The sequence below is a fragment of the Streptomyces olivochromogenes genome (assembly GCF_001514115.1).
GTDB lineage: Bacteria > Actinomycetota > Actinomycetes > Streptomycetales > Streptomycetaceae > Streptomyces > Streptomyces olivochromogenes.
The window spans coordinates 1-56497 of sequence record NZ_KQ948458.1; the positions used below are offsets into that span (position 1 = coordinate 1).

A 56497-nucleotide genomic window follows, 5' to 3' on the forward strand; every position below is an offset into this window, starting at 1 on the left:
AAATTTTGAGAAGAGCCCCAACTTCGGGTAGGTACCCGAAGTTGGGGCTTTTTTGCGTTCACCTTCGGTGCCCTGGCTGCGGGGGGCGGCGGGGTGCATGCGGGGCCGAACAGCAGCCCCGCATGCCCTCACTCGTTCACTTCAGGCGACTCGGTTACTTCAGGCGGGACGACGCGACGATCGAGACGATGTGCGCGGGGACCAGCAGCCAGACGATCGCCGTCACGGCCACGGTCGCGATCTTCGTCGCCGTCAGGTCGCCGAGCGCCAGGTCGACGATCGCCGTCACGAGCAGCAGGATGGTGCACTCGATGCCGTTGACCAGGCGGTGGAGGCCGACGGCCGAGGTGAGGCGGCGGACCCGGGCAAGGCCGCTGGAGCGCGGGACGACGGACTGGTCGGTGGCCTTCTGCATGCCACTGTCGGAGCGGGCCACGTGGACGAGGTCGGAGGACGACTTCAGGAGCAGCACGCCGATCGCGGCCGCCAGGCCGGCCACCAGGTAGAGGTTCAGGCCGAGTTCGGCGGCGCGGATGCCCATGCCGACCATGACCGCGGCGTCGGCGAGATAGGCGCCGAGGCGGTCCAGGTAGACGCCGAGCGGGCTGAACTGGCGTCGCCAGCGGGCCACTTCGCCGTCCACACAGTCCAGGAGCAGATACAACTGCATGAAGAGGACGGACAGTACGGCGCCGCCCAGGCCGGGGACGACCAGGGCGACTCCGGAAAGTACGCCCGCGAAGACCATGACCGTCGTGATCTGGTTCGGCGAGACGCGGGTCCCCAGCATCAGCCGGGTCACCCGCAGGGAGAGCGATCGCATGTAAAGGCGGCCGGCCCAGTGTTCCGCCCTGCTCTCCAGCTTGCCCGCGGGGTGGATGACCTCGCGGAGTTCCTCTAGTTGGACCTTGGTCATGCGGCTTTCTCCCCTGGAATCAATGTGAGTACAGGGAAGAGCATGACGGGGTCCCGGACGGCGGGGATCGGCAGGGTGGAATTCAGATGAGCGATGGCGAACGCGAAGACTACGGTGGGTTCCATGAACCATGTGATTCGTTCCATAAGAGCCGACGAGTGGCCCGCGGCCAAGGAGTTGCGGCTTGCCGCCCTGCGGGACCCCGTCGCGCATCTCGCGTTCCTGGAGACCTACGAGCAGGCGGCGGCCCGGCCCGACTCGTTCTGGCAGGAGCGGGCGGCGGGGGCCGCCGAGGGGGACGGGGCGCGGCAGTTCGTCGCGGTCGGGCCGGGCGGGGTGTGGGCGGGTTCCGTGGTCATGCTGGCCGAGAAGGCCGGGCAGCGGGACTTCTTCGAGGCCGTGATCGACCAGGACCAGGGGCACCTGGTGGGTGTCTTCGTGCGGGCCGAGCACCGGGGGAGCGGTGTGACGGACGCGCTCGTCGACGGCGCTCTCGCCTGGGCCTGGGAGCGCGGGCTCGAGCGTGTACGGCTGTTCGTGCATGAGAAGAACGGGCGCGCCGAGGCCTTCTACCGCAGGGCGGGGTTCGTGCCGACCGGGGGATCCGTGGCATCCCAGGGGAACGAGGGGACCCGGGATCTGGAGTTTGTGATCGCCAGGCCGTAGGTGTCGTCTGACCGTAGCTGTCGTCAGACCGGGAGTTCGTGCTGGGGCCAGCGGGCCCTGGCCTGTTCCTGGGAGCGGAGGAGGGCCAGGGTGGGCAGGCCCTGGTCGGCTCCGGTGGCGAGCAGCTCCGGGAGCTGGGGGAGCGGGGCCACCGCGGCGACGTCGTCCAGGACGAGCGTAAGTGGTGGGTCGAGGCGACCGGAGGATGACCGTTCGGCCATGCGCCGGCCGCGCTCGACCACGCTTGAGGCGAGGGCCGTCAGGAGCGGCATCGCGCCGGGGTTCGCCTTGGGGTCCTCGATGGGTTCACCGACCACATAGAGCGTGCCCCCTTCGTTGACGAAGGAATCCAGCGTGAGGGCGTCACTTCGGTTCGGGGTGCAGGATTCGCGGACGTTGACCGTGAACAGGGCGGACAGGGCGCGGGCCGTCAACTCCTGCGCTATGTCGCGGCGTTCCGGGTGTGAGGTGAGGGCGGCCTCGAGTTCGCCCGCCGCGCCGGAGGCGGCCTTGGGGTTCGTGCGGAGGGCTCGTACGGCGTCCTGTACCTGGGTGCCCTGGGCCCAGCGGTGGACGTGGCGGAAGGCCTTGCCCTCCACCGCGGCGGCGTGCAGATAGCTGCGCAGGAGCGTTTCGGCGACGTCGGCCATGGCCTGGTCGACCTTGGCGGTGGGGCGTACGGGGCCGAGGAGGGCGATGGCTCTTTGCGCGGCCGTCGCCTTGTCCTCGCAGCCGCTGGAGGGGGACCAGTGGAGGCGGGCCGGGGTGTCGCAGAGGTGGGAGGGGTCGTAGAGGAGGACGGGGCCGAGTTTGGCTCTGGCGTCCTTGGTTTCCGACCAGATGGCGGGGTTGGAGGTGACCACCAGGGCGGGGCCGTCCGCGTCTCGTACGGCTTGGGTCGCGGTGGTGTGGCGGGTTTCCGGTGGGGCGAGGATGAGCGCGGCTGCGGTGCGATTTCTTTCCCACCCACCCAGCCGTTTGCCGTCCACCGCCAAGGGCGCCGTCGAAAACGTCGGCTGCGGCGCCTCCTTGGGCAGCTCGGCCGGTTGCGGCTCGGGTCGCGGCAGCGGGACCTCGTGATGCGGGGGGACCTGTTCGGCGGCGGGAGTCGGAGCCGGTTCGGGCACCTCTGCCGGAGCCGGAGCCGGCGTCGGCGTCGGTCTCGCGTACGCCCCCGCCTTCCGTCTCGCTCGGACCGCACGCCACCGTGCCCACGTCCCCATCACGAAGATGGTCATCACGACCAGCACCATCAACTGGCCGATGAACAGGCCCCAGAAGAGCCCGTACCCCGAGAGCTGGTCCGCGGGGGTGTCCGGCCAGGAGCCCGTCACGTCGTGCGGGTGCCCGATCAGATGCCGCAGGGCCAGCGGCGTACGGGCGAAGGTGACCGCGTTCGGCCAGGCGCCGTGGGCGAACCAGCCGGCGAGCCCGGTGGCCGACCAGATCAGGAAGGTCATGCCGAGCAGGAAGGCGAGCACCCCGACCAGCAGGCCGTCGGGGATGCCGCCCTCGCTCTCCGCCTTGCGGCGGTCCCGCCCGTCCCGGCTCATCTCACGCCACCGTGGACTCGGACGAACCGTCGAGATCGGCGAGGTGTTGCTCCACGAAGGCCGCGGCGCGTTCCTCGGCCTCGAGTTCGGCGGCGCGCAGCGCGTCGTCGGCGAGATGGTCGGCGGAGGACTCGGTCATGGCGCGGTCGGTGAAGACGAGGGGGCGTTCGGTCTCGGTGATGAGGTGTTTGACCACCTGGACGTTGCCGTTGACGTCCCAGACGGCGATACCGGGCGTCAGGGTCGGGATGATCTCGACGGCCCACCGGGGCAGGCCGATCACCCGGCCCGTCGCCCGTGCCTCGTCCGCCTTCTGGGCGTAGATCGTCCGGGTGGACGCCATCTTCAGGATCGCGGCCGCCTCCTTGGCCGCGGCGCCGTCCACCACGTCGGACAGGTGGTGGACGACCGCCACGAAGGACAGACCCAGGCGTCGGCCGAACTTCAGCAGGCGCTGGAAGAGCTGGGCCACGAAGGGGCTGTTGATGATGTGCCACGCCTCCTCCACCAGGAAGATGCGCTTCTTGCGGTCGGGGCGGATCCAGGTGTGTTCCAGCCACACGCCGACGATCGCCATCAGGATCGGCATGGCGATGGAGTTGCGGTCGATGTGGGAGAGGTCGAAGACGATGAGGGGCGCGTCGAGGTCGATGCCCACCGTCGTGGGACCGTCGAACATGCCCCTGAGGTCACCGTCGACCAGGCGGTCGAGGACCAGGGCGACGTCCAGGCCCCATGCCCGTACGTCGTCTATGGCGACGTTCATCGCCTCGGCCGACTCGGGCTCGGGGTGCCGTAGTTGCTCGACGATGTCCATCAGTACGGGCTGACGCTCGACGATCGTCTCGTTGACATAGGCGTGTGCGACCTTGAGGGCGAAGCCGGAGCGCTCGTCGAGGCCGTGGCCCATCGCGACCTCGATGATGGTGCGCAGCAGGGCCAGCTGGCCCGTCGTCGTGATCGCCGGGTCGAGCGGGTTGAGGCGGATGCCCATGTCCAGGGCCGCTGTCGGGTCCAGGCGGATGGGAGTTATTCCCAGCTCTTCCGCGATGAGGTTCCACTCGCCGACGCCGTCCTCGCCCTGTGCGTCGAGCACGACGACCTGGCGGTCGCGGAAGCGCAGCTGGCGCAGGACGTAGGTCTTCTCGAGCGCCGACTTGCCGTTGCCGGACTCGCCGAGCACCAGCCAGTGGGGCGCGGGGAGCTGCTGGCCGTACAGCTGGAAGGGGTCGTAGATGTAGCCCTTCCCGGAGTACACCTCGCGTCCGATGATGACGCCCGAGTCGCCGAGGCCGGGTGCGGCGGTCGGCAGGTAGACCGCCTGGGCCTGGCCCGTGGAGGTGCGCACGGGCAGGCGGGTCGTCTCGACCTTGCCGAAGAGGAAGCCCGTGAAGGCGTCAGTCGCGGCGGACAGCGGATCCCGCATCAGAACATCAGCCCCTACCTGCGGATTCCGGTGGCGAACGGCAGTGTGTTGACGAAGGCCCGGTGGTGCTCGCGGTCGCACCACTCCAGCTTCAGATACGACTTTCCGGCGGAGGCGCGGATGGTGCGCTTGTCGCGGGCGAGGGCCTCCGGGGAGCGGGAGCTGACCGTGATGTAGCCGACGAGGTTGACGCCGGCGGCGCCGCTCGCGAGGTCCTCGCCGCGCTGGTCCAGGCGGTTGTGGGAGGCGATGTCGCGGGGGTCGACCGTGCGGTTCATCTTCAGCTGGCGGCTGGCCTCGGCGTCGTCGTTCGTCTTCTCCGTCAGCATGCGCTCGATGGCGACCTCGGTGGGTTCGAGGTCCATCGTGACGGCGACGGTACGGATGACGTCCGGGGTGTGGACCAGGAGCGGGGCCAGGAAGTTCACGCCGACCGGGGTCATCGGCCATTCCTTCACCCAGGCCGTGGCGTGGCACCAGGGGGCGCGGGTGGAGGACTCGCGGGTCTTCGCCTGGAGGTAGGTGGGCTCCATGGCGTCGAGCTCGGCGGGCCAGGCATTGCGTTTCGTCATCGCCTGGATGTGGTCGATCGGGTGGTCGGGGTCGTACATGGAGTGCACGAGGGAGGCCAGTCGCCCCTGACCGAGCGGCTGGCGTACGCGGATGTCGGCTTCCTGGAGGCGCGAGCAGATGTCGGTCAGCTCGCGCGCCATGACGACGGCGAGCCCGGCGTCGCGGTCCAGCTTCCTGCCGCCCTGGGGACGGGCGGCGCGCGCCATGGCCTGGGCCTCGGCGGCGAGTTCACGGTTGTAGTGCATGCACGCGACGAGGTAGGCGCGGTGCTGCTCGCTGCTGGTGGACACCATGGACTGGAGCTGGTCGTAGGACTGCTGGAGCCAGGCCGGTGCCTTCTCGTCCCCGCGCTGGGAGACGTCCTTGGCGTGGGCGTCCGGGTCGGCGGGGAGGGTGCGGGCGAGCATCTGGAGGCGGGTGACGAAGCCGTCGCCGTTCGCCACGTGCTTGAGCAGCGTGCCGAAGCGGTCGACGAGGGCCTCCTGGTCCTCGCTGTCGCGCAGGCCGACGCCCGGGCCCTCGATCTCGATCGCGGCGGTGACGGTGCGGCGGTCGGCGTGCAGGAGTACGGCGATCTCGTCGGGGCCGAAGGGGGCCGCGAGCCAGGAGATCCGGCCGATGCCGGGCGGCGGCCCGATCTCGACCTCCTTGCCGTCCAGACGCGTACCGGCCTCCTGGACGGTGCTGCGGTACGCCGTGCCGCTGCGCAGGTTGCGCTTGTAACTGCGGTTGATCTCGAACCACTTGTAGAACGTGCGGCGCTTGTACGGGATGTACACCGCGGCGATGGCCACCAGTGGGAAGCCCATCAGCAGCACGATCCGCAGGGACAGGACGGGGACGAGCAAGCCGCACATCATGCCGAGGAACGCGCCCGCGATGATGAGCGCGATCTCGCCGGACTCTCGGTTCCGGCCGACGATCGCGTTCGGCCGGGCGCGGCCGATCAGATATGTACGGCGGGGCGTGACCGGATGGGACACGTGGGAATCGGTCGTCAACGCCCTTCACCTCCCGTGCGGTTGGTACTGCTGCTGTTGCGGGTGTTGCCGGTACGTGGTGGGGGTGCGGCGGAGGGGACAGATCCGCCGCCTCCGTTCGGCGTACGGGTGCTGTGGGCGGACACGCCTCCGGAGACGGGGTTCGCGGGGCGCGGCTGGCTGTTGCCGCCGCCCGCGCCGCCTGAGCCGTTGTTGTCGGCGCGGGTGCTGTGGGTCTTGATGCCCTGGGCGACTAGGGTGGCGGGGGAGCTGATCACGGCCGCGGCCTTGCCTTCGGCGCCCTGCATGATGCGGTTGTTGCGGCCGTTTGCGATCTCGTCGCCGAAGCCGGGCACGAAGCGGTAGATCATCGCGCTGGCGAAGATGGCGAGCAGGATGATCGCGAGGCCGGAGACGACGGCGGAGAAGGAGTCCGGGCCGCCGTTGGTCGACAGTGCGCCGGCGAGGCCCAGCACGATCACGATGACCGGTTTGACCAGGATGACGGCGATCATGATGCCGGCCCAGCGGCGGACGTGGCCCCACAGGTTCTTGTCGACGAGCCCGGCGTAGACGACGGTGCCGAGCAGGGCGCCGACGTACAGCAGGGCGGCGCGGATGACGAGCTCCAGCCACAGGACGCCCGCGGCCAGGATCGACACCAGGGAGACGACGATCAGCATGATCGGGCCGCCGCCGATGTTCTCGCCCTTGGCGAGGGCGCCGGAGAAGGTGCCGAAGAAGGTGTCGGTCTGGTTGCCGGTGGTCTTGGCGAGGACGTCGGTGACGCCGTCGCTGGCCGAGACGACGGTGTAGAGGATCAGCGGGGTGAACGCCGACGCCAGCACCGTGAGCCAGAGGAAGCCGATCGCCTCGGAGATCGCGGTGCCGAGGGGGACGCCTCGCACCGCCCGCTTCGCCACGGCCAGCAGCCACAGGAGGAGGGTGAGGATGGTGGACGCGGCGAAGACCACGGCGTACTGCTGGAGGAACTTCTGGTTCGTGAAGTCGACGTTCGCCGTGTCCTTGACCGCCGCGGAGAGCTTGTCGATGGTCCAGGACGCGGCCTCGGCGCAGCCCTTGGCCAGCGAGGAGAGGGGGTCGAGCGTGGAGGTGGTACCGGGGTCGGTGGTGGCGCCGCCGGTGCTGCCCTTTTCGCAGTACTTCTTGGCCTCGCCGGAGATGAGCCTGCACGAGTCGGTCGAGGCGCTCGCACTGGGACTGGGACTGGGGCTCGAGTTCGGCGTCGGGCTCGGTGGAGCCGCGTAGGCCTGGGATGCCAGCAGAACGACCGCGGTCTGTACGGCCGCGACGGCGCTGGTGAGCCTGAGTACACGGCGTGGGCTACCGGGCATAAGTGAACCCTCCGTACTCCTCGATGACCTTGCTGATCTCGTCGGAGGTGGCGGCCTTGTCGTCGCCGGGGACCGGGGCGGGGCCGTCCTTCTGCGAGTCGGTGACGATCTTCCAGTCCCCGTCGGACCACTGGAGCTCGAAGGTCCACGTCTTCCACGTCGAGGTGACGGGGTCGGTCGAGTTCTGCGCGGACATTCCGATGAGTCCCAGGTACCAGACCGACACCTTGGCGTCGGTGGCGCTGTACTGCTCGACCTTGCTGCCGACGGGGATCGTGCGGGAGACGAAGGTGCTGCCCCGGGGCGCGTTGCCGGCCGCGTCGAGTCCCAGCTTGTTGAGGAAGCCCGTCGAGTAGGCGTCGTCCAGCGGGCCCTGGAGGCGGCCGGCCGCGGCGGAGGTGTAGAGGGTGTCGACCAGATGGTGCCGACCGGCCTTCTGGAACATGCTCGTCGACCCCAGCGCCACCGCGTAGTTGGCCGCCGCGCTCTGTGCGCCCTGCTCGCTGTGCGCGAACCCCGTGGGGATGCCCCCGGTGTTCGTGTCCACCGGGCGTTGGCCCGAGGGGGCCGTGGGGGAGGTCTTGGTGGCGTTGCCGCCTGCGTTGCCGGTTCCGGAGGAGGAAGAGGAATCGTCTCCTCCACGGTTCGCGAAGGCGATGGCCGCGATGAGGAGGACGACGACGCCGACCACCGTCACCAGGCTCCGCGAGGAGGAGCGGCCGCGGCGGGCGCCGCCGTAGACGTCTCCGGGGCGGTCGGGGAGGCGGGTCCGGGTCTGGCCCGTCCCTCCGTATCCCCCGTCGTCGCCGCGGGAGCCGTCCCCGTATCCGGGTTCGTCACCGAGACTCATGTCGCGTACGCCCCCTCAACCTCTTCCTGAACCGCGTAGTACGACGGTAGTCGTGCTGGTTCCCGCGCGGACGCGGTGTGGTGACTCGACATCAGGGAAACGCAACCTCAGCCGGTGGGCACGACGGACGGGTGGGTCGGACAGGGAAGGAGGAGATGAGGTGAGGAGCCGGGTGCCCGGCCGAAGCTAGACGGCCATGCCGTACACGATGGTGAAGAGCGTGCCGAGGGAGCCGATGATGAAGACCCCGGTGAGGCCCGCGATGATCAGACCCTTGCCCTGTTCGGCGCTGAACGTGTCACGGAGCGCCGTTGCCCCGATACGTTGCTTCGCCGCTCCCCAGATCGCGATCCCGAGGCAGAGCAGGATGGCGACGGCCATCACGACCTGGATCATCGTCTTGGCCTCGTTGCCCAGGCTGCCGAAGGGACCCCAGTCCGGGGCGATTCCGCCGATGATTGTGGTGATGTCGCCCTTGTCGGCTGCGAAAAGCATGTAAGTCACCGCCCCTAGTGGGTAGTTCTGCACCCCCTGCCACTGTGCGCAGAGGTCGGGCCCATTCTCGCCGACAATGCCGCTGTCGTATGTCGACTTGGCGTCATTGATTGGCGGTTTTCGTACGAATCCCTTGTCACCGGCGTACGCGGGCCCCTTTCGGGAGGCGTGCGACGGTATGCAAAGAGTCGTATGGTCACTCTGTGTATCACGCCTGGTCACGCCGGGCAATGAAGTCGAACCGGAACCTGTGGTGTGGTTCCGTCGTTAACCCCTTCTACGACGAGTGCGGGGCGGTCGCCCCGCCGCTCCTCGCAGCATCCCCGCGCGCCCGCCGTGTTTCTGACGGGTTGTCGAGCCGATGTTCTCCGGGTCGCGCGTCCGCCCGATGTGGACGCACGGCCGCTGCCCCGAAGGCTATCCCCGTCTCCGTGGCGCACGGAAACGGGCCGCGGCTGGTTGCCGCGGCCCGTTCCCCGCACTGCCGGAGGATCCCCACGTCCTCCCCGGCAGTTCCCCCCGCTTTGCCGTGCTTTCGGGGGTTTTCCGTGTCTCCGGCGGGTCAGCCGGTGAAGGCCGCGACTCCCTCCGGGGTGCCCCAGCCGGTCGGGCCGTCGTAGCCCGACTTCGCGGTGCACAGATAGCTGGAGCCGCAGCTGCCGTTGCTGCCGGAGGTGACGTCGTTGAGAGCCGAGGTGCCGGCCGACGCGTAGGGGAAGGACGCCGGGTAGGAGGTGCTGGAGGGGGTGCCGCCGAGGGCGTACACACCGGCGATGATCGGCGAGGACGCGCTCGTGCCGCCGAAGGTGTACCAGCCGGCCGTGACCCCGTAGGAGTCGTAGACCGAGACGCCGGTGGCCGGGTCGGCGACGGCCGAGACGTCGGCGATGGTCCGCTTCGAGCAGCCCGTGTCCGTCTGCCAGGTCGGCTTCGCGTCGTACGAGGAGCAGCCGGAGCCGGTGCCCTCGGTGCTGCTGGTCTCCCAGACGCTCTCGGTCCAGCCGCGGCTGTTGGAGCTGGTGGACAGGGCGGTGCCGCCGACGGAGGTCACGTACTTGGAGGCGGCCGGGTACTCGGCGCCGTAGCCGGAGTCACCCGCGGAGACGGTGATGGCGACGCCGGGGTGGTTGAAGTACGAGGTGTCGTAGGAGGTGTCGGAGGAGGACTCCGAGCCGCCGTAGCTGTTGGAGACGTACTTCGCGCCCAGGGTCACGGCCTCGTTCACCGCCTTGCCGAGGTTGGCCATGGTGGCGGAGGTGGCCTCGACGAGCAGGATGTTGCAGTTCGGGCAGATGGCGCTGGCCATGTCGACGTCGAGGGAGATCTCCTCGGACCAGCCGGCGTCACTGGAGGGCAGGGAGGTCGTCGAGCCGGTCTGGCTGACCTTCTTGAAGCAGCCGTTGGCCGTGGTGCAGGCCGACAGGCCGTAGTACGAGCGGTACTTGGCGAGGTCCGCCTCGGCGTTCGGGTCGTTGTACGCGTCGACGATCGCGATGGTCTCGCCCGAGCCGTTGGAGGCGGCGGCGGAGGTCAGGCCGTAGGCGCTCTGGAGGTTGCTCGGCCCGTACCCGGACGGGGTGGCGGCGTCGGCGGCCTTCGGGGTGACGGCGTCCGCGTGGGCGTTGGCCTTCTGGAAGGCGGTCGTGCCGCCGGTGACCCGCAGTGCCTTGCAGGCCATCTGGCCCTTCGCGGGGGTGGAACAGGCCGGGCTCCACGTCACCTTGGCGGAGGTGGCGGCGGTCGTGGCGGTGGCCTTGGCGGCCGGGGCGGCGTTCGCGGGGCCCGCGGCGCCGAAGCCGGCGAGGACGAGAGCCGCGCTGCCGACGGCGGCCGCTCCGATACGGCGCCACCTGCCGCGTATGGCGGGTCTCGCGGGCTCTTGGGGATTCGAGGTACGCAACGGACAGCCTCCTGAGAGTGGTTGACAGGGGCAGTGCGGGTGCGCCGCCGGTGCGGTGTCCCCGGCGGAGGGCCGAGCGGCCCGCCGATGACCATCCTCTTGTTGAGTACGCGACAACAAGGGCCGTCTGGAATCCTGACTTCCGCATTACTGAACGAGGCCGCCGCGTTACTCCTCGATGGCCGCTCGATGGACTGCGGCTGAGCGCCGCTTGACTCAACTCACAGGCAGGTCAAGGGAATTACCAAAGTTTCCGACCGGCTGGGCACGATGGCGAACGGGCCGCGGCAGGCTGCCGCGGCCCGTCTCAGGCGCCGCCGATGGATCCCCACTTAATCCGTCGCCCGGCGGCTCCGTGTCGTGCGGAGGGCGATGCGATCAGCCGGTGAAGGCCGTGACGCCCTCCGGAGTGCCCCAGCCGGTCGGGCCGTCGTAGCCCGACTTCGCGGTGCAGAAGTAGCTCGTGGAGCAGGAGCCGTTGCTGCCCGACGTCACGTCGTTGAGCGCGGACGTGCCGGCCGAGCCGTACGGGAACTTCGCCGGGTACGAGCCGCTGGACGGGGTGCCGGCCAGGGCGTACACGGCCGCGATGATCGGCGAGGAGGCGCTGGTGCCGCCATAGGTGACCCAGCCGGTGCCGTCGCCGTAGGTGTCGTAGACCGAGACGCCGGTCGCCGGGTCGGCAACGGCCGAGACGTCCGCGATCATGCGCTTCGAGCAGGAGGTGTCGGTCTGCCAGGTCGGCTTCGCGTCGTAGGCGGAGCAGCCCGAGCCGGTGCCCTCGGTGCTGCTGGTGTTCCACACCTTCTCGGTCCAGCCGCGGCTGTTGGAGCTCGAGGAGAGGGCGGTGCCGCCGACGGAGGTCACGTACTTGGAGGCGGCCGGGTACTCGGCGCCGTAGCCCTCGTCGCCCGCGCTGACCGTGATGGCGACGCCCGGGTGGTTGAAGTACGAGCTGTCGTAGGAGGTGTCGGAGGAGGACTCCGAGCCGCCGTAGCTGTTGGAGACGTACTTCGCGCCGAGCTTGACCGCCTCGTTCACCGCGGTGCCGAGGTTGGCCATGGAGGAGGACTTCGCCTCGACCAGCGTGATGTTGCAGTTGGGGCAGACGGCGCTGGCCATGTCGAGGTCGAGCGAGATCTCACCGGCCCAGCCGCTGTCGGCGGAGGGGAGGGAGGTCGTGGAGCCCGTCTGGCTGACCTTCTTGAAGCAGCCGTTGGCGACGGTGCAGGCCGACAGGCCGTAGTACAAGCGGTACGCGGCGAGGTCGGAGGCCGCGTTCGGGTCGTCGTAGGCGTCGACGATCGCGATGGTCTCGCCCGAGCCGTTGGAGGCTGCGGCGTCGGTCAGGCCGTACGCGTCCTGGAGGTCGCTGGGGCCGTAGCCGGTGGGGGAGTCGGCGGCGGCCTTGGGGGTGACGGCGTTCGCGTGGGCGTTGGCCTTCATGAAGGCGGTCGTGCCGCCGGTCACGCGCAGCGCGTTGCAGGCCATCTCCCCCTTCTTCTTGGGCTCGGCGCAGGAACGGGTCCAGGTGACCTTGGTGGAACCGGCCGTGGCGGCGGTGCTCTTGCTCGCGACGGTCTTCGTCGCGGTCGTGCCGGCCGCAGCGCTCGCGTCGACGGCGGAGCCGAAACCGGCCATCAGGAGGGCGGCGGTGGCGACGGCCGCGGAGCCCACGCGGCGCCAGTTGGTGCGCGTGGCCGATCTGTTGCCGGGTGTGGGGGACGTGGGGGGTATGGGGGGTGTAGTACGCAACGTACAGCTCCTGAGAGAGGTTGACAGGGGCGGTGCGGGTGCTGTTGCCGCCGGTGCGGTGGCCCCGGCGGCCGGGCCGTGTGACCCGCGTAGACACTCGCTTGTTGAGTACGCGACAAACAAGAGGGATCTGGAATTCTGACTTCCGCCATACCGAACCCGGGTGATCGGGTTACCCCTCAATGGCCCCTAGATGGCTGGAAGTTGACGTCGGCTTGACTCGCTCCGCGGCTCGGCTGTGCACCGGGCAAGGCACGGGTGGTGGCGGCGGAAGCCGCCGCCCGTGGGGCCGCGGATCGCATGACCGCGGCCCCACGGGGGCGGCGCCGGCCGGGTGACGACAGGGGTCGCCGACTGTCCCGGGGGCTCGTGTCAGCCCACGGCCGCGGCCAGGACCGTGGCCGTGGCGGCGACGAGGGGGCTGTCGGCGGCGGCGTCCTGCGCGGGCTTGGTGCTGAGGACGGCGAGGGCTACGGGGGCACCGTCCGGGGTCCAGGCGATGCCCACGTCGTTGCTGGTGCCGTAGTCGCCGGTGCCGGTCTTGTCGGCGATCGTCCAGTCCTCGGGCAGGCCCGCGCGGAAACGGTCGCCGCTGGTGGTGTTGCCGAGCAGCCACGTCGTCAGGCGGTCACGGTCGCGGTAGTGGAGCGCGTCGCCGAGGACGAGCCGGGCGTAGGTGCCTGCGATGGCACCCGGGGTGGTCGTGTCCTCCACCCGCCAGGGCTCCGCCGTGTTCAGCTCCGGCTCCCAGCGGTCCAGGCGGGTCGTCGGGTCCCCCAGCGAGCGACAGAAACGCGTGATCGCCGTGGGGCCGCCCAGCTCGCGGAGCAGCAGGTTGGCCGCCGTGTTGTCGCTGTAGCGGATCGCCGCGTCGCACAGTTCCCCGACGGTCATGCCGCCTGCCAGGTGCTCCGGCTCACCCGTCTTCGGTGAGTACCCGGCCAGGTCCGCCGCCGTGTAGTGGATGCGCCGGGCGAGTGTCTCCCCGTGCCGGTCCAGGTCCCGCAGCACGGCCGCCGCCGCGAGCGTCTTGAACACCGAGCAGCCGGGGAAGCGTTCCGCCGCGCGGTGGCGCACGGTGGCCTTCGTCCTCAGGTTGTACGCGAACGCGCCGATCCTCGCCCCGTGTCGCGCCTCCAGCTCTCGCAGCCGGGCGCGGGTGTCCCGGTGTCGGGGATTCTCCGCGTACGCCGGTCCCGCGCCGAGCGCGAGGGTGGCGGCGGTCGTGGTGGCCGCGGTGAGCAGGGTGCGGCGTGTTGTCGTGGTCCCTAAGATCTTTTGTCCTCCAGTCCTTCCACGAAGTGGTCGAACTCGCCCGCCTGTACACCCAGGACGAAGGCGTCCCACTTCTTCTGAGTGGTAGTGACGATGTTGGTGGGGTCGCTGGTTTCGCGGATGTGGACCAGGTCGTCGGCGCCGAAGGCGAGTTCGATCCAGGGGCCGGGTCCGGTCGCGTCGTTGGGGGCGGCGCGGACCCAGTCGAGGTCCGGGGGGACGTCAGCCACGGGGGGCTTCCTTCCTTTTCACAGGTCGTGGATCAGCTTGTGGATGAAGTCTCGCGAGTCCTCGGGGTCGAGGGACACCGATTCCATCCGGTCGAGGAGGGCGCGGTACATCCGCAACTGGGCTTCGGCGTCGAGGAACACCGGGCCGTGGGACTGGTCGAGGCGCACGGTGTCGAGTTGGGGGACCGGTCCGCCGGCGTAGAAGACCGACTGGCCGGAGCCGGGGAAGGATCCGGTGGCGAACGGGAGCACCCTGAGGGTGATGTGGTCCCGCTCGCTCATGTCCAGCAGGTGCCGCAGCTGGGACGTGGCCACGGTGAGGCCGCCGAACCGCATGCGCAGGGCCGCCTCGTGGACGACCGCCACCAGAGCGGTTGGGGCGTCTGCGAAGAGGACGGTCTGGCGCTTGACGCGGAACGACACCCGGTGCTCGATTTCCGGTGGTGAGAGTTCGGGCACGACGTGCCGCAACAGCTCACGGGCGTGATCGGTGGTCTGGAACAGGCCCGGGATGTGCATCGTGACCGCGGTACGCAGCCGCCCGGCGTGGTGCTCCACCTCGGCGAGATCCAGCAGCGCGGCGGGCAGGATCTCGCGGTACTCCTCCCACCAGCCGCGCGAGCGCTCGGTGGTCATGGCGCTGAGCGCGTCGACGAGGGCCTCGTCCGAGCAGTCGTAGTGGCCGGCGAGCGCGCGCACCCGTTCGGCGCTCACGCCCACGCGCCCGGCCTCCATGTTGCTGACCTGCGTCTGCTTGATGCCCATGAGCTGACCGGCCCCGGTGGCGGTCAGGCCCGCGCGCTCCCGGAGTTTGCGCAGCTCCGCGCCGAAGCGGAGTTGGCGACCCGTCGGGTTGCTCCTCACGGGCTCCTCCGTCTCCTGGCTGTCGCCGGTCGCTCGCACGAATGATAGTGAACGCGATCCCTGCCGGCCGGTGAATGTGTTCACCGTTCGCCGTGTTCGTCCACAGGCTGTGGGCAGTTCGGAGCGTCGAGTGTGCGTGCGAGGGCCGGGGATGGGCCGTACGGTGGACCTGCCTTGTGACTCCGTTGGCTCCCACCGGTGACTCATAGGAGATTCTCAGTGTGGTTCCAGGATTTTTCTTAATTCCGTGGGCCAGAGTGTGAACCGATGAAGCGCACCACTCGTCCCCCTGGCAACCGGCGGAACGCTTTGTTCGTCGTGGTCGTGACGCTGGCCGTCACGTCCGCGTCCGTGGCGTCCGCCGATGACGGCCCCGGGCCGTTCGGCGTGACCGTGCAGGCCGACACGAACAAGGCGAGCGCCCGTGTGGGCGCCTTGTTCGGCGCAGGTGACGGCCTGAGCGGACACTTCTGCACCGCCTCGGTCGTGCACAGCGAGGGGCGGGACCTTCTGGTGACCGCCGCACACTGTCTTGACGGGGGCGGAAAGTTGCGGTTTGTCCCGGGCTATCGGGACGGCAAGGCGCCGTACGGGATCTGGGACGTCAAGAAGACCTACGTCGGTGACGCCTGGACCGGCGGTCAGGACGAGGACAGTGACGTCGCCTTCGCCGAGGTCGCCAAGCGGGGCGCGAAGGGCATCGAGGACGTCGTCGGCGGGAACGCCCTCGCGACGGGGCGGGAGACCGGGGCCACCGCCGTCACGGTCACCGGCTACCCCAGCACCCTCGACGCGCCGATCATCTGTACGAACAAACCGACCGTCCACAGCCGCACCCAGCAGCGCATCGAGTGCCCCGCCTTCGCCGGCGGCACCAGCGGCAGCCCCTGGGTGAACGGCGACGGGCAGGTCGTCGGGGTCATCGGCGGCCACGAGGCGGGCGGAGACACCGACGACGTCTCGTTCAGCGTCGTCCTCGGGGAAGAGGCCGCGAAGTTGTACAAGGCGGCGCGCAAGGCGGGTTAGGGGAGCGCGGGGCGGGTTCGATGTGCGCGGGGCGGGTTCGGGGAGCGCGGTAGGGGGTCGGGGCGCGCGGTAAGGGTTCGGGGCGCACTTCGCGCCCGTTTCTTGTCGTGTGTGATCGTTTCCCCGCACAGGGGTCGCCTCTAGACTGACGTCCGGCGGACTCCCGGGCGGCGAGGGGCGGTTGACGGTGCGTAAGACGTGGGTCGTGGTGACCGCCGTCGCCGGGGTGGGGCTCGCCTTCATGTCGGCGCTGGTCGTCGGCGTCTACATGGTGGCCGGGAACCTCGCCAACGGGGTCGGCGGCGGATCGGTCGGGCTCGCCAAGGGTGCCGTGCCGGCCGCGTACCAGACGCTCGTGCAGAAGTGGGGCAATCTGTGCAGCGCGATCAATCCGGCGCTGCTCGCCGCACAGCTGTATCAGGAGAGCGGATTCAACCCGAACGCCAAGAGTCCGGCAGCGGCCGAGGGCATAGCGCAATTCATCCCCGGCACCTGGGCCACGCACGGAATCGACGGCAACGGGGACGGCAAGCGCAACGTATGGGACCCGAATGACGCGATTCCGTCGGCCGCCTCCTACGACTGCAAGCTCGCGTCCTATGTGAAGGACGCGCCCGGGAACACCACCGAGAACATGCTCGCCGCTTACAACGCGGGGGCCTACGCGGTCATCAAGTACGAGGGCGTGCCGCCGTACAAGGAGACCCAGAATTATGTGAAGACGATCACAACTCTGGCGAAGAGCTTCGCGCGGCCGGTGAGCCGGGTGGATCCCTCGCAGCAGGCCGCCGCGGCGATCTACTACGCGCAGAAGAAGCTCGGCACGCCCTACCTGTGGGGCGGCAACGGAACCGCTGACCAGGGCGGACGCTTCGACTGCTCGGGTCTGACCAAGGCGGCGTACGAGAGCGTCGGAGTCACCCTGCCGCGCGTCGCCAACGACCAGTACAACGCCGGACCGCACCCCGCGCGCGCGGAACTGCTTCCGGGCGATCTGGTGTTCTTCTCCGACGACCTCACCAACTCACGGGCCATTCGGCACGTCGGTATCTACGTGGGTGGCGGGTACATGATCGACGCACCGCGAACGGGTGCCGTCATCCGCTTCGACCCCGTCGACACCCCCGACTACTTCGGCGCCACGCGCGTGACCGAGGATGGCGCGAAAGCGTTGCCGACGACGGTTTGATCCCACCCCTGAGCTGCGGCGATGTATCTCTCTTCGATAACGTCTGCGTGATCATTCGGTGGAGGGTGGAACGTACTGAAGGGGAATGTGCGTTCCTGTTGACGTAGAGCCGATCTACGACCACGGGGGTGGATCGGGCGGAGCACGAAAGGCTGCGCCCGCGGAAAGACGACGAAGGGGCCGCAGCACCATGGCTGGACTCGCCGAATCCGGTTCGAACCCCGACGTGGACCTGCTGTACGACATCAACGGCCTCGCCAAGGACGCGCCGCACTGGTTCGACCGCGGCATGGAGTTCGTCGGCGAGTACGGGCTGCTGCTCGCCATGGTTCTGCTGGTGCTGTGGTGCTGGTGGACCGTGCGGCGGCGCGGTGACGAGAACGCCGCCCCGGCGGTGGCCGCGCTCGTCTGGGCGCCGCTCGCGGCCGGCGTCGCGGTGCTGGTGAACGTGCCGATACGGGGCTTCGTGGAGCGGCCCCGCCCCTTCGTGGACCACCAGGGGCTCGACGTCCTGGTCAGCGGCAAGACCGACTTCTCCTTCGTCAGCGACCACGCGACGCTCACCATGGCGATCGGCGTCGGGCTGTTCGTCGCGAACCGGAAGTTCGGGCTCGTCGGGATAGGGCTCGCGCTGCTCGAAGGCTTCTGCCGGGTCTACATGGGCGTGCACTACCCGACGGACGTCATCGGCGGCTTCGCCCTCGGCACCGCCGTCGCCCTGCTGCTGTCCCCGCTCGCCATGGCCCTGCTGACCCCGGTGACGAAGGCCGTGGAGCGCTCGCGGCGCGCCGGATGGCTGATCCAGGCGCGGAGCGTGGGGCGTGCGGGGCAGGAGGCGCTGATTCCCGGGGCGCGGGTGGAGCGCCCCGAGGAGCCTGACCTCGCGGCGTAGGCGCTCCCCCGACAGGGTGATCTCGGGGTGCTTCCCCTTACGGGGCGCTCAGAGCGCCTGGGGGAAGGTGAAGAAGCGGTTCGGGTCGTACTGCTTCTTCAGGGCCGCGAGGCGGGTCGCCGCGTCGCCGTAGTACGCCTTGCGCCAGTTGGTGAGGCTCGCGTCCGTGTAGTTCTGGTAGGCGGCACCGGAGGCGTAGGGGGCCATCGCAGAGTGGGCGGAGGTCAGCCAGGACTGGACCGTGGTGCCGGAGGCGCCGGCGCCCCAGGAGGCGATGTACTGGGCGAGCATGCGCGAACGCCGGTGCACGAACGCCGTCGCGGTAGGCGAGACCCGGTTGACCGCACCGCCCAGTGCGGTGAGCGCGATGCTGCCCGCGCCGCCGCGGACCGAGGAGATCTGGTGCAGCAGCGTCTGGATGCCGGCCGCGGAGATCGAGCGGTCGAAGAAGTCCGAGCGGGCCGCGTACGTCTCACGACCGAGGGCGCCCTGCGCGGAACGGCCCGGCGTCGAACCCGGCAGATGGCACTGGGCGTCGGTGGGGAACGAGGAGCAGCCCGCGTACGCCTCCATCGACTCCTTGTAGGAGTGCTTCTTGAGCGAGACGCTGCGCGCGGGGCCGCCGACTTTGGTGGCCAGGCGGTCCACGGCGTTCTGGAGTTCGCCGTAGGTGCCCAGGGAGAAGGCGGCGACGGCGACGGTGGGCGTGCCGCTGCCGTTCTCCAGGTGGAGCGAGGACCAGATCTCGTCCGGCTGGCTGGGGCCCCACTCCTGCCAGGCCTTCACCACGGCGGCGGCCTTCGCCCAGGGCCACGTCATGTACGCCGACACGGCCTGCGGGGCGGCGTGGGTCTTGAAGCGCAGCTCGGTGACGACACCGAAGTTGCCGTTGCCGGCGCCGCGCAGGGCCCAGAAGAGGTCCTTGTTCTCGCTCGCGTTCGCCACGAGCTGCTTGCCGTCCGCGGTGATCAGCGTCGCCTGGGTGAGGCTGTCACAGGTCAGGCCGTACGCCCGTGACACGACACCGTGGCCGCCGCCGAGGGTCAGGCCGGAGACGCCGACGGTCGGGCAGGAACCGGCCGGGATCGTGACGCCCTTCGCGGCGAGCGCCCGGTAGACGTCGATCAGCTTGGATCCGGCGCCGACCACCGCCTCGTTCGCGGACGCCCGGATGGTGTTGAGCTTGGACACGTCCAGGATCAGGCGGCCGTTCCCGGAGGACCAGCCCGCGTAGGAGTGGCCGCCGTTGCGGATCGACAGCGGGATGTTGTGGGCGCGGGCGTAGGCCATGGTCGTACGGATGTCGTCCGCGTGGGCGACGTACGCGACGGCGGTGGGCTTCAGGGAGTCGAAGCGGGTGTTGTACAGCTGGTGGGCCGTCGACCAGCTGCGGTCGCCGGGTCGCACCAGCGAGCCGTCGAGGTCCTTGGCGAGGGCCGTCCAGTTGGCGGCGGCGTGGGCGGCCAGGCCGCTGCCCGTGCTGCTCGTGCCCGTGCTGGTGGTGGCCGTGTGGATGGAGGCGCCGGCCGTGTCCGTGGCCGCCGCCTTGCCCCCGCTGCCCTTGCCGTTGCACGCGGCCGTGGCCGCCGCCGCGAGCGCGGCCGCGCCGCCACCTATGAACGTACGCCGTTGCATGTGCGCCTCCCGTTGCTTCCCGTGCGTGGGACGAGACGTGTGCCGGGTCCTGGGGGTTCCGCGGCGGGCGGGCGCGGGACGGAACCGGGACATGGCCGTGATCCCGCGCGGATCTCGCCCCCATCTTGAACCTGGTCTGGGCCTTTTTGGCCGCGCGTGGGCGAGAGGTTGGTCACGCCGCTTTTGGGGCGCTATGTGAGCGGCGTGTGCACCAAGTGGCCCTCGGCGTCGGTGCGGGCCAGGCTGCGGGCGCGGCGGGCCGGGCCTCGCCAGCCGCAGGTGCAGCGCGCCAGACAGAAGCGACCCTGCTCGATCGTCGTCGTTCGGTGTTCCTGGACGGGATGGGTCTCCTCCGGTTGCGCCACACCGACAACGTTACCCAAGGCAAGCAAATGAATCGCCCCCGCGTGACGGCCGTCCCTACCCGTCGTTAACCGGAACGACAGGAGGCCCGGGACGGACCGGCTGGGGGTCGGCGGACGATGGTGGCGCAGCAGCAGAGTCGGACGGGCACGGGCGTCGTCGCGGTCGCGATGGCGGGGCTCATGGTCTGCGTCGGCGGATGTTCCGTCGGCCGGGCCGGTGCCGAGGACGCGCGCGAGGGCGTCACCTCCGTCGAGGTACTGCACCGGGCCGCCGCCACACTGGAGCGCGCCGGCAGTGCCAAGACCCGTACGTCGATGGAGATGGCCACCGGCGGGACCCGGGTCACCATCCGCGGCCAGGGTGTCTACGACTTCAAGAAGCAGCTGGGGCAGTTGAAGGTGCTGCTGCCGCAGGATCCCGCGGGTGCCGTCGAGCACCGGCCGATCACCGAACTCCTCGCCCCGGGTGCCCTGTTCATGAAGAACCGCGGTGCCGGTGTCCCCGCCGACAAATGGGTGCGCGTCGACACGGCCACCCTCTCCGACGGGAACCTCGTGACCGGCGGCGCCACCGACCCGTTCGCCGCCGCGGAGTTGTTGCGGGGGGCGCGGACGGCGACGTACATGGGGAGGACGGAGGTGGCCGGGACGCCGGTGCGGCACTATCGCGGGACCGCCGACCTGGACATCGCAGCGCGGAGCGCCTCGCGGGGGAACCGGAAGGCACTCGCGGCGGCGGCGAAGGGGTTCGCGACCGCCGAAGTCCCGTTCGACGCCTATCTCGACGACCAGGGGCGCGTCCGCAAGCTCCGGAACCGGTTCAGCTTCATCAACGGGCGGCAGAAGGGCACCGTCGCGGTCGCCTCGACGACCTTGCTGTACGACTTCGGGGTCCCCGCCCACGTACGGCTTCCGGAACCCGAGGACATCTTCGCGGGGAAGATCGCGGAGCCGTAGACGGTTGGGGGCTGGAAATGGCCCTTCCGTGCCATGCGCGGTGTGTAGGCCGCTCCCTACCCTAGGAAGTCGGTGACGGCAGGAAGAGGTGATGCACGTGGCTCCGGTCGGCGGTACGGCAGTTCAGGACCACGTGGCCCTCGCCGAGATCGAGCTGTGCGGCGACCTGATCATCGCGGCCTCGGCCGCCCACGAGGAGCGGCTCAGCCTGGAGAGCATCGACGAGGTACTGAAGGTGGCCGAAGAGCGCACCCGGGGGAGCGGCACGGGGGAGTAGGCCCGCTTCACGTGCGCACTTCGGCGTCCCCGTGCGTTTGCGTCATGTGCGCAGCAGGCGGCCGATGGCCTTCGTGGCCTCCTCGACCTTCGCGTCGATCTCCTCGCCGCCCTTGAGGGCCGCGTCCGCGACGCAGTGGCGCAGGTGTTCCTCGAGGAGCTGGAGCGCGAAGGACTGGAGGGCCTTCGTGGAGGCGGAGACCTGGGTGAGTATGTCGATGCAGTAGACGTCCTCGTCGACCATTCGCTGCAGGCCGCGGATCTGGCCCTCGATGCGGCGCAGGCGCTTGAGGTGTTCGGCCTTCTGCTTGTGGTAGCCGTGGATGCCGCGGTCGTGGTCGGTCACGACGCCTCCGGCCTCGCTCCCGAGTTCCTCGCTTCCAGCTCCCTCGCTTCCGACTTCCTCGGTATCGGTGGGGGTCTGGATGTTCGAAATGTCCGGGACCTCCTGAACCGTTTCGGCCCTGTCGGAGGGCGCCGTCGCGCCGGCCTCGGTGGTCGTCATCGCGTCCTCCTGATGGTCCGGTATATATACCCCTGGCGGGTATATGGTAACGAACTTTGCTGGGTATAGGGCCCTTGCCGGATGCCGGGACCGGACCCTGTGCTGATCACTGTGCCTGATGGGCGACACTGGGGGACGGCCGGTTAGCCGTGGCCGGATGATGCGCCTAGCATCAGCCTGACCGAACAAAAGGACCCCGAGGACCCCAAGTGCGCTTTCGTCTGACCCCCAGGGAGACGAGCTTCTACGACATGTTCTCCGCCTCCGCGGACAACATCGTCACGGGCTCGAAACTCCTGATGGAACTGCTCGGGGCGGACGCCTCCGCCCGGGCCGAGATCGCAGAGCGCATGCGGGCCGCCGAACACGCCGGTGACGACGCCACTCACGCGATCTTCCACCAGTTGAACTCCTCCTTCATCACGCCGTTCGACCGCGAGGACATCTACAACCTGGCCTCGTCCCTCGACGACATCATGGACTTCATGGAGGAGGCCGTCGACCTGGTCGTGCTGTATCAGGTCGAAGAGCTCCCCAAGGGTGTGGAACAGCAGATCGAGGTACTGGCGCGGGCCGCCGAGCTGACGGCCGAGGCCATGCCGAACCTGCGGACGATGGACAACCTCACCGAGTACTGGATCGAGGTCAACCGGCTGGAGAACCAGGCCGACCAGATCCACCGCAAGCTGCTCGCCCACCTCTTCAACGGCAAGTACGACGCCATCGAGGTCCTGAAGCTCAAGCAGATCGTGGATGTGCTGGAGGAAGCGGCCGACGCGTTCGAACATGTGGCGAACACGGTGGAGACCATCGCCGTCAAGGAGTCCTGAACTTCGTGGACACCTTTGCGCTGGTCGTGACCATTCTGGTCGCGCTCGGATTCACGTACACGAACGGCTTTCACGACTCGGCGAACGCCATCGCCACGTCGGTGTCCACGCGGGCGCTGACCCCGCGGGCCGCGCTCGCCATGGCCGCGGTGATGAACCTCGCCGGTGCGTTCCTCGGGAGCGGGGTGGCGAACACCGTCAGCAAGGGGCTGATCGCGACGCCCGAGGGGTCGAAGGGGATGGGGATCCTCTTCGCCGCGCTCGTCGGGGCGATCGTCTGGAACCTGGTCACCTGGTACTTCGGGCTTCCGTCGTCCTCCTCGCACGCGTTGTTCGGGGGACTGGTGGGGGCCGCGCTCGCGGGCGGTACGAAGGTGCTGTGGTCCGGGGTCGTGGACAAGGTCATCATCCCGATGTTCCTGTCGCCGGTCGTCGGTCTGATCGTCGGTTATCTGGTCATGTGCGCGATCATGTGGCTGTTCCGGCGGGCCAATCCCCACAAGGCCAAGCGGGGGTTCCGTATCGCGCAGACGGTGTCCGCGGCGGGGATGGCGCTCGGGCACGGTCTTCAGGACGCCCAGAAGACGATGGGTGTCGTGGTGATGGCGCTCGTCATCGGCGACGTCCAGAAGTCGGACGACCCGATTCCGGTGTGGGTGAAGATCGTCTGTGCGGTGATGCTGTCGCTGGGGACGTACGCCGGTGGGTGGCGCATCATGCGGACGCTCGGGCGCAAGATCATTGAGCTGGATCCGCCGCAGGGGTTCGCCGCGGAGACGACGGGGGCGTCGATCATGTTCGCCACGGCGTTTCTTTTCAAGGCGCCGATCTCGACCACGCATGTCATCACTTCGGCGATCATGGGTGTCGGGGCGACGAAGCGGGTGAACGCGGTTCGCTGGGGTGTCGCCAAGAACATCGTCCTGGGGTGGTTCATCACGATGCCGGCCGCGGCGTTGGTGGCTGCCGCCAGCTTCTGGGTCGTGGACCTGGCGTTCCTGTAGGACGCCGGACGCACCAACGCTTCTCGCCCCCGCCGCCCCTACCCGACCCATCCCCAGGGGCTCCGCCCCTTCAACCCCGCCAGGGGCTCCGCCCCCGGACCCCCGATCGCCCGAAGGGCTCGTCCTCAAACGCCGGACGGGCTGAGTGATACGGGCCGGGGTCGAGGCTTTCAGGGGCGCGGGGAACTGCGCGCCAAGCCCCCGCCGGCCGGCAGTCATAGGACTTCGGGTGTGTGGGGCATCGGCCCCCGACCTGGTCCTCACATGCCGGGCAGGCTGAGTGATGCGGGCCGGGTCGAGGCTTTTAGGGGCGCGGGGAACTGCGCGCCAAGCCCCCGCCGGCCGGCAGTCATAGGACTTCGGGTGTGTGGGGCATCGGCCCCCGACCTGGTCCTCACATGCCGGGCAGGCTGAGTGGTACGGGTCGGGTCGAGGCTTTTAGGGGCGCGGGGAACTGCGCGCCAAGCCCCCACCGGCCGGCAGTCAAAGGACTTCGGGTGGGCGGGGGATGTGGGGCGGAGCCCCGCTTCTGGGGGTGCGGGGGACTGCGCGAGCAAGTCTCACCGGCCCGTGGTCGGAAGACTCCCCGACGCCGACTGAACCTCGTCAGAAGACGAGCGGGCCCGCCCCCGGGAGCCAGGGGCGGGCCCTTCTCGTCCTCGCGGTGGCACCGCCATGCAGCACCGCGAGGGGTATGGGGGAAACGGCTCAGCCGAAGCGGCCGGAGATGTAGTCCTCCGTGGCCTGCACCGACGGGTTGGAGAAGATGCGCTCCGTGTCGTCGATCTCGATGAGCCGTCCCGGCTGGCCCACCGCGGACAGGTTGAAGAACGCGGTGCGGTCGGAGACGCGCGCGGCCTGCTGCATGTTGTGCGTCACGATGACGATCGTGAAGCGTTCCTTCAGCTCGCCGATCAGGTCCTCGATGGCGAGGGTCGAGATCGGGTCGAGGGCCGAGCAGGGCTCGTCCATGAGGAGGACCTGCGGCTCCACCGCGATCGCCCGCGCGATGCACAGACGCTGCTGCTGACCACCGGACAGACCCGAGCCGGGCTTGTTGAGGCGGTCCTTGACCTCGTTCCAGAGGTTCGCGCCCTTGAGGGACTTCTCGACGACGTCGTTCAGCTCGGACTTCTTGTACGAGCCGTTCAGACGCAGACCCGCCGCCACGTTGTCGAAGATCGACATGGTGGGGAAGGGGTTGGGGCGCTGGAAGACCATGCCGATCGTGCGGCGCACGGCGACGGGGTCGATGCCGTGGCCGTACAGGTCCTCGTCGTCGAGGAGGACCTTGCCCTCGACCCGGCCGCCGGGGGTGACCTCGTGCATACGGTTGAGCGTGCGCAGGAACGTCGACTTGCCGCAGCCGGAGGGGCCGATGAACGCCGTCACCGAGCGCGGCTCGACCGTCATCGAGATGTCTTCGATCGCCTTGTGGGAGCCGTAGTAGGCGGTGAGACCGCTTACGTCGATTCGCTTGGCCATGTCAATCACTGCTTCTTTCGAGGGGGATGCTGCTGGTCGCTGATATGGCCGCGTCAGCGACCTGTCTTCGGTGCCTTCCAACGGGCGATGCCGCGAGCCACCATGTTGAGAATCATCACGAAGGCGATCAGGGCGAGCGCAGCCGCCCAGGCACGGTCGTACGCCGCGTTCGAACCGGCGCTGTTCGCGTACTGCTGGTAGATGTACAGCGGCAGCGAGGCCTGCGCCCCGGAGAACGGGTTGGTGTTGATGAAGTTCGTGCCCCACACCAGCAGCAGCACCGGGGCGGTCTCGCCCGTGATGCGTGCGACGGCGAGCATGACACCGGTCGTGATGCCACCGATCGAGGTCGGCAGGACCACCTTGAGGATCGTGCGCCACTTGGGCACGCCGAGCGCCAGGGAGGCTTCGCGCAGCTCGTTCGGTACGAGCTTGAGCATCTCCTCGGTGGAGCGGACCACGACGGGCATCATCAGGATGGCCAGGGCCAGCGAACCGGCGAAGCCGAAGGGCTCCAGGTCCAGGATGAGCATCAGGCTCAGGATGAACAGACCGGCGACGATCGAGGGGATGCCCGTCATCACGTCGACGAAGAAGGTGATGGCCGTGGAGAGCTTGCCGCGCCCGTACTCCACCAGGTAGACCGCGGTGAGTACACCGATCGGCGCCGCGATCAGGGTGGCGAGACCGACCTGCTCCAGCGTGCCGATGATGGCGTGGTAGATGCCGCCGCCGGGCTCGGAGTCCGCGACCACACCCATCGAGTGGGTCAGGAAGTAGATGTCGAAGACCTTCACACCGCGCTTGACGGTGGTCCAGATCAGGGAGGCCAGCGGGACGACCGCGATGAGGAAGCAGACCCAGACGAGGCTGGTCGCGACGCGGTCCTTGGCCTGACGGCGGCCCTCGACGCGCGCGGCGATGCCGTACGTACCGAGGACGAAGAGGATTCCGGCGATCAGGCCCCACTGGACCTTGCTGTCGAGACCGCCGACCAGGCCGATGACCACGGCGAGCACGACGGCGCCGGCGGCGATCGCCCACGGGGACCACTTCGGCAGGGTCGCGCCGCGCAGGGTGCTGGGGCGCTTGCCCATGGCGGGTGCTGAGTGGCTCATGCGTTGGCCCCCGAGTACTCCGCGCGACGGGCGATGATGACCCGGGCCGCGCCGTTGACCAGCAGGGTGATGACGAAGAGGACCAGACCGGACGCGATCAGCGCGTCACGGCCGTCCGCGGTCGCCTCACCGAACTTGCTGGCGATGTTCTGTGCGAAGGTGCCGCCGCCCGGGTCGAGCAGGCTGGCGTTGATGTCGAAGGTCGGCGAGAGGACCGTGGCGACGGCCATTGTCTCACCGAGCGCGCGGCCGAGACCCAGCATCGACGCGGAGATGACGCCGGAGCGGCCGAAGGGCAGCACCGACATGCGGATGACCTCCCAGCGCGTGGCGCCGAGGGCCAGCGCGGCCTCCTCGTGCATCTGCGGGACCTGGCGGAAGACCTCGCGGCTCACGTTGGTGATGATCGGTAGGATCATGATCGCGAGCAGGATGCTGACGGTGAGCATCGAGCGGGGCGCGCCGCCCTGCCAGCTGAAGATGCCGGTCCAGCCGAAGTACTTGTCCAGCCAGCCGAAGAGGCCGTTCATGTGCGGCACCAGGACGAGCGCGCCCCACAGGCCGTAGACGATGGACGGCACGGCGGCGAGCAGGTCGATCACGTAGGCGACCGGGCCGCTCAGCCTGCGCGGTGCGTAGTGCGTGATGAACAGCGCGATGGCGACCGCGACGGGAACCGCCAGGGCCATGGCGATGATCGAGGAGACCACCGTGCCGAAGGCCAGGACGGCGATGCCGAAGACCGGCGGGATGGTGTTGGTGTTCCACTCGAAGGTGGTGAGGAAGTTGCCGTGGTCCTTGCTGATCGCGAGCGAGGCGCGATAGGTGAGGAAGACCGCGATGGCGGCCATGATCACCAGCAGGAAGATGCCCGACCCACGGGAGAGACCGAGGAAGATCCGGTCACCGGGTCGGGTGGCGCCGCGGCTCGCGCGCTTCTGCAGGGCCGCGGAAGGCTGGGAGGTGGGGGGAGGTGCTTCGTCTGTGTTCTGTGTCGATATGTCCATCGGGATCTCCGGTCTGCAGAGCCGTACTTGGTTGCGGCTCCTGGCGGCGGTGCACCGGACGGTGCGGCCCGGCCCCGAACCGGGGCCGGGCCGCACACTTTGGTTAGCTGAGGCCCGCGATGGTGGTGCGGACCTTGGCGATGATGTCGGCCGGGATCGGCGCGTAGTCGATGGAGGAGAGGACCTTCTGGCCGTCCTCGCTCGCAATGTAGGTCAGGAACGCCTTCGTGGCGGCCAGCGAGTCCGACTTGTTGCCCTTGTCGCAGACGATCTCGTACGTGACCAGGGTGATCGGGTAGGCGCCGTCGGCCTTGGTGGCGCGGTTCAGCTTGAGCGAGAGGTCCTTGCCCGTGCCGATGACCTGGGCGTCCGCGATGGCCTTGGTGGCGTTCTCGACGGTGGCGTCGACCGGGGCGCTGGCGCCCGTGTCGATGCTGGCCGCCTTGATGCCGTCCTTGGCGAACGACAGCTCCATGTAGCCGATGGCGCCGGAGGTCTGCTTCACCTGCTGGGCGACACCGGAGGACTGCGGAGCGGACTGGCCGCCCTTCGCCTGCCAGGCCTTGCCGCCGGAGTACTTCCAGTCGGAGGGGGCCGCGGCGATCAGGTACTTGGTGAAGTTGTCCGTGGTGCCGGACTCGTCCGAGCGGTGGAACGCCTGGATCTTGAGGTCGGGCAGGGTGACGCCCGGGTTCAGCTTCGCGATCGCCGAGTCGTTCCACTTGCTGATCTTGCTGTCGAAGATCTTGGCGACCGTCGAGGCGTTCAGGACGAGCTTGTCGACGCCCGGGACGTTGAAGCCGACCGCGATCGGGCCGCCGACCATCGGGAGGTCGATGCCCTGGCCACCGCCGGTGCACATCTTCTTGGAGGCGGCGACCTCTTCCGGCTTCAGCGCGGAGTCCGAGCCGGCGAAGGCGACCTGGCCCTGGGTGAACGCGGTGACGCCGGCGCCGGAGCCGCCGCCCTTGTAGTTGATCTGCACGCCGGAGCAGGCGGCGCTGAACGCCTTGACCCAGGCGTCGATCGCGTTCTTCTGCGCGGACGAGCCGTCGGCGAGCAGCTGGCCCTTGGCGTCGTCACACTTGATCGAGCTGGCGGAGCCCGTCGTCGCGCCGCCCGTGGCGCTGCTCTTGGTGCCGGTGTCGTCGGAGCCGCACGCCGTGAGGGCCAGGGCGCCGGAGACGGCGACAGCACCGAGCGAAAGGGCGCGAAGCCGGTTCTTGCGCTGAAGCTTCACTGTTGGGGTGTTCCTTCCAGGAGCCGCCGTCTGGTTGGCGGCGTGCGAGGTGTGTGTGATGCGGAGGCCACACGCAGGAGGCGTTCCGCACCGGGTAAGGCCGAAATTAGGCAGATCAGGTGAAGGCGTCGATGGCCGTAAGTGAACGGAGGGTGAACCCCTGTGGGCGGTGCGGTGAGGTCACGGAACGCTTACGTCGAGGACACGGTGGGATCCCGATCGTTGTTACTGCATGTGACCGGGTGTGCACGCATATGGCCGATTGGTTCGCTTAGGTGAGGTGCAGCACACTCAGCAGGGCGTCAACCAGATCGGCGTCCCTGGGCTGGGTCAGACGGTCGCGGGCCGCGGCGGGGGAGAGCCACAGGATGCGGTCGACCTCGTCGCTCGGAGTGAAGTGGCCCTCCGTCGCCTCGGCGGCCCAGTAGCGGACCTCTTTGGGGCGGCCGGCGACGGGATAACGGAGGGTGGGCAGGGCCGTGCCGGGCAGGGCGGTGTACCCCGTCTCCTCCCGGACCTCCCGCAGTGCCCCCGCGAGCGTTTCCTCGCCGCGCTTGAGCTTGCCCTTCGGATGCGACCAGTCGTCGTACTTCGGCCGGTGGACGAGACATATCTCCAGCTCACCGCCGAGTGGCGAGCGGCGCCACAGGACGCAGCCTGCCGCCCGTACGGCCTTGAAGGTGTCCTCGGTCATCAGGCCTCCCTCACGGGGTGCGCACGGTTTCCTTCTGCCAGTTCTGCTGGAACGCGAACCGTGCCGCCTCCACCTCGTGCCGCTGGTCGGCGTGGAGCACGCCGAGCGCGTACGCGGTGGCCGGGGCGATGCGCGGGGTGCGGGCCGCCGACGCGGCGGCCGCGGCCGCCTCCGCCGCGTCCCGGTGCCGGTTGAGGGCCTGACCCGCGCGGAGCAGTCGTACGTCGATGGGGGCGTCCTCCCCGTAGAGGACCTCGCACGCGTAGCGGTGCAGGCGCAGCAGCAGCCGGACCTGGTGCCAGGGCGCGTCCTGGGGATGGGGCGCGGTGTCCGCGGAGAGGCCGTGCACGAGGGCCTCGGCGTTGTACGGGTGGCCCGCGGTGACCAGCGGCAGCGCGGCGACCGCGTCGGTCAGCCGGTCCGTGGCGGCGGCGGCCAGCGGGCGCAGGTCGGCCGTGGTGGCCGCCGGGGTGAGCGGCACCTCGCTGGCGAGCACGGCGACGCTGTCCGCGACGGCGTGGAAGCGGGAGGAGCCGAGCGCCTGCAGCGCGGCCGAGTGGGCCCGGGTGCGGGCCAGCGTCAGCTGGCGGTCGAGCAGCGCGCCCGCCTTCGCGGCGCCGACGGTCAGACTGCCTTTGGCAGGCGCCCCGGTGTCCTGCCCAGCATGTGCCGGGAAGCCGGCCGCGCCCGAGAGCCGGTTCAGCGCGCCGATCAGTCGTTCCAGGCGGGCCGCGTAGGCGTGTTCACGGGCCAGGGTGCCCGAGAGCCACGCCAGTTCGGGCCGCATGCCCTCCGACCACTCCGCGTCGAGCAGCGGTCGGAAGGTGTGCAGGGTGCCGCTGATGCGGCGGGCCGAGCGGCGCAGGGCGCGCGCCGCGTCGACCGATTCCCCGGAGCCGTTCTCCCCCGCTCGTGTCACGTTCGCTTGTGACACGTCCCGCGACTCGGCGCGCGACTCCGTTCTCTGCTTCGCCCGGGCGGTGGTACCCGCGTCGGTGCCGTTCTCCCGGTGCTGTCGCAGGGAGCGGAGGAACTCCGTGGCCTGGGCCCTCAGGTAGCCCGCGAGGGCGTCTCCTGACATGGGCCCGGCCGGGGAGTCGGTGGTGGGTTCAAGGTGTTGCTGTGCCACGCCGGCGCCTCCGGGCGTCTATGAGCATCTCCTGGACGTTCCGCAGGGGCTGGCCGTCCGCGTCGGTCGAGTGCCGGGTCCACTCGCCGTCCGGGCCCAGGTGCCAGGAGGCGGTGGTGTCGGACATCCCGGTCTCGAACAGCCGGTTGAGGGCCGCGCGGTGTGCCGGGTCGGTGATCCTGACCAGGGCCTCGATCCGCCGGTCCAGGTTGCGGTGCATCATGTCCGCGCTGCCGATCCAGACCTCGGGCTCGCCGCCGTTGCCGAAGGCGAAGACACGGGAGTGTTCGAGGAACCGGCCGAGCACGGACCGTACCCGTATGTTCTCGGACAGGCCGGTGACGCCCGGCCGGACCGCGCAGATGCCACGCACCCACACGTCGACGGGCACTCCGGCCTGGGACGCGCGGTACAGCGCGTCGATGATCGCCTCGTCCACCATCGAGTTGCACTTGATGCGGACGTAGGCGGGGCGTCCGGCGACGTGGTGCTGGACTTCCTTGTTGATCCGCGCGATCAGCCCGTCGCGCAGGGACTTGGGGGCGACGAGCAGACGGCGGTAGGTCTCGCGGCGCGAGTAGCCGGAGAGCCGGTTGAAGAGGTCGGACAGGTCCGCGCCGACCTGCGGGTCGGCGGTGAGCAGGCCGAGGTCCTCGTACAGCCGTGCGGTCTTCGGGTGGTAGTTGCCGGTGCCGACGTGGGAGTAGCGCCGGAGCGTTTCCCCCTCCTGCCGGACGACCAGCGACAGCTTGCAGTGGGTCTTCAGCCCGACGAGTCCGTACACGACATGGCAGCCCGACTCCTCGAGCTTGCGGGCCCACTTGATGTTGGCCTGTTCGTCGAAGCGCGCCTTGATCTCGACGAGGACGAGGACCTGCTTGCCGGACTCGGCGGCGTCTATCAGCGCGTCGACGATCGGCGAGTCGCCCGAGGTCCGGTACAGCGTCTGCTTGATGGCCAGCACGTCCGGGTCGGCCGCCGCCTGCTCCAGGAAGGCCTGCACGGAGGTGGAGAAGGAGTCGTACGGGTGGTGCAGCAGGACGTCGCGCTCGCGCAGGGCGGCGAAGATGTCGGGCGCGGACGCCGACTCGACCTCGGCCAGGTCGCGGTGCGTTCCCGCGATGAACTTCGGGTACTTCAGCTCGGGCCGGTCGAGGGCGCCGATGCCGAAGAGGCCGGTGAGGTCCAGGGGACCCGGCAGCGGGTACACCTCCGCCTCGGAGATCTTCAGTTCCCGTACGAGGAGATCGAGGACGTACCGGTCGATGGACTCCTCGACCTCCAGACGCACCGGCGGCCCGAAGCGGCGCCGCATGAGTTCCTTCTCCAGCGCCTGGAGCAGGTTCTCGGCGTCGTCCTCCTCGACCTCCAGGTCCTCGTTCCTGGTCAGCCGGAAGGTGTGGTGCTCCAGGACCTCCATGCCCGGGAAGAGCTCCTCCAGGTGTGCCGCGATCACGTCCTCGATGGGGACGTAGCGGTTGGGGGAGGCCTCCAGGAAGCGGGAGAGCAGCGGCGGGACCTTGACGCGCGCGAAGTGCCGGTGGCCGCTGACCGGGTTCCGTACGACGACCGCGAGGTTCAGGGACAGACCCGAGATGTACGGGAAGGGGTGCGCGGGGTCGACCGCCAGCGGGGTCAGGACCGGGAAGATCTGGTGCCGGAAGAGGGTGAAGAGGCGGGCCTGCTCCTTCTCCGTCAGTTCGCTCCAGCGGACCAGATGGACGCCCTCCTCCGCGAGCGCGGGGGCGACGTCCTCCTGGTAGCAGGCCGCGTGCCGGGCCATGAGCTCGCGCGAGCGGGCCCAGATCATCTCCAGGACCTCGCGGGGCTGCAGGCCGGAGGCGGACTTGGTGGCCACGCCGGTCGCGATGCGGCGCTTCAGTCCGGCCACCCGGACCATGAAGAACTCGTCCAGGTTGCTGGCGAAGATCGCCAGGAAGTTCGCCCGTTCGAGCAGGGGCGTGCTCGGGTCCTCGGCGAGCTCCAGCACCCGCTCGTTGAACGCGAGCCAGCTGCGCTCGCGGTCGAGGAACCTGCCCTGCGGCAACATGATGCCGTCCTGCACCAGGTCCTCGTAGGCGTCGAGGTCGGCGTCGATGTCGGGCTCGAGGTCGGAGACGTTCGCCGCCACGGTGTGCGGGCGGTGCGCGGCTATGGAGCCGACGGAGGGCTGCGGGTGCTGGACCGGTGCCTGGGCGCTGGGCTGGTTCATGGACCCATTCTTCCGCGCCGGGAGCGAGACCGGCGCGTCGGAGAGCGCGAGCGGCAGCGGGGTGAGGCGGATGTTCCCGTTCCGCGACCCCGGTACCGCCTTGCTCCCCGTCGTCGGAGAGGTCTCGCGCTCCGGCGGAGGCGACGGCTCTGGCACGGCGGGCTTCATTTGCTGAGCGTCGCAAGCCCGTCTGAATCGATGGTTACGGCGACATGACGTGCGGGATATCGGGGAGCGGCTCCCGGACGTCTACATGCCCGGGTGCCGCGTACGCCCCACCCCCCCCGTGGGGGGCGTACGCGGCCCCGGCGTGGGGGAGTTATGCGGTGCGGCGGCGCAGCAGCCGGAAGGCGGCGGCGGTGGCCACGGCGGTGACGGCGAGGACGATGCCGGTTTCCACCAGGTGGAGGGGCCAGAAGTGGGAGTCGGGGTGGTACACGGAGTACTGGCCCGTGACACCGTGCTCGGTCAGGCACCGCTTGGCTTCCGAGGTCGTGCCCTCGCAGTTCCCGTAGCTGGGGTCCGGGACTCGTTTCCCGTGGACGAACACCCCGGACTCCACCTGCCAGACGGGACCGGACTGGTCGTAGGCCGCGGCGCCGGTACGGGTGATCGTGGGCCACAGGTCCGCGCGGTACCGGTCCAGGCACTGGCTGAGCACCAGCATCACGGCGAACGAGACGCTCAGAGCGGGCAGCGAGCGCCGTAGCGCCAGACCGGCGAGTGCGCCCACGGCCAGGGCGCACAGGGCGTACGCCACCATCGCCGGGCCGCGGGCGACGAAGACGGCGGTGGCGGGCCAGTCGCCGATGACCCGGGCCGGTCTGTTCGACCAGCTCCAGCGGTAAGCCACCACGAGCACCGTGCCGCTGAGCGTGATCAACAGTGCGGGCACGGCGAGCTTGGCGGCCAGCCAGCGCACGGGGGACACCGACTGGGTCCAGGCGAGCCGCGCGGTGCCGGACTCCAGTTCACGGGCGATCAGTGCCGCGCCCGCCCAGGCGGCGACGGCGTAGAAGCAGTGGCTGAGAACGGTGGCGGTGTATCGAAGGACCGCGCTGTACTCGAGCGTGGCCGTGACGTCGCAGCTGTCGGAGTGGAGACAGCGGAAGGCCTCCGCCCGGGCGGCGTCGGCCGTGACCCCCATCGCCCCCACCAGGAATGCGACGACGGCGACGACGAACGAGCCCCAGACGATCAGCGCGGTGCGGTGCACGCGTAGGACGGTCCACGGCAGGCCGCCGACGGCACCCGTGGTGCTCACAGGGCGGCTCCCTTCGTGAGCGGGGCGCTGCCCGTGTCGCGCTTGAGCAGGCGGAAGGTGACGAGGAGAACGAGTGCGGTGAGGACGAGCACCAGGCCGGTCGCCATCAGCTGGAGGGGCCAGTAGTGGGACTGGGGGTGCGAGTCGGTGTAGAAGCTGACGGCGTCGAGCCGGTGGTAGAGCGTGCTGCACTCCGAGCTGTGGCTGCTGCCGCACTGCGGGTCGGCCAGCCGGGCCCCGGTCGAGGTGAGGAGACCGTCGTGGACGGTGATCCCGAGGCTGGTGGGGCCGTCGTGGGTCAGGCTGGTGACCGTCCGCACCGTCGGCCACAGGTACGGCAGGGCGAGGCTGAGGGCGGCCCGGACGCCTACCGTCCACACCGCCGACATGACGAGTGCGCTCAGGGAACCGCGCAGCCTGATGCCGGCGAGCGCGCCGACGGCAAGCCCGGACAGGGCGAGGGCGACGGTGGTCGGGCCGTTGGCGTGGAAGACGAAGGTGTCGGTCCAGCCCTTGGCGTTGTCGATCCGGCCCTGGCCGCGCACCCACATCCCCCGGTGCAGCACCACCAGCACGCTGGTGCCGACGGTGACGAGCGCGGCCGGCACGGCCAGTTTCACCGCCAGCCAGCGGGCCGGGGAGACCGACTGGGTCCACGCGAGCTGCGCGGTGCCGGTCTCCATCTCGCGGCCGATCAGCGAGGCGCCCGCCCAGGCCGCGACGAGGAACGGCAGGAAGGCCAGCGCGATGGAGGCGTACTGGGAGTACGACTTGTACCTGAGGATCGCGTCCTGGTCGTAGGCGCAGGTGGCCTTCGTGCAGCGGTCGTACTCCCGCCACGCCGCGGCGGCCGCGTCCGTCCCCGGGCCGTACAGCCACAGCAACAGGGCCGCGAGTGCGACGAACAGACCGGCCCAGAGGTAGAGCGCCGGGCGGTGCAGCAGCAGCACCGTGCGCACCAGGCCGCGTGTGGCGGACGGGCGGCGCGTGGGCGTCGCCGTGGTGCCGGGGGCCGTCAGTGTGGTCATGCGGCGGACTCCTGGGCGGCGGTGCGGGCGGAGGCGAGGATCAGTGCGGGGGCCTCGGGGCTGCGCAGGTGCGCGAGGACCAGTTCCTCCAGGGAGGGTGTGGTGGCGCGGGCGTCGGGTCCGCCGGAGAACGGGCCCTGAGGGCGGATCAGGGCGGTCAACTGGCGCCCCGTGGTGCGGGATTCGACCACGGTGTGCGGAGTGAGGTCACGGACCGGCCCGGTGGTCAGGGTGTGCGCGGCCAGCAGGTCGTCCAGGTCGCCGGCCAGTCGCACCTGGCCGCCGCCTATCAGCAGCAGGTAGTCGCAGGAGCCCTCCAGCTCGGCGACGACGTGCGAGGACATCACGACCGTCGTGCCGTACTGGGCGGCCTCGGCCATCAGCGTGCCCATCAGCTCGTGGCGGGCGAGCGGGTCGAGGTCGGCCATCGGCTCGTCCAGGAGCAGGAGTTCGGGCCGCTTGCCGAGCGCGAGGGCGAGCGCCACGCGGGTGCGCTGACCGCCGGAGAGCGTTCGGACCTTGGCCTTCGGGTCCAGCCCGCCGTTCTCGTACGTGATCCGCTCGGCGACCGAGGCGTCCCAGCGGGCGGGGTTGAGCTCGTGGCCCAGACGCAGCGTCTGGGCCACCGTGAGCTGCGGGTACAGCGGCTTGTTCTGGGCGACGTACGCGATGCGTTCGCGGGCGGCGGCCGGATGGCTGCCGAGCACGGTCAGGGAGCCCTCGGTGGGGGCGAGCAGTCCGGCGGCGTGGGCCAGCAGGGTCGACTTGCCCGCGCCGTTGGGTCCGACGACGGCGCAGACGCGTCCCGTGGGGAGCCGGAAGGAGCACTCGTGAAGTGCCCAGCCCCCGCGCCGCCCGAACCGCTTGCCGAGGCCGGCCGCCTCCATGGCGGTGTCGCTCATTCCTTGTCTCCCTTGCTGAACTTTTCCAGTACGGCGGTGAAGAGCGCCGCCACGTCGTCTTGATCGAGCCCGGCCTCGCGGGCCCTGGCCGCCCAGTCGTCGAGCTCGGCGCGCAGGGGCGAGTCGGCGGGGGCGGTGCCCAGCGAGCGCTTCACGAAGGTGCCGAGGCCGCGTCTGGCCTCGACCAGGCCCTCGCGCTCCAGCTCGCGGTAGGCCTTCAGGACGGTGTTCGGGTTGATGGCGGTGGCCTCGACGACCTCGCGGGCCGTGGGCAGCTTGTCGCCCGGCTCCAGCATCCCCAGGCGCAGCGCCTGCTTGGTCTGCTGGACGATCTGGACGTAGGTGGCCACGCCGCTGCGCCGGTCGATGCGGTATTCGACCACTCGAACAACCACCCTTTCACTAATTGAGTAGTGAAAGGGTGGTGCAAGGGGGTGTCCGGAGTCAAGCCCGAACATCGCGGAGGCGAGCCGGGAAGTCGCTGAGGTGCGCCGGGAAGTCGCTGAGGTCCGCCGGGAAGTCGCTGAGGCGAGTCCGGAAAATTCGATGCCGGATGCGTGAACCGATCGGCGGGGCTCGTCCGATGAGGGGATGTGAGGGAAACGAGAAGCGACGGGGAGCTGCTGCGGGCCATCGCGGCGGACACGGACCGTCGCGCCTTCGAGGAGCTGTACCGGCGGTATGCGCCGTGGCTGACCGCGCGGCTGCGCGGTCGGTGCGCCGATGCCGGGGTCGTCGACGACGTCGTGCAGGAGACCTTCCTCGCCATCTGGCGCGGCACCGCGAGTTACCGGGAGGAGGGTGACGCGGCGGGCTGGCTGTGGCGCATCGGCTCGCGGCGGCTGATCGACACGCTGCGCGGCGACGGCGCGCGCGGCCGGTTGCGCCAGACACTGGCCCGCTTCCGCCACCGGCACGAGGCCTCCGCAGAGGAGCGCGTCCTGGCCGGGGTCGAGCACGGCGACCTCGCGGGCGCGTTGATACGGCTCTCACCCGAGCTGCGCGCGGTCCTCCAGGCCACGGTGATCGACGGACTCACGACCCGGGAAGCGGCCGTCCTGCTCGGCATTCCACCCGGCACGGTCAAGACGCGGGCCCTGCGGGCGCGCAAGCAGCTGCGGGAGGAGCTGGCATGAGCGGCGGAGATGACGAGGCCATCGGCGGAGACCGCCGGGACACGGGTGGGGGTGGAGAGGACATGAGCGGGTTGGACGAGGACATGGCCGCCGGTCGGAGCGCGTCCGGTGCGGGTGCGGGTGACGCCGATCGGACTGCGTCCGGCGCCGACGGTTCCCCGGACGGACGGTGGCACGCGGACGCCGAGGACCTCCGGGCCTATGCGCGCGGCGAGTTGGCGCCGCCCCGGCTCTGGTCCGTCGACACCCACCTCGTGGCGTGCGCGCCCTGCCGGGAGGCGCTCGCCACCGTGAGCGATCCGGTCGTCCTGGACGCCGGATGGGAGCGGCTCGACGCCGAGCTGGACGCGCCACGACCACGGCTGCTCGAGTCGCTGCTGGTGCGGATCGGCGTCGCCGACCACACGGCACGGCTGCTGGCGGCCACGCCCGTGCTGCGCCGCTCCTGGCTGGCCGCGGTCGCCCTCGTCCTCCTCATGGCCGTGGTGGCGACCGACGCCGGACGGGTCGCGGCCTCGCCCACGCTGTTCCTCGCCCTCGCCCCCCTGCTCCCGCTCGCCGGGGTCGCGCTGTCCTACGGACCGGTGCTCGACCCGACGTACGAGATGGCTGTGGTGTCACCCCTCCACGGATTCCGGCTGCTGATGATCCGCACGGTGGCCGTGCTCACCACCGGCCTCGTTCTGAACGGCCTCGCGACCCTCGCACTCCCCGCGTACGGGCTGCGCGCGCTGGCCTGGCTGCTGCCCGCCCTCGCCCTCACCGGGACAGGGCTCGCACTGACCGCCCGCTGGGGCCCGGTCCTCCCGCCCTGCCTGGTCGGCGGAGCGTGGGTCACGCTGCTGATGGTGGCCCACGCGAAGGCCGACGGCGGCACCCTCGCGCCGTTCACGGCACTCGGCCAGGGCATCGCCGGCGCGGTCGCGGTACTGGCCGCCGGGCTGCTCTATCTCGTGCGGGACCGGTTCGACTTCTCCCCCTCGCACGCCTTCTTCGCCGACCACACCGACTTCTCCGACAGGAGCGCCGCATGACCCCCACCGTCTCCGCCTCCGGACTCACTCTCCGGTACGGCGGGACCGTCGCCCTCGACGACGTCTCCCTGCGCCTGAGCGAGGGAGTGACCGGGCTGCTCGGGCCCAACGGCGCCGGGAAGACCACCCTGTTGCGGGTGCTCGCCACCGCCGTGCCCGCCGACCGAGGAGCCTTCACGGTGCTCGGGCACGACCCCGGCACGACCTCCGGCCGCCTGGACGTGCGGCGCGCGCTGGGCTATCTGCCGCAGACCCCGGCGTTCCACCCGGACTTCTCGGCCTTCGAGTTCGTCGACTACGTGGCGATCCTGAAGGAGCTGACGGACCGCTCCGCCCGGCACCGGGAGGTGCGGCGCGTGCTGGAGGCCGTCGACCTGTCCGACGTACGGGGCAAGCGCATCAAGAGGCTTTCGGGCGGTATGCGCCAGCGGGTCGGGCTGGCCGCCGCGCTGGTCGGCGACCCCGGCTTCCTCGTCCTGGACGAGCCGACCGTCGGCCTGGACCCCGAACAGCGCATGCGGTTCAGGGAATTGATCGCTGAGTCGGGTGTGGGACGCACGGTCCTGCTCTCCACCCACCAGACCGAGGACGTCGCGATGCTCTGCCACCGCGTGATCGTCATGGTCCGCGGCAGCATCCGCTTCGAGGGCACCCCGGCCGAGCTGACCGCGCGGGCGGCGGGGCGGGTGTGGAGCAGTACGGCCCGCGACCCCGGCGCGAGAGCCGGCTGGCGTACGGGCACGGGTTCCTTCCGCAATGTCGGCGACCCGCCCAAGGGCGCCGATCTCCTCGAACCGACCCTGGAGGACGGCTACTTGCTCACTCTCGACGGCGAGCCGGCGGAGGTGGCGGCATGAGCGAGCTGGTGACCCGCACGGTCGTGGAGGAGGCGGCCCCCACGGGGGTGGAGCCGCCCGCCCAGGACCTGCACCCGAACAGGACGCGTGCCGTCATCGCCCTCGCCCGCTTCGAGGCACGCGAACTGCTGATGCAGATCCCGGTGCTCGTCTTCCTCCTCCTGTACGTCGCCTACACCGGCTGGGGGATGTTCAACGGCCGGGAGGGCATGGACGACTATCCGGTCCTCCACGATGTCGACCGGTCCACCCAGACCGCCCCCCTGCTCCTCGCCCTCGTGCTGTTCGTCAGCATCAACCGCGCCGTGCTCCGCTCCCGCAGGCAAGGCACCGACCGGCACTTCGACGTGCTCGTCATGGAGCCGTGGCGGCGTTCGCTGGCCCACGCCCTGTCGGCCGTGCCGTTCGCGGTGTTCACCGCGCTGGTCGTGGGATTCGAGTTCACCTGGGCGGCCCTGAAGCCCGGCGCGGTCGGCCACGGCTCGCTCGCCGAACTGCTCGTGGGCCCCCTGTCGATACTCCTCGCCGGGGCCCTCGGCGTCCTGGTCGCGCGGTCGATCCCCTTCACGTTCGCGGTCCCGCCCTTCGTCATCGGTATGTACGTCCTCACGACCCTCGTGGCCGCGAGCACACAGGGCACGCACTGGGTGCAGTGGCTGGCACCGGTGGTCACCGAGGAAGGCGCCCACCCGTTCCCCTCCGACCTGCTGGGCCGCCCGGCCGCCTGGCACGTGCTGTATCTGGTGGGGCTCATCGTGCTGCTGCTGTGCCTCGCGCTGCTGATCAACGGCGGTCGTACGCCCAGGATCAAGGCGATCACGGTCCTCGCCCTCGCCGTCATGGCCCAGGGCATCGCGGGGCAGGCCCCGGGTGACTCGGCCGCGCTGATCGCGGCCCGCGCGAAGGCGTCCGCCACCCCGGAGAAGGTGCAGACCTGCGTCGCGCACGAAAGGTCGACGTACTGCGCCTACCCCGAGTGGACCGGCCAGACCGCCGACTGGGCCGAGGTGGTCCAGCGCGTCCAGTCCCTCGCGGGCGGCCCGGCCTCGGCCGAGCGGCTGACGGTGCGCCAGCGGGTCGACGCCCGCTCCGGCCTGGAGAGCGACTCCGCGCTGGAGCCGGCCAAAGCGCCGGGGGTCGTGACCGTCGGCACGCGCTGGGGCGGCAACCGGATCCCGGAGTTCGCCGTGGGGGTGGCCTCGGTTCTGGTGACGGGGGATGAGACATCCAGCGGCGAGGTGTGCGACGCCCGCTCGGTGATCATCATGTGGCTGGCGCTGGGCTCGGAGTCCCACCCGCTGACCATGCTGCGCCATGTCCGCCTCGACGACTCCATCACCGGCGGAGGGCTCGCCCTCGCGCCCACGAACCCGGTCTCCATGAACGCCGCGCAGACAGAAGTGATCAAGGAGCTGCTGCAGAAGCCCCGCTACAGCGTCATCCCCAAGGTGAAGGCCCACTGGGCGGAGCTCACGTCCCCCAAGACGACGACGGCCCAGGTGGCTCAGCTGCTGGGAGTGCCGACGCCCACCGGCCCGGGCGCGCTGAGCGTCAAGACATGCGAGGAGTGACCGTGCTCGACGACGCGGGTACGGCCGGAAATGCGGAGAGTGCTGGCAGCACCGGGGATGCGGAGGGCGCCGGAACGGCGGGAAGCCGCGGAAGGGCTGGAACTGCGGGAACGGTGGGAAGCGGGGGAACTGCGGGAACGGTAGGAAGCGGGGGAACGGTGGGAAGTGGGCTGGCCGTGGGAAGTGGGGTGACCGCGGGCGGTATCCCGTCCCGGGGGCGCCCGTACACCGTGGCCCGCGCCATCCTCCGCCCCCTCTGGCGCACCATCCCCCGGCGGGCGCTGGTGACCGGTGCCGTACTGGGGCTGCTGTTCGCCGGGATCCCGCGGCTGTTCTCCCTCCGGCTCGACACGTGGGCCGGCCTCAACCTCCTGCGGGCCGCCGCGCTCACCTTCGCTCTGGGCCTGGCCTTCCTGCTGGACGATCCGGCCCGGCACATCACCGCGGCGGTGCCGACCCGGCGTCCGGTGCGGGTCGGCCTGCGGGTGGCGCTCGTCGCCCCGTCGGCCGTGCTGTGGTGGACGGCGGCGCTGTTCCTCATACCGGAGCAGGCCCGGCCGCCGGTGGGCGCCGTGACCTTGGAGGCCGCCGCCACGGCGTTGCTCGCGCCGGCGGCCGCGGCGGTCATGGTGCGGTTCACCGACCGGGCCGAGCCGGGAGGCGCGGTGTGCGTCGGACTACTGGCCATGGCGGTGCTGGCGCACCTGCTGCTCCCCGAGCGGTGGACGCTCTTCCCCGCTCCGTTCGCCCCGCGCTGGGAGGGCGCCCATCAGACATGGGCGGTGATCCTGGTCGCGGCGGCGCTGGCCGGGGCGTGGTCCTGCGCGGAACCCCTACGGAGGTGGCGACCCGCCGCCTTCGCTCACCGGTGACACGAAGACGCGGGCGCGGACGGGCGGGGACACCGGACCGCCAAGGACACCGCAGACCGACATTCACCGGACCTGCAAGGACGCCGGACCACCGGACCTGCAAGGACGCCGGACCAGTAGAAGACACCGGACCGACGGTCAGGACTCGCTGCGGTACATCAGGTCCGTCTCGTGCGTGCGGAAGCCGAGCCGCTCGTACACGGTCACGGCCGCCTTGTTGTCGGCGTCGACGTAGAGCATGGCCGTCGGCAGACCCTGCCGGGCGAGGTGGCGGAGCCCGATCGTGGTGAGGGCCTTGCCGAGACCGCCGCCCTGGGCGCCCGGGCGGACTCCGAGGACGTACACCTCACCGAGGCCCTCCTCGGCGTGGACCTTCGTCCAGTGGAAGCCGACGAGTTCGTCGCCGCGGAAGGCGAGGAAGAACCCGGACGGGTCGAACCACACCTCCGCCTTGCGGTCGTCCAGGTCGCGCTGGGTGAGGGAGCCCTGCTCGGGGTGGTGGGCGAAGGCCTCGGCGTTCAGGGCGAGCCAGGCCGCGTCGTCCTGGCCGGGCACGAAGGTGCGGACGTTCACGCCGTCCGCGAGCTTCGGTTCGGGCAGGTCGAGGTCGGTCAACGGCCGCCGCAGCTGGCGCAGTTCGCGGAAGAGGGTGAGGCCGAGGACCTGGGCGAGATGCCGGGCGGCGGAGTGACCGCCGTGCGCCCACACGCGCAGCCGCTTGCCGGACTCGGCGAGCAGGGCCGAGCCCAGGGCCCGGCCGTGGCCGTGGCCGCGGTGCGCCGGGTGCACGACCAGTTCGGCGGCCGGGGCCTCCACCGGGTCGGTGTCCTCCAACTGCGCGTACCCGATCAGCTCGTCGCCGAGGGTCAGCAGCAGATGGCGCACGCCCTCGCGGGCGCCGCCCTTCAGCTGGAGCCGGCCCTGCTCGGAGACCGCCTGCTGCCCGTCGGCCCGGGCGGCCTCCGCGAGCAGCCGGAGCACGTCCTCGGCCTGGGCCGGGGAGAGCGCGGTGTGGGTCTCGATGGAGCGGGTGAGGGCGTGGGGCGCGGTGTCGTCGCTGGTCATGGATACGAGGGTACGGCGCGGTGTTTTACGGACAAGGAGTTGCGCGGCGTCGATGTGGCTCGTGGCGGGGTGAGGAGGGGCTTGCGTCAGGTGGTGGTGAGGCGATGGCAACCAGTCTGTAACCCCGAACCCCCTGTTGCGCTACGCGCGTTGATTCTAAAGTGCGCGTAAAACCACAGCCGTCCCACTGGGGGGAACCCATGCTGCCGACGCCCCGGCACAGACGTACCCATCGCATCCTCGCCGCCGCCGCTGGGCTGGCCACCGTCGGCGCCCTGGCCGCCGCGATGCCCGCGAGCGCAGGGCAGGACAGGTCGAACCCGCACCACCACCCCGGCAGCGGCCGCTACCAGGACGTACAGCTGCTGTCCTTCAACGACCTGCACGGCAACCTGGAGCCGCCGGCCGGGTCGTCCGGCCGGGTCACGGAGCTCCAGGCGGACGGCACGACGAAGTCGATCGACGCGGGCGGTGTCGAGTACCTCGCCACGCATCTGCGCCAGGCCCGCCAGGGCAACAAGTACTCGATCACGGCCGCGGCCGGTGACATGGTCGGGGCTTCCCCGCTGATCTCCGGGCTCTTCCACGACGAGCCGACGATCGACGCGCTGAACAAGCTCGACCTGGATGTGACGAGCGTCGGCAACCACGAGTTCGACGAGGGCGCCAAGGAGCTGGGCCGCCTGCAGAACGGCGGCTGCCACCCCACGGACGGCTGCTACGACAAGAAGGCGAAGTTCCGGGGTGCCGACTTCCCGTACCTCGCGGCGAACGTCACCGACGAGAAGACCGGCAAGCCGATTCTCAAGCCCTACTGGGTGTGGAAGAAGAACGGCGTCAAGGTCGGCTTCATCGGCGTGACGCTGGAAGGCACCCCGAACATCGTGTCGGCCGACGGCGTCAAGGGACTGAAGTTCGGCGACGAGGTCGAGACGATCAACAAGTACGCCAAGGTGCTCCAGCGCCAGGGCGTGAAGTCGATCGTCGCGCTGATCCACGAGGGCGGCGCGCCCGCGTCGACGGCGTACAACTACGACTGCGACAGCCCCGGCGCCGGTGACGGCATCTCTGGGCCGATCGTCGACATCGCCAAGAACGTCACGCCGGCCGTGGACGCCCTGGTCACCGGCCACACCCACCAGGCGTACGCGTGCACCATCCCGGACCCGTCGGGCAAGCCCCGCATGGTGACGTCGGCCTCGTCCTTCGGCCGCCTCTACACGGACACGACGCTGACGTACGACCGCTGGACCGGCGACATCGCGCGTACGGCGGTGAAGTCGGCGAACCACGTGGTCACCCGTGACGTGGCGAAGGCCGCCGACATGACGTCCCTGATCAGCAAGTGGAAGACGCTGTCCGCCCCGATCGCCTCGCGTCCCATCGGCTACATCGCGGGCGAGATCGGCAACGCCGGCAACGAGTCCCCGCTCGGCGACATGATCGCCGACGCGCAGCTCGCGTACGCCAAGTCCGTCGACCCCGAGGCCGACCTCGCGGTGATGAACCCGGGCGGCATCCGCGCCGGGCTCACCTACGCGGCGAGCGGCAGTGAGGGCGACGGAGTGGTGACGTATGGGGAGGCGTACACGGTCCAGCCGTTCGCCAACACCGTCAACCTGGTGAACCTCACCGGCGCTCAGGTGATCACGGCACTCCAGCAGCAGGTCAGCGGGGCCAACGAGGCCGCGCCGAAGATCCTGCAGATCTCCAAGGGCCTGACCTACACGCTGGACCTGACGAAGACGGGCGCGGCCCGGGTGGTCGCCGACTCGGTCAAGCTCAACGGCGCGGCGATCGACCCCGCCGCCACCTACCGCGTCGCGATGAACTCCTTCCTCGCGGGCGGCGGCGACGGCTTCGCCGAGCTCGGCAAGGGCGGAGACGTCCTGGTCGGCGGCGACGACCTGGCGGCCTTCGAGTCCTACCTGACGGCCAACTCCTCGGCCACGGCGCCGTACCCGGTGCCGACGGCGGACCGGATCACGGTCGTGCGGTAGTCCCTTACGGAAAGTTCCTTACGGAGTTCCTTACGGAACGGGCGGGGCCGGTACGCGGACGCGTACCGGCCCCGCTTTTCTTTGACCTAAATTCTGTGTGAGTAGTGGATTGGTTCCACGGTCCATCTGAAAATTTGTTTCAGCCGTAATTCATTGAGGTCTCAGCCGAATTGGCGATTTCAAGGTCCCGGGTCCCGTAGTGTTTTCCATGTCGAAAGCGAACAGCGCAAACGACAAAGGGAATTCACCCGCAGGGAACAAGGAGACACCCATGAGCTTCCACAAGATCGCCCCGGTCAAGAAGCACCACAAGCCGGCCCCGGCCCCGAAGAAGCCCGCGAAGCGCCAGCCCGCCAAGCCGGCCCCGGTGGCGCAGAAGCCCGGGCGCCGCCCTGTCGGCAACAAGTAAGCAAGATCCACCCCCGATTAACAGATCCACCCGCACTCAGCGGTTCACCACCCGCACTCAGCGGTTCACCACCCGCGACCAGCGGATCAGTCAAAGCTACGAGAGGGAAACCCATGAGCTTCCACAAGATCGCCCCCGTCAAGAAGCACCACAAGGCCGCCCCGGTCGCGAAGCGCCGGCCCGCCAAGCCGGCCCCGGTGGCGAAGAAGGCCGTCGCTCCGAAGAAGCGCCCGGTCAGCCGTCAGGGCCAGTAGCAGCCCGCGCGAGGCGGGGTCCCCGGGAATTATCGGTTTCCGGTGGCCCCGCCTCGGCCATGTTCCGGACCGGAAAGGGAAGTTGATTTGATATGCGGGAAGTACGGGAGGCATTCGCACGCTTCTGGCCGCTGACGCGCGGCGACCGCAAATGGCTGCTGCTGATCATCGGCTGCGTCGTCGTGGCCGCGCTCGCCGAGACGGCCTCGATCCTGCTCTTCGCCCAGCTCACGGACCACGCCCTGAAGGCCGGTTCGCTCTCCGCGTTCTGGGAGCCGGCCGGAGCCTGGCTGGGCGTCGCCGCGATCGGCGCGATCGTCGGCTACCTCGGCAACTCGCTCGCCGTGTGGACCGCGGAGAGATTCGTCCTGCGTCTGCGCGCGAGTGTCTTCCGGCACGTCCAGGACCTGCCGCCCGACTTCTTCCAGAAGCACCGCCAGGGCGACCTGGTCGAACGGCTCACCGGTGACGTCGAGGCCATCGAGCAGATGGTCGTGTCGGGTGTCGTCGGGACGGTCTCCGCCGCCTTCTCCGCCGTCTTCTACGCCGCCGCCGCGCTCTGGCTGCGCTGGGACCTCGCCCTCGTCACCTTCCTGCTCGCCCCCCTCTTCCTCGTCGCCGCCCGCCGGTTCGCCGGCCGCATCAAGACCGCCTCCCAGGAGGAGCGGGCCGCCGACGGCGCGATCACCTCGGTCGTCGAGGAGTCCCTCGGCAATGTGGTGCTGACCCAGGCGTACAACCGCCGCCGCGCCGAGGAGAAGCGGCTCGACCGCGAGGCGCGGGCCTGGATGCGGGCGTCGGTGCGCGGGGCACGGGCGAGCGAGATGTACGAGCAGTTCGTCGAGGTCGTCGAGACGCTGTGCGTGCTCGCCGTGATCGGCCTCGGCGCCTGGGAGATCTCGAAGGGGCGCATGTCACTCGGTCAGTTGCTCGCCTTCGCCGCGTTCCTCGGCTACCTGTACCCGCCGATCCGCAATCTGGGTCAGCTCGGTCTCACCCTCACCGCCGCCACCGCCGGCGCGGAACGCATCCAGGAGATCCTGGACACCGAACCCGCCGTCACCGAACCCGCCGAGCCCGTCCGGGAGTGGCCCGTGCACGGCTGGGTCAGCTTCCACGGCGCGTCGTTCCGCTACCCAGGCGCCGACCGCGAGTCCCTGCACGACGTGACCTTCACCGCGGGACCCGGCGAACTCGTCATCGTCACCGGCCCGAGCGGCGCCGGAAAGTCGACGCTCTCCAAACTCCTCACCCGCTTCTACGACCCCACGGCCGGCGTGGTCTGCCTGGACGGCGTCCCGCTGCCCGACATGTCCCTGGAGTTCCTGCGCGAGAACGTGGCGCTGCTGCCCCAGGAGACGCTGATCCTGCACGGCACGATCCGCGAGAACATCGAGTGCGGCAGGCCGGGCGCGTCCCAGGCGGACATCGAGCGGGCGGCGACGGACGCGGTCGCGCACGACTTCATCGGCGCGCTGCCCGACGGGTACGACACCGAGATCGCGCCCGGCACGGCCACCCTGTCCGGCGGCCAGCTCCAGCGGATCGCGATCGCCCGCGCGATGCTGCGCGCCGCGCCCGTCCTGGTCCTCGACGAGCCGACCGCCGGGCTCGACTCGATCGCCGCCCGCCGGGTGGTGCAGCCGCTGCGGCGCCTGATGGCGGGCCGTACGACCATCATGATCACGCACGATCTGAGCCTCGCCCCCGACGCCGACCGGATCCTGGTGGTGGACGGTGGCCGGCTGGTGGAGGCGGGCACGCACGACGAGCTGATGGCGTGGGGCGGCGCGTACGCCCGGCTCGCGACGCCGGAACTCGACTACTTGGCGGCACGGAGCGTGTAGCCGAGCCCCCGCACGGTCTGGATGAGCCGCGGTTCGCCGCGGCTCTCCAGTTTCCGGCGCAGGTACATCACGTACACGTCCAGCGTGTTCGACGTCGGCTCGAAGTCGAAGCCCCAGACCTCCTTTAGGATCTGGGCGCGACTGAGGACCTTGGCGGGATGCCGGAGCAGATACTCCAGCAGGGCGTACTCGGTCCTGGTCAGGTCGAGGGGGCGGTCGGAGCGGGTGACGGTGCGGGTGGGCCGGTCCATGGCGAGGTCCCCGAAGGCGAGCCGGTCGTCGAGACGGGGAGCGCACTGCTTCGGCTGCGGGCTGCGGCGCAGCAAGGCCCTGACCCGGGCGAGGAGTTCCTCGGCGGCGAAGGGCTTCATGAGGTAGTCGTCGGCGCCGTTGTCGAGGGCGACGATACGGTCGCCGACCGCGTCCCTGCCGGTGATCATGAGGATGGGGACGGTGGACCCGGAGGCTCTGATCCGGCGCGTCGCGGCCAGCCCGTCGAGGCCGGGCATGGTGACGTCCATCAGCACCAGGTCGGGCCGCTCGTCCACCCCGGCCACCAGTTCGAGGGCCTCGCGGCCGTCCCCGGTGAGGACGGTCTCGTACCCCTCGAACCTGAGCAGCCGGTCGAGCCCCTCACGTACGGCCTCGTCGTCATCGGCCAGCAGAATCTTCCGCGCCATCCCCCCAACGTGTAACGGGGCGCTGTGGGAGGGCTTGGAGAGGGGTGTGGGGAGGCTGGGCGGTGTCCGCGCCCAGCCTCCCGGGGAGTCATGAAGCAGCGATGTACGTCACGAGGTCGTGGTGGGCGTCAGGAGGCGGTGGGCGTCCAGCCGCCGAGCCAGCCGGCGATCGACTGCCCCGCGGCCTGCGCGTCCGTCAACTGCGATCGCTCACCGCTCGCTGCGCCCGCGCCGGCACCGGTGTTCCCCTTCGCCGCGGGGGTCCACTACCTCGTAGAGGGATCAACGTGGCGCTGCCCCCGTCGGACTCACTCACGTTCATCAGGGGTGTTCTGGAAGGGCACCGGTCATGAAGCACACCCCCGATCTCAGCAGCGCTGCCTGGCGCAAGTCGAGCTGATGCGTTCGGCGGCGTCTCGTTCGAGTGAGACGGGCTGGCGGTCGATAATGGTGGGGCTATGGTGATTCCATGGCAGAGCATACGACCATCCAGGTGACCAAGGAGGTCCGCGACCACCTGGCTCAGGTTGCCAAGGACCGCGGTGTGACCCTCGGGCAGCTCGTCGAGCAACTCGCGGCCGAGCAGCCAACCGCTGAGCAGATCGCCGAACGCGTGGCGGCCACGCGCAAAGTCCTGCGGGAGCGCATGGGCTGCAGGCTTACCGACGAGGAGTTCGATAACGGGCCGGACGTGCTGGCCAATGTGTACGCAATGGCGGCGGAGAAGGCCCACGCCCTCCGAGGGCACGCTGCGTGATCATCCTCGACACCAGCGCGGCTACGGCGCTCACCCAGGGGCACGTTGCGCTGCACCGCTTGGTGGACAACGTTGCGCACACGCCTGGCGACTGGCTCCATGTCCCAGCCCTGTGCCTTATGCGAGCGGAAGAGGCTGACGAAGGAGCCGCGAGCAAGCTGCTCGCGCTGCCGGGGGTCCTCGTCGACCCGCTGGGCCAGACGGCGGCCACCCTGGTCGGAGGGATGGTTCGCGATGGATGGGGTGGCGCGGATACCTGCCATGCCATCTACGTCGCGACGCCGCATCTGGAGACCGGCGGCATGTCCATCATCCTGACGGGCCGGGAGGACGACTACCCGCCAGGATTCCTCGCCATCGATATTGATGCACCAGGAATGCTCGGCTTCTACTGACCCTTGGCCCCGTCCTGACCCAGCTCGGGGGGCGGTGTGGGCGCGCCCGGCAGTCGTAGCGTCGCCACCGTTCCGCCGCCCTGCGCCGGTTGGAGGGACACCTCGCCGCCGGACTGCTGCACGGTCCTGGCCACGATCGACAGGCCCAGGCCCGAGCCCGGCAGTGCGCGGGCGGAGGGGGAGCGCCAGAAGCGGTCGAAGACGTGCGGGAGTTCCTCGGAGGGGATGCCGGGGCCGTGGTCGCGGACGGTCAGTTCGCCGGCCTTGAGGATGACGTCGATGGCCTCCCCCTCGGGGCTGAACTTCACCGCGTTGTCGAGGATGTTCACGATCGCCCGCTCCAGCGCGGACGGCTCCGCCCGTACGAACCAGGGCTGGAGGTCCGCCGTGATCGTCAGCTCGGGGCCGCGCAGGCGGGCGCGATGGAGGGCCGCCTCGACCGTTTCCTGGAGGTCGACCACCTGGATGCGGTCGCCCGACTGGCCCGCGTCCGAACGCGACAGCGTCTGCAGGTCGCCGATCAGCGCCGCCAGCTCCGTCATCTGCGCCTTCACCGACGACAGCAGCGCCTTGCGGTCCGCCGGGGGGATCGGGCGGCCCGTCTCCTCGCTGCGGGTGAGGAGTTCTATGTTCGTACGCAGCGACGTGAGCGGCGTACGGAGCTCGTGGCCCGCGTCGGCGATCAGCTGCTGTTGCAGCTCGCGGGAGTTGGCCAGTGCGGACGTCATCGAGTTGAAGGAGCGGGAGAGCCGGGCGACCTCGTCCTCGCTGTCGTCCTCGACGGGGATACGGATGGAGAGGTCCTCCGTGCGCGCCACGTGCTCCACGGCCTCGGTGAGCTTGTCGACCGGGCGCAGGCCCGCGCGAGCGACCGCCAGGCCGGCGGCTCCGGCGCCGACGACTCCGATGCCCGAGACGAGGAGGAGGACGAGAGAAAGGTCGTTGAGGGTGGCCTCGGTGCTCTTCAGAGGTACGGCGACGACAAAGGCCATTTTTTCGTACAACACGCGGGTGCTGGGCATGGTGTTGGGAACACCGTTGGCGACGAGCGCCGTCGTCATCACTCGTACGTCGTTGCCGTCACTGTCGGTGCCGTTCCGGATCGTGACGGCGCCGAGCTTCGCGTTCTTGGCCAGTTCTTTGTCGCTGTCGGCAACCTTCACTATGCCCCGAGAGCCCTCGAAGGCGCAGATGGTGCCGTCTGCCTGGACCACCTGAGCGTACGAATCGGACTGTCCGCGGTAGTCATTGCTGCTGGCCTTCGGGGCCCGGCCGCAGTTGTTGAGGGCGTTCTCGACCACGGGGTACGGCAGGGATTTTCGCTGAGACCCGAGAGACTCGTCGACCTGTTCGTACAGTTTCCTCTCCACGATGAACCAGCACGTCACCGAGACCGCCGCCACCGCGAACGCCACCGCCGCCGCCACCAGCAGCGCCAAGCGTGACCGGATCGGCAGTGACCGGAACCGGCGCAGAACCCTCATCACTCGGCGCCGCCCGACCGCAGGACGTACCCCACACCCCGCACCGTGTGCACGAGGCGCGGCTCGCCGCCCGCCTCGGTCTTGCGGCGCAGGTACATGACGTAGACGTCGAGGGAGTTGGAGGAGGGCTCGAAGTCGAAGCCCCAGACCGCCTTGAGGATCTGCTCGCGGGTGAGGACCTGGCGCGGGTGGGCCAGGAACATCTCCAGCAAGGTGAACTCGGTGCGGGTCAGTTCGACCGCCCGGCCCCCGCGCGTGACCTCGCGCGTCGCGAGGTCCATCCGCAGGTCGCCGAAGGTCAGCGCGTCGTCGTCCGGGCTGCCGACCGTCGCGGCCGCGTAGGAACTGCGTCGCAGCAGGGCCCGGACCCGGGCGAACAGCTCGTCCAGCTCGAACGGCTTGACCAGGTAGTCGTCCGCGCCCGCGTCGAGGCCGGTCACACGGTCGCCCACGGTGTCGCGGGCCGTCAGCATGAGGATGGGGGTCGTCGTGCCCGCCCCGCGCATCCGGCGGGCGGCCGTCAGACCGTCCATCCGGGGCATCTGGATGTCCAGGACGACCAGGTCGGGCTGGTACGCGGTCGCCTTCTCCAGCGCGTCCGCTCCGTCGACCGCGACCTGGGTGTCGTATCCCTCGAAGGCGAGGCTGCGCTGAAGTGCTTCGCGCACGGCCGGCTCGTCGTCGACGATCAGGATGCGCTGGGTTTCACGGTCGCCTTCGGCGGGGCTCATGGGCGTGGGTTCCTAGGGGTGCGGTGGGACGGGGCCGGACGCTTTCAGCCTCGCACGTTCCGGCCGGGGCAGAAAGGATCAGCGGAGATCGGCGGGTATCGGTCGGAATCGGAGGAGATCAGCGGCGATCGGAGGGGATCGGCAGCGATCGGAGGGGGTCGGCGGAGATCGGTCGGGATCCGCTGGTCACGGTCGGGATCGGTCGGGATCGGCCGGGATCGGTTCGTCGGCTCAGGCTCGCAGCCCGCTCAGCCCGCCCGGCCCGTTCAGCCCGTTCAGCCCGCTCAGCCCGCCCGGCCCGCTCAGCCCGCCCGGCCCGCTCAGCCCGCCCGGCCCGTTCAGCCTGCTCAGCCCGCCCGGCCAGTTCAGCCTCCCTCGGCCTGCCCGCTCGGCCCGCTCGGCCTGCCCGCTCGGCCTCCTCGGCCCGCTCAGGCAACGCAGAGCGCTCGGCGGCTCAGACCCCCAGCGTGCTCAGCTGGCTCAGGCGGCTCAGGCGGCTCAGCGGGACCTTGCGGCGGTGCGGGTGATCGGCGGAGAGGTGCAGGCCCATCATCTGCGGCTGCGGGACCGTCACCTCCGGAGCCCGGGGCACCGGCCGGTGCAGTTCACGAGCCACGGAGAGGGCCAGGTCGAGGCCGGCGGGGTCGGTGCCTTCGATGTCGTGGGAGACGCGAGTGATCATTTCAACCTCCGAGAAGGACTTGGCCGAGAAGGACTCAGCTGTCGGAACCGCCGGCCCGCAGGCTGGCGAGGTCCGACTTGACGGTGTTGATCGGGATGGCGAAACCGAGGCCGACGCTGCCCGCGCTCGACGAGCTGGACGAGGAGTCGGCGGCCGAGTACATCGCGGAGTTGATGCCGACGATGTTGCCGTTCATGTCGATGAGGGCGCCGCCGGAGTTGCCGGGGTTCAAGGACGCGTCGGTCTGGATGGCCTTGTACGTGGTCGTCGAGGAACCGGTGTCGCCGTTGAACTGCCGGCCGCCGAAGGAGAACGGCCACTGGCCGCTGCCGCCGCCCTGCTGCTGTTGCTGGCCCTGGCTCTCGTCCGTGGAGACGGTGACGTCACGGTTGAGCGCCGAGACGATGCCGCTGGTGACGGTGCCGGTCAGCCCTTCGGGGGAGCCGATCGCGACGACGTCGTCGCCGACCTGGACGCCGTCGGAGTTGCCGAGCGTGGCGACCTTCAGGCCGGAGGGCGCGTTCTCGAACTTGATGAGCGCGAGGTCCTTCTTGCTGTCGGTGCCGACCACCTTCGCGGTGTACGACTTGCCGCTGCTCAGCTGCACCTTGATCTCGGAGGCGCCCGAGATGACGTGGTTGTTGGTGACGATCTCGCCGCTGGACGAGATGATCACACCCGAGCCGGTGGACGAACCCGCGTTCGAGGTCGCGCTGACCTCGACGATACTCGGGCTGACCGCCTGGGCGACACCGGCGACGGTGCCCTTCTTGGCGGCGGGCACCACGGTGGTGCTGGTGCTGCTCGAGGCGGTGTCCTTGCCGGTCAGCTCCTGTATGCCGTACGCGGTGCCGCCTCCGATGGCGGCCGCGACTATCGCCACGGCGGCCAGCAGGCCGATCGTGCCCTTCGCGCGCTTCTTCGGCGCGGGGGCGGCCGGGACCGGCTGCGCCTGGAGTACCGCGGTGGAGGAGACGGCGTCCGGCTCGGGGTAACCGGCGTAGGCGCCGCCTGTGCCGTAACCGCCCGCACCACCGTCGCCACCCTGACCGGAGCCCGGCCACACGGTGGTACCCGGGTCGACGGCGACCGGAGCGACCGGCTCGTACGCCGGCGGCGGAGGCCACTCGGGGTTCACGGGAGAGGAAGAGACGGGCTGCTGCTGGGGGTACGCCGCCCGCATGGGGTCGGTCGCCTGGTGGTCGTCGCCCTGGGGGTACTCGCCGCTGCGGCGGAAGCTCTCGGTCATGGAAAAAGCTTGTCCCCCGATCATGAGAGCTCCCTGAGTGGCCGCTGAGAAGCCCGACAGAACCTCGTATGCCCGATATAAAGGCGCCCGAGCCCGCTGAAATCCGGGAAACAGCGGGTTGCGTGGGGGTGATGTCACGGAAGGCGACGGACGAATACTTGTCTGGCTGCTGTGTAGTACATGTGTTCTGGGGCGGATGAGGCCTACGATCTCCGCGCCGGAGGGGGGCTCCGCGGTGTGCCTGAATCGATGCGGGTGGTTGCCGGCCATGGCCAGTGACCGCTGCAGTCGATCGGGCCGGTGCGTCGTACGCCCTTCTCGGGCCTCCTACGTCATGGAATCCACACGCACCCACACCAGGAGCCCTGAGTGATACGTGCCCTGCGCGACCGCTGGAGACGCCCCGCCACGGCGTTGCCCACGGCCGCTCTCGCGCTGGCGCTGACCTGCGCCGGCGCCTTCGCGGCGCAGCCCGCCACTGCGGCGGACGGACCTTCGCTGCCGAAGGCGAACCAGTCCCAGCCCGCGAAGCCGACCGTCTCCGACAAGGAGCTGCGCGGCCGGGTCGCCGCCGCCGTCAAGGACCTGGCGACCCCGGACACGACCCCCAAGAAGACACCCTTCATCATCGGCGGCACCGAGACGACGATCTCCTCCGCGCCGTGGATGGTCCAGCTCTCCTACTACGACAGCACGGCCGGCGTCGGCTACTTCTGCGGCGGCACCCTCGTCGCCCCGAACAAGGTCCTGACGGCGGCCCACTGCGTCGCGGGCCTGGACTGGGTGAAGAACGGCGCGGTGGTGGCCGGTGCCACCGGACTGCTGGACGACACCAGCGGCACGGTCGCGGGCGTCTACCGCCAGTGGAACCACTCGCACTACAACTCCACGACCGTCCAGAACGACATCGCGGTCCTCACGCTCGACCGCCCGCTGGACCAGCAGTGGCAGCGGCTGGTGGCCGCCGGTGACAGCGCCTCCTACAAGGCCGGCAACTCCGCCACCGTCTACGGCTGGGGCCTGACCTCCGGCGCCGACGACGCCGACCTGTCGGCGAACCTGCGCAAGGTGACCCTGCCGCTGGTCGCCGACTCCACCTGCAACTCCGCGATGCAGTCGGTCCTCGGCGAGGACGACTTCGTCGAGGGCGCCATGTTCTGCGCGGGCACCCCGGCCACCGGCACCGACGAGGGCACCAAGAGCCCCTGCAACGGTGACTCCGGCGGTCCCGTCATCGTCGGCGGCAAGGTCGTCGGCATCGTCTCGTGGGGCGTCGCGGGCTGCACCGCGAAGGGCGCCTACCCGGTGTTCACCAAGGTGTCCTCGTACACCTGGGCCGCCCAGCCGCGCATCGACGACGCGGACCTGACCTTCGACGGCAAGGCCGACCTGCTGGCGCGCACGCCGTCCGGCGGCGTCTTCGAGCAGGACAGCAAGGGCACCTCGCTCACGGCCCGCGCCTACTGGGGCAACGGCTGGCAGAACATCAGCTGGGGCCTCCAGGCCGACCTGGACCGGGACTTCTTCCAGGACCAGATCATCCGCGACAAGAACGACGGCAAGCTGTACCGCCGCTACCTGAACCACACCTCCGGTGAGTACGACTGGATGCAGATCAGCACGGTGTGGGGCGGCTACAAGTCGTACGCCATCCCCGGCGACATGACGGGCGACGCCCGCCCCGACCTGGTCGCGGTGGACGCCGACGGCTCGGTCTACCTCTACCCGGGCAAGGGCAACGGTCAGTTCTACGGCAAGGTCAAGGTCGTCGACAGGGCCTGGAAGAACGTGAAGATCTTCGGCCACGGCGACCTGTCCGGCGACGGCAGGGCCGACCTGCTGGTCCGCAACAGCTCCGGCGTCCTGTACCTCTACCGGGGCACGCAGGTCGAGAAGACCCCGTTCGCGGCGCGGATCCAGGCGCGTACGGGCTTCACCTTCACCTCGTACGTCACCAACGGCGACGTCACGGGCGACGGCATCGCGGACCTCATCACCCGCGACTCCGCCGGCAAGCTCTGGCTCTACCCCGGCACCAACAAGGCCTCCAGCAGCCTCTTCGGCTCACGGATCGGTCTGGGCAGCGGCTTCAACCAGTACAACCTGCTGTTCTAGCGCATGACCAAGAAGCGCCGGCCCTGCGAATCCGCAGGGCCGGCGCTTCTTGTCTTTTGGCTACTCACAACCGCTGGCTACTCACAACCGCAAGAACGCCGGACGACCAACCGCGACGGAAACACCTTCAACCGCTCGCGCCGCGACCCCGCGACCCGCAACCCGTCATCCAGTACGAGATCCACCGCGGCCCGCGCCATCGCCGACCGGTCGGAGGCGATCGTCGTCATCGGCGGATCCGTCAGCGCGGCTTCCTTGACGTCGTCGAAACCGGCCACGGCCAGCTGCCCCGGAACGTCGATGCGCAGCTCACGCGCGGCGCGCAGCACGCCGATCGCCTGGTCGTCGGTGGAGCAGAATATGGCGGGCGGGCGGTCGGGACCGCCGAGCAGCTGGAGGCCGACCTGATAGGCGTCGTAGCGGTTGTACGGCGCTTCGAAGAGGCGCCCCTCGGTGGAGATCCCGGCCTCCTGCATCGCGCGCCGCCAGCCCTCGACATGGTCGGAGACCGGGTCGCCGACGGTGGGGGTCTCCGCGATGCCGCCGAGACAGGCCACATATTCGTAGCCGTGTTCGAGGAGGTGGCGGGTGGCGAGCTGGGCGCCGCCGACGTCGTCCGTGACGACGGCGACGTCGTCGATGGCCTCGGGGCGCTCGTGCAGCAGCACCACGCGGGCGTCCCACGCGTCGATCTCCGCGGCAGCGTTGTCATTGAGCGCGTGGCTGACGAGGATCAGCCCGGAGACCCGCATACCGAGGAAGGCGCGCAGGTAGTGGACCTCGCGCTCGGCGATGTAGTCGGAGTTGCCGACGAGCACCATCTTCCCGCGCTCGGCGGCGGCCTGCTCGACCGCGTGCGCCATCTCCCCGAAGAAGGGCTGGCGCGCGTCCGGCACGATCAGGCCTATGAGCTCGGTCCGCCGCGACGCCATGGCCTGGGCGACCCGGTCGGGCCGGTACCCCAGTTCCTTGATCGCGGCGAGAACGCGCTCGCGCGTGGCCGGGGCAACCGGCCTCGGTCCGTTGTTGATGACATAGCTGACAACGGCAGTGGACGTACCCGCCAGTCGCGCTACATCGTCCCTCGTCACCTTGGCCACGCGCGGAGTCTACGCGGATGGACCCGCCGCTGGGCAGGGCGTACGGAGGCTTGCTGCGCCTCCGTTACCGCCTACTGCGCCTCCGCCGCCGCCTCGACCGTCTCGACGGCGTCCAGGTGCGCCGTCTCGTCCGCATCCTCCGGCTTTGGCTGGGCCGCCCTGGCCCTCGCCTCGTCCGCGGCGCGGTCCGCCTTCTCAGGTGTAACGAATCGATAACCGACGTTCCGGACGGTACCGATCAGCGACTCGTGCTCGGGTCCGAGCTTCGCGCGCAGCCGTCGTACGTGGACGTCGACCGTCCGCGTACCGCCGAAGTAGTCGTAGCCCCAGACCTCCTGAAGCAGCTGGGCGCGCGTGAAGACACGGCCCGGGTGCTGCGCGAGGTATTTGAGGAGCTCGAACTCCTTGAAGGTCAGGTCGAGGACCCGGCCCTTGAGCTTGGCGCTGTACGTCGCCTCGTCGACCGAGAGGTCGCCGTTGCGGATCTCCATCGGGGAGTCGTCGTTGACGATCTGCTGGCGGCCCATGGCCAGCCGCAGCCGCGCCTCGACCTCCGCCGGTCCCGCGGTGTCCAGGAGCACGTCGTCGATGCCCCAGTCGGCGGTGACGGCCGCGAGGCCGCCCTCCGTCACGACGAGGATCAGCGGACAGCCAGGCCCGGTC

The 56497-nt window shown here is 70.0% G+C and carries 54 protein-coding genes (1 of these 54 cut by a window edge); 20 read left to right on the plus strand and 34 right to left on the minus strand.

The features are described 5' to 3' along the window. Positions 1-154: 154 nt before the first annotated feature. Positions 155-916 (minus strand): CDP-alcohol phosphatidyltransferase family protein, encoded by a 762-nt coding sequence (locus AQJ27_RS22010; protein ID WP_054232199.1) that lies wholly within the window; start codon positions 914-916, stop codon positions 155-157. A 123-nt stretch (positions 917-1039) separates the two neighbouring features. Here AQJ27_RS22010 and AQJ27_RS22015 point away from each other — a divergent pair, with 123 nt between their 5' ends. Beyond that, positions 1040-1582: a GNAT family N-acetyltransferase gene (locus AQJ27_RS22015; RefSeq protein ID WP_079065195.1), complete on the plus strand. Its 543-nt coding sequence runs from the start codon at positions 1040-1042 to the stop codon at positions 1580-1582. 23 nt (positions 1583-1605) lie between these two features. On the opposite strand, the gene AQJ27_RS22020 is transcribed toward AQJ27_RS22015, so the two are convergent. The 11 genes from AQJ27_RS22020 to AQJ27_RS22070 form a co-directional block, all read right to left on the minus strand. Then, the gene (locus AQJ27_RS22020) at positions 1606-3135 is read right to left on the minus strand and encodes a type IV secretory system conjugative DNA transfer family protein (protein WP_067371418.1); all 1530 of its coding nucleotides are present in this window, start codon (positions 3133-3135) and stop codon (positions 1606-1608) included. Position 3136: 1 nt separating this feature from the next. Next, positions 3137-4561 carry an ATP-binding protein gene (locus AQJ27_RS22025; protein ID WP_067371420.1) on the minus strand — a complete coding sequence of 475 codons (1425 nt, stop codon included), beginning with the start codon at positions 4559-4561 and terminating at the stop codon, positions 3137-3139. Between the two features lie 14 nt (positions 4562-4575). Next, on the minus strand, positions 4576-6117 hold the full coding sequence (locus tag AQJ27_RS22030) for an SCO6880 family protein (RefSeq protein ID WP_096240437.1): 1542 nt from the start codon (positions 6115-6117) through the stop codon (positions 4576-4578). A gap of 14 nt (positions 6118-6131) precedes the next feature. Beyond that, a complete protein-coding gene (locus tag AQJ27_RS22035) occupies positions 6132-7469 on the minus strand; it encodes a hypothetical protein (RefSeq protein ID WP_067371428.1) in 1338 nt (445 codons plus the stop codon). Continuing rightward, positions 7459-8319: a DUF8175 domain-containg protein gene (locus AQJ27_RS22040; protein ID WP_067371431.1), complete on the minus strand. Its 861-nt coding sequence runs from the start codon at positions 8317-8319 to the stop codon at positions 7459-7461. Before AQJ27_RS22040 ends, AQJ27_RS22035 begins: the two co-directional genes overlap by 11 nt. A 186-nt stretch (positions 8320-8505) precedes the next feature. Next, a complete protein-coding gene (locus AQJ27_RS22045; RefSeq protein ID WP_054232206.1) occupies positions 8506-8814 on the minus strand; it encodes a hypothetical protein in 309 nt (102 codons plus the stop codon). A 562-nt stretch (positions 8815-9376) separates the two neighbouring features. After that, the gene (locus AQJ27_RS22050; RefSeq protein WP_067371433.1) at positions 9377-10714 is read right to left on the minus strand and encodes a S53 family peptidase; all 1338 of its coding nucleotides are present in this window, start codon (positions 10712-10714) and stop codon (positions 9377-9379) included. Positions 10715-11092: 378 nt separating this feature from the next. Beyond that, complete coding sequence (locus tag AQJ27_RS22055; RefSeq protein WP_425275219.1) at positions 11093-12469, minus strand: S53 family peptidase; 1377 nt, start codon at positions 12467-12469, stop codon at positions 11093-11095. A gap of 372 nt (positions 12470-12841) precedes the next feature. Further along, on the minus strand, positions 12842-13714 hold the full coding sequence (bla, locus tag AQJ27_RS22060) for a class A beta-lactamase (protein WP_067372377.1): 873 nt from the start codon (positions 13712-13714) through the stop codon (positions 12842-12844). Positions 13715-13737: 23 nt separating this feature from the next. Beyond that, a complete protein-coding gene (locus AQJ27_RS22065) occupies positions 13738-13974 on the minus strand; it encodes a DUF397 domain-containing protein (protein ID WP_067371435.1) in 237 nt (78 codons plus the stop codon). An 18-nt stretch (positions 13975-13992) separates the two neighbouring features. Further along, on the minus strand, positions 13993-14838 hold the full coding sequence (locus tag AQJ27_RS22070) for a helix-turn-helix domain-containing protein (RefSeq protein WP_067372380.1): 846 nt from the start codon (positions 14836-14838) through the stop codon (positions 13993-13995). 267 nt (positions 14839-15105) lie between these two features. On the opposite strand from AQJ27_RS22070, the gene AQJ27_RS22075 reads away from it, so the two are divergent. The 3 genes from AQJ27_RS22075 to AQJ27_RS22085 all read left to right on the plus strand — a co-directional run bounded on the left by AQJ27_RS22075 (position 15106) and on the right by AQJ27_RS22085 (position 17945). Then, complete coding sequence (locus AQJ27_RS22075; RefSeq protein ID WP_067371437.1) at positions 15106-15864, plus strand: trypsin-like serine peptidase; 759 nt, start codon at positions 15106-15108, stop codon at positions 15862-15864. A gap of 187 nt (positions 15865-16051) precedes the next feature. Then, entirely contained in the window at positions 16052-17053 is a 1002-nt protein-coding gene (locus AQJ27_RS22080) for a C40 family peptidase (protein ID WP_067372383.1), read from the plus strand. 190 nt (positions 17054-17243) lie between these two features. Continuing rightward, complete coding sequence (locus AQJ27_RS22085) at positions 17244-17945, plus strand: phosphatase PAP2 family protein (protein WP_067371439.1); 702 nt, start codon at positions 17244-17246, stop codon at positions 17943-17945. Positions 17946-17993: 48 nt separating this feature from the next. On the opposite strand, the gene AQJ27_RS22090 is transcribed toward AQJ27_RS22085, so the two are convergent. Beyond that, positions 17994-19580 (minus strand): FAD-binding oxidoreductase, encoded by a 1587-nt coding sequence (locus tag AQJ27_RS22090; RefSeq protein ID WP_067371441.1) that lies wholly within the window; start codon positions 19578-19580, stop codon positions 17994-17996. Between the two features lie 191 nt (positions 19581-19771). Next, entirely contained in the window at positions 19772-19945 is a 174-nt protein-coding gene (locus tag AQJ27_RS57380; RefSeq protein WP_167552122.1) for a hypothetical protein, read from the minus strand. 117 nt (positions 19946-20062) lie between these two features. Between AQJ27_RS57380 and AQJ27_RS22095 the strand changes: the two genes are divergently transcribed. Together AQJ27_RS22095 and AQJ27_RS22100 are read left to right on the plus strand one after the other, a co-directional pair. Continuing rightward, positions 20063-20902: an SCO4651 family lipoprotein gene (locus AQJ27_RS22095; protein WP_067371443.1), complete on the plus strand. Its 840-nt coding sequence runs from the start codon at positions 20063-20065 to the stop codon at positions 20900-20902. Between the two features lie 91 nt (positions 20903-20993). After that, positions 20994-21179, plus strand: coding sequence for a hypothetical protein (locus AQJ27_RS22100; RefSeq protein WP_067371445.1), 186 nt, complete (start codon positions 20994-20996; stop codon positions 21177-21179). 42 nt (positions 21180-21221) lie between these two features. Here the strand turns inward: AQJ27_RS22100 and AQJ27_RS22105 are convergent, their stop codons facing one another. Further along, positions 21222-21683 (minus strand): metal-sensitive transcriptional regulator, encoded by a 462-nt coding sequence (locus AQJ27_RS22105; RefSeq protein WP_067371447.1) that lies wholly within the window; start codon positions 21681-21683, stop codon positions 21222-21224. Positions 21684-21892: 209 nt separating this feature from the next. Between AQJ27_RS22105 and AQJ27_RS22110 the strand changes: the two genes are divergently transcribed. Together AQJ27_RS22110 and AQJ27_RS22115 are read left to right on the plus strand one after the other, a co-directional pair. Next, complete coding sequence (locus AQJ27_RS22110; protein WP_054232360.1) at positions 21893-22513, plus strand: DUF47 domain-containing protein; 621 nt, start codon at positions 21893-21895, stop codon at positions 22511-22513. A gap of 5 nt (positions 22514-22518) precedes the next feature. Further along, positions 22519-23517, plus strand: coding sequence for an inorganic phosphate transporter (locus AQJ27_RS22115; protein WP_067371449.1), 999 nt, complete (start codon positions 22519-22521; stop codon positions 23515-23517). A gap of 708 nt (positions 23518-24225) precedes the next feature. On the opposite strand, the gene pstB is transcribed toward AQJ27_RS22115, so the two are convergent. The 11 genes from pstB to AQJ27_RS22170 all read right to left on the minus strand — a co-directional run bounded on the left by pstB (position 24226) and on the right by AQJ27_RS22170 (position 35979). Beyond that, positions 24226-25002: a phosphate ABC transporter ATP-binding protein PstB gene (pstB, locus tag AQJ27_RS22120; protein WP_067371451.1), complete on the minus strand. Its 777-nt coding sequence runs from the start codon at positions 25000-25002 to the stop codon at positions 24226-24228. A 53-nt stretch (positions 25003-25055) separates the two neighbouring features. Beyond that, a complete protein-coding gene (gene pstA, locus AQJ27_RS22125) occupies positions 25056-26120 on the minus strand; it encodes a phosphate ABC transporter permease PstA (RefSeq protein ID WP_067371452.1) in 1065 nt (354 codons plus the stop codon). After that, positions 26117-27127 (minus strand): phosphate ABC transporter permease subunit PstC, encoded by a 1011-nt coding sequence (pstC, locus tag AQJ27_RS22130; RefSeq protein WP_067371454.1) that lies wholly within the window; start codon positions 27125-27127, stop codon positions 26117-26119. Before pstC ends, pstA begins: the two co-directional genes overlap by 4 nt. Positions 27128-27230: 103 nt before the next feature. Further along, positions 27231-28367 carry a phosphate ABC transporter substrate-binding protein PstS gene (pstS, locus tag AQJ27_RS22135; RefSeq protein WP_067371456.1) on the minus strand — a complete coding sequence of 379 codons (1137 nt, stop codon included), beginning with the start codon at positions 28365-28367 and terminating at the stop codon, positions 27231-27233. A gap of 271 nt (positions 28368-28638) precedes the next feature. Next, a complete protein-coding gene (locus AQJ27_RS22140) occupies positions 28639-29061 on the minus strand; it encodes an NUDIX hydrolase (protein ID WP_067371458.1) in 423 nt (140 codons plus the stop codon). Positions 29062-29071: 10 nt separating this feature from the next. Next, positions 29072-30190, minus strand: coding sequence for a CHAD domain-containing protein (locus tag AQJ27_RS22145; RefSeq protein ID WP_067371459.1), 1119 nt, complete (start codon positions 30188-30190; stop codon positions 29072-29074). Then, positions 30171-32402, minus strand: a complete 2232-nt coding sequence (locus tag AQJ27_RS22150; protein WP_067371461.1) for an RNA degradosome polyphosphate kinase — start codon at positions 32400-32402, stop codon at positions 30171-30173. Before AQJ27_RS22150 ends, AQJ27_RS22145 begins: the two co-directional genes overlap by 20 nt. A 319-nt stretch (positions 32403-32721) precedes the next feature. Further along, a complete protein-coding gene (locus AQJ27_RS22155; protein WP_067371463.1) occupies positions 32722-33666 on the minus strand; it encodes a hypothetical protein in 945 nt (314 codons plus the stop codon). Further along, a complete protein-coding gene (locus tag AQJ27_RS22160; protein ID WP_067371465.1) occupies positions 33663-34694 on the minus strand; it encodes an ABC transporter permease in 1032 nt (343 codons plus the stop codon). The genes AQJ27_RS22155 and AQJ27_RS22160 overlap by 4 nt, the downstream gene beginning before the upstream one ends. Then, positions 34691-35596, minus strand: coding sequence for an ABC transporter ATP-binding protein (locus AQJ27_RS22165; RefSeq protein WP_067371467.1), 906 nt, complete (start codon positions 35594-35596; stop codon positions 34691-34693). The genes AQJ27_RS22160 and AQJ27_RS22165 overlap by 4 nt, the downstream gene beginning before the upstream one ends. Continuing rightward, positions 35593-35979 (minus strand): GntR family transcriptional regulator, encoded by a 387-nt coding sequence (locus AQJ27_RS22170; RefSeq protein WP_067371469.1) that lies wholly within the window; start codon positions 35977-35979, stop codon positions 35593-35595. The genes AQJ27_RS22165 and AQJ27_RS22170 overlap by 4 nt, the downstream gene beginning before the upstream one ends. 210 nt (positions 35980-36189) lie before the next feature. Between AQJ27_RS22170 and AQJ27_RS22175 the strand changes: the two genes are divergently transcribed. The 5 genes from AQJ27_RS22175 to AQJ27_RS22195 all read left to right on the plus strand — a co-directional run bounded on the left by AQJ27_RS22175 (position 36190) and on the right by AQJ27_RS22195 (position 41066). Continuing rightward, positions 36190-36732, plus strand: a complete 543-nt coding sequence (locus AQJ27_RS22175) for an RNA polymerase sigma factor (protein WP_060895010.1) — start codon at positions 36190-36192, stop codon at positions 36730-36732. Beyond that, positions 36729-37766, plus strand: a complete 1038-nt coding sequence (locus AQJ27_RS22180; RefSeq protein WP_235613883.1) for a cupin domain-containing protein — start codon at positions 36729-36731, stop codon at positions 37764-37766. The genes AQJ27_RS22175 and AQJ27_RS22180 overlap by 4 nt, the downstream gene beginning before the upstream one ends. Continuing rightward, positions 37763-38623 carry an ABC transporter ATP-binding protein gene (locus AQJ27_RS22185; protein WP_067371475.1) on the plus strand — a complete coding sequence of 287 codons (861 nt, stop codon included), beginning with the start codon at positions 37763-37765 and terminating at the stop codon, positions 38621-38623. Before AQJ27_RS22180 ends, AQJ27_RS22185 begins: the two co-directional genes overlap by 4 nt. Continuing rightward, a complete protein-coding gene (locus AQJ27_RS22190) occupies positions 38620-40194 on the plus strand; it encodes an ABC transporter (protein WP_067371477.1) in 1575 nt (524 codons plus the stop codon). Before AQJ27_RS22185 ends, AQJ27_RS22190 begins: the two co-directional genes overlap by 4 nt. Positions 40195-40370: 176 nt before the next feature. Then, positions 40371-41066: an ABC transporter gene (locus tag AQJ27_RS22195; protein ID WP_341866087.1), complete on the plus strand. Its 696-nt coding sequence runs from the start codon at positions 40371-40373 to the stop codon at positions 41064-41066. Positions 41067-41204: 138 nt separating this feature from the next. On the opposite strand, the gene mshD is transcribed toward AQJ27_RS22195, so the two are convergent. Then, entirely contained in the window at positions 41205-42131 is a 927-nt protein-coding gene (gene mshD, locus AQJ27_RS22200) for a mycothiol synthase (RefSeq protein ID WP_067371479.1), read from the minus strand. Between the two features lie 200 nt (positions 42132-42331). On the opposite strand from mshD, the gene AQJ27_RS22205 reads away from it, so the two are divergent. The 4 genes from AQJ27_RS22205 to AQJ27_RS22210 all read left to right on the plus strand — a co-directional run bounded on the left by AQJ27_RS22205 (position 42332) and on the right by AQJ27_RS22210 (position 46641). Beyond that, a complete protein-coding gene (locus AQJ27_RS22205; RefSeq protein WP_067371481.1) occupies positions 42332-44131 on the plus strand; it encodes a bifunctional metallophosphatase/5'-nucleotidase in 1800 nt (599 codons plus the stop codon). 271 nt (positions 44132-44402) lie between these two features. Then, complete coding sequence (locus tag AQJ27_RS57385; protein WP_167552123.1) at positions 44403-44540, plus strand: hypothetical protein; 138 nt, start codon at positions 44403-44405, stop codon at positions 44538-44540. Positions 44541-44653: 113 nt separating this feature from the next. Next, a complete protein-coding gene (locus AQJ27_RS57390) occupies positions 44654-44794 on the plus strand; it encodes a hypothetical protein (protein WP_167552124.1) in 141 nt (46 codons plus the stop codon). Between the two features lie 92 nt (positions 44795-44886). Continuing rightward, positions 44887-46641, plus strand: a complete 1755-nt coding sequence (locus AQJ27_RS22210) for an ABC transporter ATP-binding protein (RefSeq protein ID WP_067371483.1) — start codon at positions 44887-44889, stop codon at positions 46639-46641. Here the strand turns inward: AQJ27_RS22210 and AQJ27_RS22215 are convergent. Further along, a complete protein-coding gene (locus AQJ27_RS22215) occupies positions 46617-47321 on the minus strand; it encodes a response regulator transcription factor (protein ID WP_067371486.1) in 705 nt (234 codons plus the stop codon). The genes AQJ27_RS22210 and AQJ27_RS22215 overlap by 25 nt on opposite strands. A gap of 469 nt (positions 47322-47790) precedes the next feature. Here AQJ27_RS22215 and AQJ27_RS22220 point away from each other — a divergent pair, with 469 nt between their 5' ends. Continuing rightward, on the plus strand, positions 47791-48078 hold the full coding sequence (locus AQJ27_RS22220; RefSeq protein ID WP_067371487.1) for a hypothetical protein: 288 nt from the start codon (positions 47791-47793) through the stop codon (positions 48076-48078). Further along, entirely contained in the window at positions 48075-48473 is a 399-nt protein-coding gene (locus AQJ27_RS22225) for a hypothetical protein (protein WP_067371489.1), read from the plus strand. The genes AQJ27_RS22220 and AQJ27_RS22225 overlap by 4 nt, the downstream gene beginning before the upstream one ends. On the opposite strand, the gene AQJ27_RS22230 is transcribed toward AQJ27_RS22225, so the two are convergent. The 4 genes from AQJ27_RS22230 to AQJ27_RS22245 form a co-directional block, all read right to left on the minus strand. Then, positions 48467-49960 (minus strand): sensor histidine kinase, encoded by a 1494-nt coding sequence (locus AQJ27_RS22230; protein WP_067371491.1) that lies wholly within the window; start codon positions 49958-49960, stop codon positions 48467-48469. The genes AQJ27_RS22225 and AQJ27_RS22230 overlap by 7 nt on opposite strands. Then, entirely contained in the window at positions 49957-50688 is a 732-nt protein-coding gene (locus AQJ27_RS22235; RefSeq protein WP_067371493.1) for a response regulator transcription factor, read from the minus strand. The genes AQJ27_RS22230 and AQJ27_RS22235 overlap by 4 nt, the downstream gene beginning before the upstream one ends. Before the next feature lie 454 nt (positions 50689-51142). Continuing rightward, the gene (locus tag AQJ27_RS22240; protein WP_067371495.1) at positions 51143-51370 is read right to left on the minus strand and encodes a hypothetical protein; all 228 of its coding nucleotides are present in this window, start codon (positions 51368-51370) and stop codon (positions 51143-51145) included. A gap of 34 nt (positions 51371-51404) precedes the next feature. Then, positions 51405-52619: a S1C family serine protease gene (locus AQJ27_RS22245; RefSeq protein WP_067371497.1), complete on the minus strand. Its 1215-nt coding sequence runs from the start codon at positions 52617-52619 to the stop codon at positions 51405-51407. A 369-nt stretch (positions 52620-52988) separates the two neighbouring features. Between AQJ27_RS22245 and AQJ27_RS22250 the strand changes: the two genes are divergently transcribed. Then, positions 52989-54734, plus strand: coding sequence for a trypsin-like serine protease (locus tag AQJ27_RS22250; RefSeq protein ID WP_067371499.1), 1746 nt, complete (start codon positions 52989-52991; stop codon positions 54732-54734). A gap of 77 nt (positions 54735-54811) precedes the next feature. Here the strand turns inward: AQJ27_RS22250 and AQJ27_RS22255 are convergent, their stop codons facing one another. After that, positions 54812-55834: a LacI family DNA-binding transcriptional regulator gene (locus AQJ27_RS22255; RefSeq protein ID WP_067371501.1), complete on the minus strand. Its 1023-nt coding sequence runs from the start codon at positions 55832-55834 to the stop codon at positions 54812-54814. Between the two features lie 71 nt (positions 55835-55905). Next, positions 55906-56497, minus strand: the 3' portion of a protein-coding gene (locus AQJ27_RS22260) for a response regulator transcription factor (RefSeq protein ID WP_067371503.1). Its footprint extends 200 nt past the window's final position; the window shows 592 of its 792 coding nt (coding positions 201-792); its start codon lies beyond the right edge, outside the window; the stop codon is at positions 55906-55908.

Excerpts from the sequence above, each read along its gene's own strand:
- AQJ27_RS22010 (WP_054232199.1), bottom strand. The coding sequence starts at position 916 with ATGACCAAGGTCCAACTAGAGGAACTCCGCGAGGTCATCCACCCCGCG.
- AQJ27_RS22015 (WP_079065195.1), top strand. The coding sequence starts at position 1,040 with ATGAACCATGTGATTCGTTCCATAAGAGCCGACGAGTGGCCCGCGGCC.
- AQJ27_RS22020 (WP_067371418.1), bottom strand. The coding sequence starts at position 3,135 with ATGAGCCGGGACGGGCGGGACCGCCGCAAGGCGGAGAGCGAGGGCGGC.
- AQJ27_RS22025 (WP_067371420.1), bottom strand. The coding sequence starts at position 4,561 with ATGCGGGATCCGCTGTCCGCCGCGACTGACGCCTTCACGGGCTTCCTC.
- AQJ27_RS22035 (WP_067371428.1), bottom strand. The coding sequence starts at position 7,469 with ATGCCCGGTAGCCCACGCCGTGTACTCAGGCTCACCAGCGCCGTCGCG.
- AQJ27_RS22040 (WP_067371431.1), bottom strand. The coding sequence starts at position 8,319 with ATGAGTCTCGGTGACGAACCCGGATACGGGGACGGCTCCCGCGGCGAC.
- AQJ27_RS22045 (WP_054232206.1), bottom strand. The coding sequence starts at position 8,814 with ATGCTTTTCGCAGCCGACAAGGGCGACATCACCACAATCATCGGCGGA.
- AQJ27_RS22075 (WP_067371437.1), top strand. The coding sequence starts at position 15,106 with ATGAAGCGCACCACTCGTCCCCCTGGCAACCGGCGGAACGCTTTGTTC.
- AQJ27_RS22085 (WP_067371439.1), top strand. The coding sequence starts at position 17,244 with ATGGCTGGACTCGCCGAATCCGGTTCGAACCCCGACGTGGACCTGCTG.
- AQJ27_RS22090 (WP_067371441.1), bottom strand. The coding sequence starts at position 19,580 with ATGCAACGGCGTACGTTCATAGGTGGCGGCGCGGCCGCGCTCGCGGCG.
- AQJ27_RS22095 (WP_067371443.1), top strand. The coding sequence starts at position 20,063 with ATGGTGGCGCAGCAGCAGAGTCGGACGGGCACGGGCGTCGTCGCGGTC.
- AQJ27_RS22100 (WP_067371445.1), top strand. The coding sequence starts at position 20,994 with ATGCACGTGGCTCCGGTCGGCGGTACGGCAGTTCAGGACCACGTGGCC.
- AQJ27_RS22105 (WP_067371447.1), bottom strand. The coding sequence starts at position 21,683 with ATGACGACCACCGAGGCCGGCGCGACGGCGCCCTCCGACAGGGCCGAA.
- pstB (WP_067371451.1), bottom strand. The coding sequence starts at position 25,002 with ATGGCCAAGCGAATCGACGTAAGCGGTCTCACCGCCTACTACGGCTCC.
- pstA (WP_067371452.1), bottom strand. The coding sequence starts at position 26,120 with ATGAGCCACTCAGCACCCGCCATGGGCAAGCGCCCCAGCACCCTGCGC.
- pstC (WP_067371454.1), bottom strand. The coding sequence starts at position 27,127 with ATGGACATATCGACACAGAACACAGACGAAGCACCTCCCCCCACCTCC.
- AQJ27_RS22140 (WP_067371458.1), bottom strand. The coding sequence starts at position 29,061 with ATGACCGAGGACACCTTCAAGGCCGTACGGGCGGCAGGCTGCGTCCTG.
- AQJ27_RS22150 (WP_067371461.1), bottom strand. The coding sequence starts at position 32,402 with ATGAACCAGCCCAGCGCCCAGGCACCGGTCCAGCACCCGCAGCCCTCC.
- AQJ27_RS22160 (WP_067371465.1), bottom strand. The coding sequence starts at position 34,694 with ATGACCACACTGACGGCCCCCGGCACCACGGCGACGCCCACGCGCCGC.
- AQJ27_RS22165 (WP_067371467.1), bottom strand. The coding sequence starts at position 35,596 with ATGAGCGACACCGCCATGGAGGCGGCCGGCCTCGGCAAGCGGTTCGGG.
- AQJ27_RS22180 (WP_235613883.1), top strand. The coding sequence starts at position 36,729 with ATGAGCGGCGGAGATGACGAGGCCATCGGCGGAGACCGCCGGGACACG.
- AQJ27_RS22185 (WP_067371475.1), top strand. The coding sequence starts at position 37,763 with ATGACCCCCACCGTCTCCGCCTCCGGACTCACTCTCCGGTACGGCGGG.
- AQJ27_RS22190 (WP_067371477.1), top strand. The coding sequence starts at position 38,620 with ATGAGCGAGCTGGTGACCCGCACGGTCGTGGAGGAGGCGGCCCCCACG.
- mshD (WP_067371479.1), bottom strand. The coding sequence starts at position 42,131 with ATGACCAGCGACGACACCGCGCCCCACGCCCTCACCCGCTCCATCGAG.
- AQJ27_RS22205 (WP_067371481.1), top strand. The coding sequence starts at position 42,332 with ATGCTGCCGACGCCCCGGCACAGACGTACCCATCGCATCCTCGCCGCC.
- AQJ27_RS57385 (WP_167552123.1), top strand. The coding sequence starts at position 44,403 with ATGAGCTTCCACAAGATCGCCCCGGTCAAGAAGCACCACAAGCCGGCC.
- AQJ27_RS57390 (WP_167552124.1), top strand. The coding sequence starts at position 44,654 with ATGAGCTTCCACAAGATCGCCCCCGTCAAGAAGCACCACAAGGCCGCC.
- AQJ27_RS22210 (WP_067371483.1), top strand. The coding sequence starts at position 44,887 with ATGCGGGAAGTACGGGAGGCATTCGCACGCTTCTGGCCGCTGACGCGC.
- AQJ27_RS22215 (WP_067371486.1), bottom strand. The coding sequence starts at position 47,321 with ATGGCGCGGAAGATTCTGCTGGCCGATGACGACGAGGCCGTACGTGAG.
- AQJ27_RS22220 (WP_067371487.1), top strand. The coding sequence starts at position 47,791 with ATGGCAGAGCATACGACCATCCAGGTGACCAAGGAGGTCCGCGACCAC.
- AQJ27_RS22235 (WP_067371493.1), bottom strand. The coding sequence starts at position 50,688 with ATGAGCCCCGCCGAAGGCGACCGTGAAACCCAGCGCATCCTGATCGTC.
- AQJ27_RS22240 (WP_067371495.1), bottom strand. The coding sequence starts at position 51,370 with ATGATCACTCGCGTCTCCCACGACATCGAAGGCACCGACCCCGCCGGC.
- AQJ27_RS22245 (WP_067371497.1), bottom strand. The coding sequence starts at position 52,619 with ATGACCGAGAGCTTCCGCCGCAGCGGCGAGTACCCCCAGGGCGACGAC.